The organism is Endozoicomonas sp. ALE010 (assembly GCF_049310165.1).
GTDB lineage: Bacteria > Pseudomonadota > Gammaproteobacteria > Pseudomonadales > Endozoicomonadaceae > Endozoicomonas.
Map to the genome: position 1 here is coordinate 1 of NZ_JBLYNV010000032.1, position 57,671 is coordinate 57,671.

Annotated in this window: 49 protein-coding genes (1 of these 49 running past the window's edge); 20 read left to right on the forward strand and 29 right to left on the reverse strand. The window is 49.7% G+C overall.

Going from position 1 to position 57,671, the window contains the following annotated elements; all coding sequences use genetic code 11:
* Window positions 1-325: 325 nt before the first annotated feature.
* The gene (locus ACO6UY_RS14025) at window positions 326-622 is read left to right on the forward strand and encodes a hypothetical protein (RefSeq protein ID WP_422490326.1); all 297 of its coding nucleotides are present in this window, start codon (window positions 326-328) and stop codon (window positions 620-622) included.
* Between the two features lie 46 nt (window positions 623-668).
* Here the strand turns inward: ACO6UY_RS14025 and ACO6UY_RS14030 are convergent, their stop codons facing one another.
* Window positions 669-1,823 carry a hypothetical protein gene (locus ACO6UY_RS14030; protein ID WP_422490327.1) on the reverse strand — a complete coding sequence of 385 codons (1,155 nt, stop codon included), beginning with the start codon at window positions 1,821-1,823 and terminating at the stop codon, window positions 669-671.
* Window positions 1,824-2,344: 521 nt separating this feature from the next.
* Here ACO6UY_RS14030 and prmB point away from each other — a divergent pair.
* Both prmB and aroC read left to right on the forward strand, forming a co-directional pair.
* Window positions 2,345-3,292 carry a 50S ribosomal protein L3 N(5)-glutamine methyltransferase gene (gene prmB / locus ACO6UY_RS14035; protein ID WP_269674703.1) on the forward strand — a complete coding sequence of 316 codons (948 nt, stop codon included), beginning with the start codon at window positions 2,345-2,347 and terminating at the stop codon, window positions 3,290-3,292.
* 55 nt (window positions 3,293-3,347) lie between these two features.
* Complete coding sequence (gene aroC, locus ACO6UY_RS14040) at window positions 3,348-4,430, forward strand: chorismate synthase (protein WP_422445734.1); 1,083 nt, start codon at window positions 3,348-3,350, stop codon at window positions 4,428-4,430.
* An 80-nt stretch (window positions 4,431-4,510) separates the two neighbouring features.
* Here aroC and ACO6UY_RS14045 read toward each other — a convergent pair whose 3' ends face one another.
* A complete protein-coding gene (locus tag ACO6UY_RS14045) occupies window positions 4,511-5,806 on the reverse strand; it encodes a hypothetical protein (protein ID WP_422445732.1) in 1,296 nt (431 codons plus the stop codon).
* Window positions 5,807-6,121: 315 nt separating this feature from the next.
* Between ACO6UY_RS14045 and ACO6UY_RS14050 the strand changes: the two genes are divergently transcribed.
* Window positions 6,122-7,795 carry an ankyrin repeat domain-containing protein gene (locus ACO6UY_RS14050; RefSeq protein ID WP_422490330.1) on the forward strand — a complete coding sequence of 558 codons (1,674 nt, stop codon included), beginning with the start codon at window positions 6,122-6,124 and terminating at the stop codon, window positions 7,793-7,795.
* 62 nt (window positions 7,796-7,857) lie between these two features.
* Here ACO6UY_RS14050 and ACO6UY_RS14055 read toward each other — a convergent pair whose 3' ends face one another.
* Window positions 7,858-8,016, reverse strand: coding sequence for a hypothetical protein (locus ACO6UY_RS14055; RefSeq protein ID WP_422445728.1), 159 nt, complete (start codon window positions 8,014-8,016; stop codon window positions 7,858-7,860).
* Window positions 8,017-8,064: 48 nt separating this feature from the next.
* Between ACO6UY_RS14055 and dauA the strand changes: the two genes are divergently transcribed.
* The gene (gene dauA, locus ACO6UY_RS14060; RefSeq protein ID WP_422459659.1) at window positions 8,065-9,798 is read left to right on the forward strand and encodes a C4-dicarboxylic acid transporter DauA; all 1,734 of its coding nucleotides are present in this window, start codon (window positions 8,065-8,067) and stop codon (window positions 9,796-9,798) included.
* A gap of 61 nt (window positions 9,799-9,859) precedes the next feature.
* Here dauA and ACO6UY_RS14065 read toward each other — a convergent pair whose 3' ends face one another.
* Window positions 9,860-11,659, reverse strand: coding sequence for an AMP-dependent synthetase/ligase (locus ACO6UY_RS14065; protein ID WP_422490352.1), 1,800 nt, complete (start codon window positions 11,657-11,659; stop codon window positions 9,860-9,862).
* Window positions 11,660-12,774: 1,115 nt separating this feature from the next.
* Here ACO6UY_RS14065 and ACO6UY_RS14070 point away from each other — a divergent pair.
* Window positions 12,775-14,184 carry a hypothetical protein gene (locus tag ACO6UY_RS14070; RefSeq protein WP_422490332.1) on the forward strand — a complete coding sequence of 470 codons (1,410 nt, stop codon included), beginning with the start codon at window positions 12,775-12,777 and terminating at the stop codon, window positions 14,182-14,184.
* Window positions 14,185-14,189: 5 nt separating this feature from the next.
* Here the strand turns inward: ACO6UY_RS14070 and ACO6UY_RS14075 are convergent, their stop codons facing one another.
* Together ACO6UY_RS14075 and ACO6UY_RS14080 are read right to left on the reverse strand one after the other, a co-directional pair.
* Entirely contained in the window at window positions 14,190-15,632 is a 1,443-nt protein-coding gene (locus ACO6UY_RS14075) for a TrkH family potassium uptake protein (RefSeq protein ID WP_422459655.1), read from the reverse strand.
* A 129-nt stretch (window positions 15,633-15,761) separates the two neighbouring features.
* Complete coding sequence (locus ACO6UY_RS14080; protein ID WP_422445719.1) at window positions 15,762-16,739, reverse strand: MDR family oxidoreductase; 978 nt, start codon at window positions 16,737-16,739, stop codon at window positions 15,762-15,764.
* Window positions 16,740-16,952: 213 nt separating this feature from the next.
* Between ACO6UY_RS14080 and ACO6UY_RS14085 the strand changes: the two genes are divergently transcribed.
* Window positions 16,953-18,350, forward strand: a complete 1,398-nt coding sequence (locus tag ACO6UY_RS14085) for an NAD(P)-binding domain-containing protein (protein WP_422459653.1) — start codon at window positions 16,953-16,955, stop codon at window positions 18,348-18,350.
* A 60-nt stretch (window positions 18,351-18,410) separates the two neighbouring features.
* On the opposite strand, the gene ACO6UY_RS14090 is transcribed toward ACO6UY_RS14085, so the two are convergent.
* On the reverse strand, window positions 18,411-19,646 hold the full coding sequence (locus ACO6UY_RS14090) for an ankyrin repeat domain-containing protein (RefSeq protein ID WP_422459651.1): 1,236 nt from the start codon (window positions 19,644-19,646) through the stop codon (window positions 18,411-18,413).
* 421 nt (window positions 19,647-20,067) lie between these two features.
* Between ACO6UY_RS14090 and leuC the strand changes: the two genes are divergently transcribed.
* From leuC to ACO6UY_RS14125, 7 genes are all read left to right on the forward strand, one after another.
* Complete coding sequence (gene leuC / locus ACO6UY_RS14095) at window positions 20,068-21,525, forward strand: 3-isopropylmalate dehydratase large subunit (protein ID WP_422459649.1); 1,458 nt, start codon at window positions 20,068-20,070, stop codon at window positions 21,523-21,525.
* A 10-nt stretch (window positions 21,526-21,535) separates the two neighbouring features.
* The gene (gene leuD / locus ACO6UY_RS14100; protein WP_422445711.1) at window positions 21,536-22,186 is read left to right on the forward strand and encodes a 3-isopropylmalate dehydratase small subunit; all 651 of its coding nucleotides are present in this window, start codon (window positions 21,536-21,538) and stop codon (window positions 22,184-22,186) included.
* Between the two features lie 14 nt (window positions 22,187-22,200).
* Window positions 22,201-23,283 carry a 3-isopropylmalate dehydrogenase gene (gene leuB / locus ACO6UY_RS14105; protein WP_422490334.1) on the forward strand — a complete coding sequence of 361 codons (1,083 nt, stop codon included), beginning with the start codon at window positions 22,201-22,203 and terminating at the stop codon, window positions 23,281-23,283.
* A gap of 69 nt (window positions 23,284-23,352) precedes the next feature.
* Window positions 23,353-24,474, forward strand: a complete 1,122-nt coding sequence (asd, locus tag ACO6UY_RS14110) for an aspartate-semialdehyde dehydrogenase (RefSeq protein WP_422490336.1) — start codon at window positions 23,353-23,355, stop codon at window positions 24,472-24,474.
* 317 nt (window positions 24,475-24,791) lie between these two features.
* Complete coding sequence (locus ACO6UY_RS14115; protein WP_422490338.1) at window positions 24,792-25,253, forward strand: PaaI family thioesterase; 462 nt, start codon at window positions 24,792-24,794, stop codon at window positions 25,251-25,253.
* A gap of 179 nt (window positions 25,254-25,432) precedes the next feature.
* Window positions 25,433-26,452, forward strand: coding sequence for an Asd/ArgC dimerization domain-containing protein (locus tag ACO6UY_RS14120; RefSeq protein WP_422490340.1), 1,020 nt, complete (start codon window positions 25,433-25,435; stop codon window positions 26,450-26,452).
* Between the two features lie 111 nt (window positions 26,453-26,563).
* Entirely contained in the window at window positions 26,564-28,825 is a 2,262-nt protein-coding gene (locus tag ACO6UY_RS14125) for a FimV/HubP family polar landmark protein (RefSeq protein ID WP_422490342.1), read from the forward strand.
* A 74-nt stretch (window positions 28,826-28,899) separates the two neighbouring features.
* Here ACO6UY_RS14125 and ACO6UY_RS14130 read toward each other — a convergent pair whose 3' ends face one another.
* The 13 genes from ACO6UY_RS14130 to recQ all read right to left on the reverse strand — a co-directional run bounded on the left by ACO6UY_RS14130 (window position 28,900) and on the right by recQ (window position 39,401).
* Window positions 28,900-29,742, reverse strand: a complete 843-nt coding sequence (locus ACO6UY_RS14130; protein ID WP_422445699.1) for a hypothetical protein — start codon at window positions 29,740-29,742, stop codon at window positions 28,900-28,902.
* 41 nt (window positions 29,743-29,783) lie between these two features.
* Window positions 29,784-30,746, reverse strand: a complete 963-nt coding sequence (locus tag ACO6UY_RS14135) for a type II secretion system F family protein (RefSeq protein WP_422445697.1) — start codon at window positions 30,744-30,746, stop codon at window positions 29,784-29,786.
* A gap of 20 nt (window positions 30,747-30,766) precedes the next feature.
* Window positions 30,767-31,369 (reverse strand): type II secretion system F family protein, encoded by a 603-nt coding sequence (locus tag ACO6UY_RS14140; RefSeq protein ID WP_422459635.1) that lies wholly within the window; start codon window positions 31,367-31,369, stop codon window positions 30,767-30,769.
* A 136-nt stretch (window positions 31,370-31,505) separates the two neighbouring features.
* Complete coding sequence (locus tag ACO6UY_RS14145; protein WP_422490344.1) at window positions 31,506-31,736, reverse strand: hypothetical protein; 231 nt, start codon at window positions 31,734-31,736, stop codon at window positions 31,506-31,508.
* Window positions 31,733-32,083, reverse strand: a complete 351-nt coding sequence (locus tag ACO6UY_RS14150) for a hypothetical protein (protein ID WP_422466917.1) — start codon at window positions 32,081-32,083, stop codon at window positions 31,733-31,735. The genes ACO6UY_RS14145 and ACO6UY_RS14150 overlap by 4 nt, the downstream gene beginning before the upstream one ends.
* The gene (locus ACO6UY_RS14155; RefSeq protein ID WP_422466919.1) at window positions 32,071-32,841 is read right to left on the reverse strand and encodes a CpaF family protein; all 771 of its coding nucleotides are present in this window, start codon (window positions 32,839-32,841) and stop codon (window positions 32,071-32,073) included. Before ACO6UY_RS14155 ends, ACO6UY_RS14150 begins: the two co-directional genes overlap by 13 nt.
* A complete protein-coding gene (locus ACO6UY_RS14160) occupies window positions 32,771-33,793 on the reverse strand; it encodes an AAA family ATPase (RefSeq protein WP_422466921.1) in 1,023 nt (340 codons plus the stop codon). The genes ACO6UY_RS14155 and ACO6UY_RS14160 overlap by 71 nt, the downstream gene beginning before the upstream one ends.
* 52 nt (window positions 33,794-33,845) lie before the next feature.
* Window positions 33,846-34,214: a hypothetical protein gene (locus tag ACO6UY_RS14165; RefSeq protein WP_422459631.1), complete on the reverse strand. Its 369-nt coding sequence runs from the start codon at window positions 34,212-34,214 to the stop codon at window positions 33,846-33,848.
* Window positions 34,215-34,301: 87 nt separating this feature from the next.
* A complete protein-coding gene (locus tag ACO6UY_RS14170; RefSeq protein WP_422466923.1) occupies window positions 34,302-35,165 on the reverse strand; it encodes a hypothetical protein in 864 nt (287 codons plus the stop codon).
* Window positions 35,165-35,677, reverse strand: a complete 513-nt coding sequence (locus ACO6UY_RS14175; RefSeq protein WP_422445687.1) for a pilus assembly protein N-terminal domain-containing protein — start codon at window positions 35,675-35,677, stop codon at window positions 35,165-35,167. The genes ACO6UY_RS14170 and ACO6UY_RS14175 overlap by 1 nt, the downstream gene beginning before the upstream one ends.
* A gap of 480 nt (window positions 35,678-36,157) precedes the next feature.
* Window positions 36,158-36,598: a Flp pilus assembly protein CpaB gene (gene cpaB, locus ACO6UY_RS14180; protein WP_422445685.1), complete on the reverse strand. Its 441-nt coding sequence runs from the start codon at window positions 36,596-36,598 to the stop codon at window positions 36,158-36,160.
* A gap of 6 nt (window positions 36,599-36,604) precedes the next feature.
* Entirely contained in the window at window positions 36,605-36,763 is a 159-nt protein-coding gene (locus ACO6UY_RS14185) for a hypothetical protein (RefSeq protein WP_422445683.1), read from the reverse strand.
* Window positions 36,764-37,190: 427 nt separating this feature from the next.
* The gene (gene recQ, locus ACO6UY_RS14190) at window positions 37,191-39,401 is read right to left on the reverse strand and encodes a DNA helicase RecQ (RefSeq protein ID WP_422459628.1); all 2,211 of its coding nucleotides are present in this window, start codon (window positions 39,399-39,401) and stop codon (window positions 37,191-37,193) included.
* A gap of 659 nt (window positions 39,402-40,060) precedes the next feature.
* Here recQ and dusA point away from each other — a divergent pair.
* Window positions 40,061-41,068 (forward strand): tRNA dihydrouridine(20/20a) synthase DusA, encoded by a 1,008-nt coding sequence (dusA, locus tag ACO6UY_RS14195; RefSeq protein WP_422445679.1) that lies wholly within the window; start codon window positions 40,061-40,063, stop codon window positions 41,066-41,068.
* 192 nt (window positions 41,069-41,260) lie between these two features.
* Here dusA and ACO6UY_RS14200 read toward each other — a convergent pair whose 3' ends face one another.
* The 4 genes from ACO6UY_RS14200 to ACO6UY_RS14215 form a co-directional block, all read right to left on the reverse strand.
* Window positions 41,261-41,764 carry an STAS domain-containing protein gene (locus ACO6UY_RS14200; protein ID WP_101748885.1) on the reverse strand — a complete coding sequence of 168 codons (504 nt, stop codon included), beginning with the start codon at window positions 41,762-41,764 and terminating at the stop codon, window positions 41,261-41,263.
* A gap of 2 nt (window positions 41,765-41,766) precedes the next feature.
* A complete protein-coding gene (locus ACO6UY_RS14205; protein ID WP_422445676.1) occupies window positions 41,767-42,942 on the reverse strand; it encodes a SpoIIE family protein phosphatase in 1,176 nt (391 codons plus the stop codon).
* 202 nt (window positions 42,943-43,144) lie between these two features.
* Window positions 43,145-43,846: an MlaA family lipoprotein gene (locus ACO6UY_RS14210; protein ID WP_422490346.1), complete on the reverse strand. Its 702-nt coding sequence runs from the start codon at window positions 43,844-43,846 to the stop codon at window positions 43,145-43,147.
* Window positions 43,847-44,100: 254 nt separating this feature from the next.
* Window positions 44,101-44,706 carry a hypothetical protein gene (locus ACO6UY_RS14215; RefSeq protein ID WP_422466929.1) on the reverse strand — a complete coding sequence of 202 codons (606 nt, stop codon included), beginning with the start codon at window positions 44,704-44,706 and terminating at the stop codon, window positions 44,101-44,103.
* 453 nt (window positions 44,707-45,159) lie between these two features.
* Between ACO6UY_RS14215 and ACO6UY_RS14220 the strand changes: the two genes are divergently transcribed.
* The 3 genes from ACO6UY_RS14220 to ACO6UY_RS14230 all read left to right on the forward strand — a co-directional run bounded on the left by ACO6UY_RS14220 (window position 45,160) and on the right by ACO6UY_RS14230 (window position 50,853).
* Window positions 45,160-47,088, forward strand: coding sequence for a hypothetical protein (locus tag ACO6UY_RS14220; protein ID WP_422459626.1), 1,929 nt, complete (start codon window positions 45,160-45,162; stop codon window positions 47,086-47,088).
* Between the two features lie 59 nt (window positions 47,089-47,147).
* A complete protein-coding gene (locus ACO6UY_RS14225; RefSeq protein ID WP_422445670.1) occupies window positions 47,148-47,417 on the forward strand; it encodes a hypothetical protein in 270 nt (89 codons plus the stop codon).
* A 661-nt stretch (window positions 47,418-48,078) separates the two neighbouring features.
* On the forward strand, window positions 48,079-50,853 hold the full coding sequence (locus tag ACO6UY_RS14230) for a hypothetical protein (protein ID WP_422466925.1): 2,775 nt from the start codon (window positions 48,079-48,081) through the stop codon (window positions 50,851-50,853).
* 87 nt (window positions 50,854-50,940) lie between these two features.
* On the opposite strand, the gene asd (ACO6UY_RS14235) is transcribed toward ACO6UY_RS14230, so the two are convergent.
* The 4 genes from asd (ACO6UY_RS14235) to galE form a co-directional block, all read right to left on the reverse strand.
* The gene (gene asd, locus ACO6UY_RS14235; RefSeq protein WP_422490348.1) at window positions 50,941-51,897 is read right to left on the reverse strand and encodes an archaetidylserine decarboxylase; all 957 of its coding nucleotides are present in this window, start codon (window positions 51,895-51,897) and stop codon (window positions 50,941-50,943) included.
* A 143-nt stretch (window positions 51,898-52,040) separates the two neighbouring features.
* Window positions 52,041-53,192, reverse strand: coding sequence for a galactokinase (gene galK, locus ACO6UY_RS14240; protein ID WP_422459622.1), 1,152 nt, complete (start codon window positions 53,190-53,192; stop codon window positions 52,041-52,043).
* 26 nt (window positions 53,193-53,218) lie between these two features.
* Window positions 53,219-54,292 (reverse strand): UDP-glucose--hexose-1-phosphate uridylyltransferase, encoded by a 1,074-nt coding sequence (locus ACO6UY_RS14245; RefSeq protein WP_422459620.1) that lies wholly within the window; start codon window positions 54,290-54,292, stop codon window positions 53,219-53,221.
* The gene (gene galE, locus ACO6UY_RS14250; protein ID WP_422459618.1) at window positions 54,289-55,305 is read right to left on the reverse strand and encodes a UDP-glucose 4-epimerase GalE; all 1,017 of its coding nucleotides are present in this window, start codon (window positions 55,303-55,305) and stop codon (window positions 54,289-54,291) included. The genes ACO6UY_RS14245 and galE overlap by 4 nt, the downstream gene beginning before the upstream one ends.
* A 173-nt stretch (window positions 55,306-55,478) precedes the next feature.
* On the opposite strand from galE, the gene ACO6UY_RS14255 reads away from it, so the two are divergent.
* On the forward strand, window positions 55,479-56,423 hold the full coding sequence (locus tag ACO6UY_RS14255; RefSeq protein WP_422445658.1) for a helix-turn-helix domain-containing protein: 945 nt from the start codon (window positions 55,479-55,481) through the stop codon (window positions 56,421-56,423).
* A gap of 1 nt (window position 56,424) precedes the next feature.
* Here ACO6UY_RS14255 and ACO6UY_RS14260 read toward each other — a convergent pair whose 3' ends face one another.
* Entirely contained in the window at window positions 56,425-56,766 is a 342-nt protein-coding gene (locus ACO6UY_RS14260) for a hypothetical protein (RefSeq protein WP_422445656.1), read from the reverse strand.
* A 250-nt stretch (window positions 56,767-57,016) separates the two neighbouring features.
* Between ACO6UY_RS14260 and ACO6UY_RS14265 the strand changes: the two genes are divergently transcribed.
* A protein-coding gene (locus tag ACO6UY_RS14265) for a hypothetical protein (protein WP_422445654.1) crosses the window boundary here: on the forward strand, window positions 57,017-57,671 show its 5' portion. The gene runs 257 nt beyond the window's last position; the window shows 655 of its 912 coding nt (coding positions 1-655); it begins with the start codon at window positions 57,017-57,019; the stop codon falls past the right edge of the window.

The following is a 57,671-nucleotide window of genomic DNA, read 5'->3' on the forward strand; positions in this document are numbered from 1 at the left end:
TTCTTTGAGATTTTCGTGGTTAGTTCTTGGGCGTTATTCATGAAGGGGCTGATATTGCAGGGAGCACCTGAACCAAAAGCAAAAGCAAAAGCAAAAGCCAAGCAAGTTAAACCTGGTGAACAGACAAAACGAAAAATGATCAGCATCCGGAGTTTATTTCCTGATACGGCATAGTTACCAATAAAAAACCATTTTCTTCAGTGTATTTAAATTAACCTATTGATCAGTTTTTTTTCTGATGGTTCTGGTTGTGTCTAAAAAATCAATAAAACAATTAAGGGAAAATCTTCATTTTTCTATTTTTTGCGGGAATTGCTGCTCGGTGATGGGCAATCTGTCGGACCTTGGCCGGGAGGGCATTGTGTTTACCGGTGGTCATTACGGTTCACAGCCGGAGTACCTGTTTACCCGCCTGAATGATGTTAAGCCGGAAATGATTGAGGAAGCGACCCGTAAGGCCCGGGAAGTGGCGGAAAAGTTTGCCTCGGATTCACAAAGCGAGCTGGGCAAAATCAAGAGAGCTTCCCAGGGGCAGTTTTCCATCAGTGATCGTGACCGGAATAACCCCCATATCAAGAAAGTCCGGGTGGTTGCGACGATTGAGTATTATCTCTCCGATTGATGATCACAGCAGGTTATCTGCTGACGTTTAACCAGTCGTTAGCAATTTATAACTGGGTTGAGAGGTGTTTAACCTCTCTTTCGACAGATTCTCTATTGCCATATTGAGAGAGTTCATATCTGATGTGTGCGTTCAATTCATCGGAATTAAGCCGGTCAAGTTTATCGTTGTCGTGGATATCCCTGCTTTGGAAATCCATAGATAAGAGTAAGAGGAATCGCTCCTTGGCTAACAATGAGTCACTGTCCAGGATTTGCCTGCAAAATTCTTCGGATGCAACCATTTTTTCTCTCAGGGGATTTCCTAGGTTATAAAACAATCCATTTGATAATTTATCAATGAAAATAGTTAGCAGGTTTTCGGCAGTTCCTTCGGGCTCTCCGGGATTCAGGTCCGGGCGGTCAAGTAGCGTAAGTGCTAAATCGGGGTTGTTTAACAATATTGCCTGACCGATAAGGCTAACAGGGATCTTTCCTTCAGTCACTCCTTTACTTGTTTTATAAAATGATGATTCACGAGGGAATTCAATATGAAAGGAAGATTTAAATCCTCCATGATAGAAAAATTCTATTTTTGTATTTACCTGGGTTCTGGGATCGCTGGCAAGTAATGCACTGATTTTACCTCTGTTTTTGGCTCCTGCCTGGCTGTTTACTAATTCCGTTGGTGTCATCCACATAGAAACATATGAATCTTGAATATCATTGATACTGTTCAGGTCGATTTCCTTGCTTCGCAGTAACACCTTCATTGTTTCTGATGTGAAATTAGCAGGCGAATAGCTAGAGTGCCTGCCCCTTTGAGGGAACAGGAGTGGGAGGGGAGGTTTTTCATAACTCTTACTCGCCAACACTGTATTCGGTGATGCTCCATAGTTAATTAACAATTGAAATGCTTCAGTGTTGCCATGGACTGCAGCCTGAATGGCCGGGTTTTGATTTTGTTGCTTCAAGCAAAGTCGCAAAGATGTCGGGTGCCTGTCAAGAATACGGTTGATCAGTTTAGTATCGTTATGTTTGGCTGCTTCCATTAATGCTGAATCCGGTCCCCTTGTTTTCAGATGCAATTTGTCAACTTTATGCTGAGTCCAGGAGCAGGTCCGTGCCTCACTGCTCTGTTGTCCACGAGTTGAATGACTACTGCCAGGCAGGCTGTAATTTCCAAGAATATGGCTATTGGTTGCTCCACCAGTGGCTATCATCTGTCGTCTCCATTTTTATATTACAGGGGAATGCTTTGATTTTTTTTTTTTTTAAAGTTCACAAGGCTTCGGACACTTTTTCTCGAAAATATCCTGTGACGTGTATGTAAACGACTAATATATAGACATCAATATTCGTTTATTAAAGCTATTCATAAACGACACAGTACATAATGCTTTGGACGCTATGGCTATGCTGAAAAAAACACAGAATACCTTCATCCTACTACTCATTTTGGCACTTGTCGTATTTCAGGGAAAAGCTATCTTCCGTAATCTGAGCAGATACTCATCAATTAGTGAAAAGCGGTTTAGTCCTTGGTAGGTATCCCTGAATGATGTTAAGCCGGAAACGATTGATTATTTTCTCTCCGATTGATGATCACCACAGGTTGTCTGCTATCTGTTAAACAGCCGTTACCCCTGAGCAGGGAATATGCTATTTTATGCCGCCTATATAAGGCAGTAAGGGTTCGGCCCAGCGTGAAAATTCCGGGCGTTACGAATCCGAAGGAGCAAATGTGACAGGTTCCAATGAGTCCTGCGAAGGGCTGGTGTCTATTCGAGACTTTGTACGCTGGGGAGCAACCCGCTTTAATGAGGCGGGGCTGTTCTTTGGTCATGGCAGTGATAATGCGCTGGATGAGTCCCTGCATCTGGTTTTCCAGGTATTGCAGCTGCCCTGGGATCTTCCCGACCAATATCTTGACAGTCGTTTAACCCATCGTGAGCGTGAAAAACTGGCCAACCTGATTGAAGAGCGAGCGGTCAGTCGTAAACCCCTGGCCTATCTGGTCAATCAGGCGTGGTTCTGTGATATGCCATTTTATGTGGATGAGCGGGTGCTGGTCCCCCGTTCTCCCATTGCCGAGCTGATTCTCCAGCAGTTCCAGCCGTGGCTGGGGGATGTAGAGATCAGCCGTGTGCTTGATCTGTGCTCCGGTTCCGGGTGTATTGGCATTGGTGCAGCCCATGCTTTTCCTGAATCCCAGGTGGATCTGCTGGATATTTCTGAAGATGCACTGGAAGTGGCCAACATCAATATTGATCGCCATGAACTCTGGGGCAGGGTGCAGGCCATTAAGTCGGATCTGTTTGATTTTCTGGATGCTTTGCCAGAGCGTCCCAGGTATCAACTGATTCTGAGTAATCCACCCTATGTGGATGCTGAAGATATGTCCGATATGCCGGAAGAGTTCACCCACGAACCCGAGCTGGGTCTGGCCGCCGGAGATGACGGGCTTGATTTCGCCCGTACCATTCTGGCGCAGGCAGCTGATTACCTGGATGACCAGGGGCTGCTGGTGCTGGAAGTAGGCAACAGTCAGTGGGCTTTACAGGATGAGTATCCGGAAGTACCGTTTGTCTGGCCTGATTTCGAAAAAGGCGGTCATGGTGTTCTGGTGCTGTCCGCTGAAGATTGCAGAAAATATCAGTCTTTGTTCAAAAATCGGTTAAAAGCCCTGTAAGGGGCTTTTAGCCATTTTGGGAATTTTCTGAAAATAACAATGAGATCGCTCAAGTATGGCAGGAAATAGTATAGGACAATTGTTCAAGGTAACTACCTTTGGTGAATCCCACGGTCTGGCACTGGGCTGTATTGTTGACGGTTGCCCCCCGGGGTTGCCCTTAACAGAAGCGGATCTTCAGGTTGACCTGGATCGTCGTAAGCCCGGTACCTCCAAATTCACCACCCAGCGTCGTGAGCCGGATCAGGTCAGAATCCTCTCCGGCGTTTTTGAAGGGGTGACCACCGGTACCCCCATCGGCCTGTTAATTGAAAACCAGGACCAGCGCTCCAGGGATTACTCCAATATCAAGGATCTGTTCAGACCCGGTCATGCGGATTACACCTATGCCCATAAATACGGTGTCCGGGATTATCGCGGTGGTGGCCGTTCATCCGCCAGGGAAACGGCCATGCGAGTGGCTGCTGGCGCTATTGCCCGCAAGTTCCTGCAGTCCAGGGGGATTGAAGTGCTTGGCTGGCTGTCCCGGATCGGCGATATTCAGGTCGAGAAGCTGGACTGGGATGAAGTGAGAAACAACCCGTTCTTCTCGCCAGATGCGGACAAAGTCCCGGAAATGGAAGCGTTGATTACCAGCCTTCGTGCCGAAGGTAACTCCGTGGGCGCTCGTGTTTCCGTGATGGCAACCGGTGTTCCGCCAGGGCTTGGTGAACCGGTTTTTGACCGCCTTGATGCGGATCTGGCCCATTCACTGATGAGCATCAATGCGGTCAAAGGCGTTGAAATAGGTGACGGGTTTGCCAGTGTCAGCCAGAAAGGTACAGAGCACCGGGATGAGATTACCCCGGATGGCTTCCTTTCCAACCATGCCGGTGGCACCCTGGGTGGTATCAGTACCGGGCAGGACGTGGTTGCTCATATTGCCCTGAAGCCAACATCCAGTATTACCACCTCAGGAAAGTCGATTAATAGTCAGGGCGAGCGGGTGGAGGTCGTCACCAAGGGGCGCCATGATCCCTGCGTAGGTATTCGCGCAGTACCCATTGCTGAAGCGATGATGGCGATTACCCTGATGGATCATTTTCTGCGGCACCGGGCACAGAATGCCGATGTCGTTAGTCCTATACCGGTTGTTTAAAGCACCAAAAAGGCCAGTAACCGAACTGGACACTGGCCTGAATGTTCATGCTGAGTCTTTACACGGACAGGACTTTCAGATCATGGGCGAGCCAATTTGATAGCTCTCTCAATCTTAATAAATTTCAATACTTCTTTGAAAGTACTCTGGCTCTGGTTTGCTTGCCACTGTTTTAGAGTTTTTTCGACAGTTTCCAAACCATCAAGATCACCACGATCAAGGATTGCTTTGATATCATCCTGCCATTGCTCACCTTCTACATAACCAGGAGTGTTGAATTTTTCTAACAGTTTGCTGGCCCCATTTTCCATATCTAAGGGCATGACAGATGGTGTTGTGGCTTGTTTTGGTTTGATTAAGTTTTGTGCAACTTGTCGGTTCGTTGCGCGAGCTTTCTTGATTTCTTCCATACGAACTTTGTAAGCCTTTTTTGCGTTGGCAATATTTCTCTCTTTTCGATCCTTGAACAGATTCTTGTTCGCCTTGTACTTATCCAGACTGGAATTAACATGAACCGCTTTCTGGCCCCCTTTTTCAATATTCTGGTGATAACTCTGCTTAAGTTCTGCAATTCTATTTTTATAATCTGCTTCTTGCTTCGCTATGTCAGCTTTCATTGCCTTTTTGGCATTTGCCATTTCCTGTTGGTATTCTTTGCTCGCTGCCGCGCCCAGTTCCCTGCTTATCTTACCGTAAGCAGAGGAAATCTGTCCTTCCAGCTTGTGGAGAGCCTCTTTTGCTTCAGTCAACTTGTCCTTATTATCACAGTGCTTGTTAAAACAATCCTGTGTTTCGGAGTTCTGGAATTGCTCTTTAATATTATTGACTTGTGATTTTATCTGGCCTTTACCGCTTGAGTTGATTTTTATGTTTTTTGAACCGCTACTGGTTGGAATTTTTAGATTTTTTACTTTATTTAGGTCTTTATCATTAAAACTGCCTTTATTAAATAATTTCAAAGCATCTGAATATGAACTTTCAAACTCTTTGACCTTATTCTCAAGTGCCTCAACTTCTTTCTTACTTTCTTTTACTTTAGAAACCAGTTCATTGTATGCCTTTGCGGAATTTGCTGAGTCTGATTTTCCATCTTGACCTTGTATTTTACTGACTCTCTGCTGCTGAAAATAATTTACCCTTCCCCAATTGGTTTGTTGGATTTTTCGGCTAAACAACTTTGTAATTACTTTCTTTGGTTTAGATAGATAATCATTGTCATAAGCCCTGCTCAGACCTGGCTCTTTCGTACCTTTAAAGGTTGTCACTAACTTACCCAGAAAGGATTTTTTAACGGGAGTGGCACCGTTGATAGAAGCATCGGATGGCGGTACTTGAACATTTTGTAGTGTCGAACCAGCAACTCTCGAGCTATCCATAGTATTTCTCCAGCATTCCTTTGGACTTGATAAGTACTAACTGTAGTCAATAAAACCAACGCTTTGTGATTTGATGCTGGGATAGGGCGGAAATGATCAATATAATGACACAATCAATGGTTTTGATAATGAAAACACAAAAGGGTCAACCAATACGTCAAAGAGAGAATGTAAGAATCTGCACGGCAATAAGATGCCGCATGGTTCATTTTATTCGTTTAATACAGGCATGCTGCTCACCTGCTTAATTTATAAGAAATATTGAACGGGAACTTTTGCGTCATTTAATGGACAAACACAATAACATTTGGCCGATTGTCCAGTATTTTACGTACTATCGTTCAAATTTTACTAATGCAACATGAGTTAAAAGTTATGCATGGCTTAGAATTAAACGTCTCTCTGCAGGGCGTGATGACACCCGCTGATTCGGTAGTCTCTAAAGGGGATAATCCGGAAATTGAAAAATGCAATTTCTGTTTTGGCAATCTGGGTGATCAGCGTACTGTTGTTATGTTTCCCTGTACCCATAGCTACCATAAGATGTGCATGGAAGAATTTCTGGAAGTCCCAAAGAATACCACTTGCCCGGGATGCAATCATAGCGTTACCCATTGTTTATCACCTGATGAGACGCCGCTCCTGGTGGCAGCTGCAAAAGGTCGGCCTGACGCTATCAGTGGCCTGCTTGCCCTCGGTGTAAATGTCAATGACAGCACCGAAGATGGGCTAACTCCCCTCCATTGCGCTGCCATCAAAGGTGATGTAGCGACTTTAGAGCATCTTGTCCGCCATGGTGCTAACGTCAACGCCCTCACAAGAGGTATGACTCCACTCCATTTTGCGGCGCAATTCGGGCATCTCGATACCATCTGGTTCTTGCTTGAAAATGGTGCAAATATCAATTACCAGGCAAATGTGATGGAAACGCCCAGTCAAATCCAAGACAGGCGTGATTGGAACGTTTTATTGGCTTCGGTGGAAAAGTGGCAGGGCCTCCCTTTGGGATCCACTCTCGAATACCATGGAAGCGATGCGCAAATAACAAGCTACGGGAAAACTCCCCTGCACTGTGCCATTGAAGCCGGGCAGGAACAGGCTGTTAACGATCTGGCCGTTGCCGGTGCCGACATCGAAGTACTCATTGGTGAAGGCAAGACACTGCTCAGCTGGGCAAAAAGTGAGGGGAAACTGACGAAATCCATAATTTGTTCTTTAGCCAATGCAACTTGTGATACTGAGGCCCCCTGCGAAGGGGCACGTGCAGAGCTGCTTAGTGCATTGATTGAAATCAATGACTGGGCTTTATTCGACAAATTGTTGGCCAATACCAGGGGGGTTGCTCTTCATAAACTTCAATGCCTGGGGTCCAGTCAGCTCGCCTTTTTCCGGTCGGTTGAATGCGGTCAGACAGATATTATCAAAGCCATGATTACCAGAGGCGCTGACGTTAACGGCCTTAACGATCGTGGTATGACTCCACTTTACCGTGCAGTCTGCGAATGCCAGCCTGAAAGCGTTGCAACGCTGATTGCAGCAAATGCTGATGTCAATGCCACTATGGGAGAATATAGGTGGACCGCCCTCCATCTTGCGGTTAAAAAAGGTGAGTCATCCATTGTTCAGCTCTTGATTGACGAAAACGCTAATGTCAATGCCTGTGTCTCAGACGGGGAGATCCCGTTCCCCCCCGATAAAGCGTTTGACAGATATAAAACAAATTCAACAAACGGGGGTACCCCTCTTCACATTGCAGTTGAAAATTGTCAGCCAGAGATTGTTGAACGCCTGATTGCTGCAAAAGCTGATGTTAATGCCCTCAATACTGCAGTACATACCCCTCTTAAAGTTGCACAAGTCCTTCTCGACAGGGCAATTTATCATGTGGATCACCTGAATGACTTTGCCGCTATCAATAAGGTTGAATCTTACCAAACTATCATTCAACTCCTGCAAAGTGTAAACGCAGGTTCAGGTTTTGAATATTGAGTTTGTTTGGTAGTGCTATCACTGTTCCGGGGCAGTGATACAAGCACAATGGGGCGGTTGATTCAGGTTCGCACGATGCGTGAGGGAGTCAGTCCGTCGCCAATGGGCAGCAGATAGCCCGGTTGGTCATCGTTTTCAGCAATGGTTCCTGCCGCTGTCCAGTGAGAAGGAAAATCTTTTGCAGCACATAATACGCATAGCCGCTGTCTGGATTTAGGCATATTATACTGCGCCTTTCTTCTTCCTCTTCTCTTGAACAGGCCATTATCGTGCCACATCGAGCCCATCTGTTGTCACTGAAGCTTTGCCATGCCCTGAGTCAGGCCTGCATTGCCGACAAGTATACTGGCAAACGTTTTGCCAGCGACCTGCTGGCGGGACTAACCGTCGGAATTATTGCCATCCCGTTATCCATGGCGCTGGCCATCGCCAGTGGTGTTGCGCCACAGTACGGTCTTTATACGGCGATCATCAGCGGATTTATTATCGCCTTGCTGGGCGGGTCCCGTTACAGCATATCCGGCCCCACCGCTGCCTTTGTGGTGCTGTTATTTCCTATTGCAGAAAAATTCGGTCTTGCTGGCTTGCTGCTGGCAACGGTTATGTCAGGCATCATTCTGGTGCTGATGGCTCTCATGCGCCTTGGACGTCTGATTCAGTATATACCGGAGTCGATCACACTGGGATTTACCGCTGGTATTGGTGTTGTGATTGCCACACTGCAGCTGAAAGATTTCTTTGGTATGACCATCAGTGCCATGCCTGAGCACTATTGGGAAAAAGTAACAGCTCTGGTCAATGGAGTGGGCAGCACCCATTGGCCAAGCCTGCTGATTGCCATCGTGACACTGGCCGTGATGTTGTTGTGGCCCCGGTTAAGGTTGCCCATTCCCGCTCATTTACCGGCGGTGATTCTTGGCAGTTTACTCGCTCTGATCATGGGCCATTATGGTTTCGATGTTGAAACGATTGGTAGCCGATTCCAGTACCTGCTACCTGATGGCTCCATGGGTATGGGGATTCCTCCGGTCCTTCCCGAGTTTGCCTGGCCGTGGATGCAGGCGGGTGTCGATGGTCAGCCATCTGGTATCAGCTGGTCACTGGTTCAGGCCCTGCTTCCTTCCGCTTTTGCCATTGCCATGCTCGGGGCTATCGAATCGCTGTTGTGTGCCGTCGTGTTGGATGGCATGACGGGTAAACGACACAGTGCAAACAGTGAGCTGTTAGGGCAAGGCATTGGCAACATGGTTGCGCCATTCTTTGGCGGGATTCCAGCCACTGCCGCCATTGCCCGATCAGCCGCCAACGTCAAGGCCGGGGCACAGAGCCCGGTAGCAGGGATGGTCCATGCCCTGGTTGTGCTGCTGGCGCTGGTAGCACTGACCGGTATTCTTGCCTGTATTCCCATGTCTGCGATGGCTGCTTTGCTGCTGGTGGTTGCCTGGAACATGAGCGAAGCACCTAAAGCGGTGCACCTGTTGAAAACGGCTCCGCGCAGTGATGTGCTGGTTTTTCTGGTCTGCTTTTTCCTGACGGTTGTCTTTGATATGGTCATTGCCATCAGCGTTGGTGTGGTACTGGCCGCATTGCTGTTTATGAAAGAAGTCGCTGAGATGATCCAGGTCAGGGATATCACCAGGGACAAACGCTATGTAGATACGCCAGTAGCGCCAACAACGGCCGTCCTGCGCATCGAGGGACCGCTGTTTTTTGCCGCTGCTGATCATGTTTTTGGAGAGATCAGTCGTTTAAGCCAGGATAAACATACGATTATTTTACAGATGGAAAATGTCCATCTGCTGGATGCGGGCGGTCTCTCGGCCCTCACGCGATTGATTGAACAGTGCAGGAAGCACCATACCCGGCTATTGATCAGTGAATTACAGTTCCAGCCATTAAAAAACCTGGCCCGGGCCGGCGTTGAGCCTGTAGAAGGTGTGGTGAAATTTTATCCTTCATTGAATGATGCGTTGCTGGACGGGTGTCGGTCGGTTAAAAAATAACAGCGTTAAAAAAAGGCATCCGTTCAGATGCCTTTGTTGTGATATTTACAAGGGATAGTTATCAGGCTTTGCTGGGAGTGTACATGGCCTCAATCTCTTTCTTAAATCGCTTCATAATAATTTTACGACGCAGTTTCAGGGTTGGCGTGATCTCACCCAGCTCGATGGAGAACTCTTTGGGCAACAGCGTAAATTTCTTCACCTGTTCAAATTTAGCCAGCCCTTGCTGGATTTTATTGACCCGCTCCTGAATCAGTTCCTGAATGCTGTTGTGCTGAATCAGTTCCCTGTGGTTCTGGTATTTCAGGTTCAGCGCCTTGGCGTGTTCTTCCAGAGCTTCAAAGGCAGGAACAATCAATGCCGTTACGTAGTTTCTGGCATCGGCAATAATGGCAATCTGTTCGATAAAGCGGTCTTTGGTCAGCGTGCCTTCGATGTATTGTGGTGCGATGTATTTACCGTTGGAGGTCTTCATCAACTCCTTGATGCGTTCGGTCATACGCAGCGCACCGTTCTCATCGATCAGACCGGCATCGCCGGTGTGCAGCCAGCCGTCCGCAGTAAAGGATTTTGCGGTTTCTTCCGGCTTTTGGTAATAGCCGCGCATGACGTTGTCGCCTTTAACCTGAATTTCACCTTCTGCACCGATGCGCACCTGTATGCCCGGTAAAGGAATACCACAGGAACCAAACTCAAATTCAGTATCACGGAAACAGGTCACGGTTGCCACGGTTTCCGTCATGCCGTAACCCACTTTCACATCAATACCAATGGCATGGAAGAAACGGTTGATGTCGTCATCAAGACGAGCGCCGCCACAGGGCATAAACCGGATATTACCGCCCAGGCCCGCGCGAATTTTGCTGAACACCATTTTGTCGGCGATACGGTTGAGCTTCTCCAGATAAGCAGGTGCCTCAACACCTTTGCGGCGGTATTCCATGTGGGCGTTGCCAATGCTAACCGCAGTTTTAAAAATCATACGACGAATAAAGGGGGCTGTGGCAACTTTACTGTGAATGGTCGTATAGACTTTTTCAAAGAATCTGGGAACGGCACAAAGCACCGTCGGCTTAACGGTTTTCAGCGCTTCACTGACCTGATGGGGCTCTTTGAGATAGACATTGGTAACGCCACGGGCAAGGGCGTAAAAACTCCAGGCACGCTCAAAAATATGGCTCAGCGGCAGGAAGCACAGCGAGGTGTCCAGGCTGTCCAGGTGGATGATCTGGTCATGGCCACGGAAGCTGGCTGCCATATTGGCATAGTCCAGCATAACGCCTTTGGGCTCGCCCGTGGTGCCTGAGGTATAGATCAGGGTGAACAGGTCTTCCATGCAACGGGAATTCAGCCTTTCTTCAAGAATGGCCGGTTCAACACCGTGCTGGATAAAGTCGTCAAAGTAGATAGCCTGCGGGCAGCTGCTAATATCAACCGAGCGGTCAAAGATAACTATGGTCTTTAATGTGGATGACCGGGCCAGTAACTCAAGCGCACTATGGTATTGTGCCTGTTCACCCACAAACAGCAGACTGGCTTCTGTCTCATCCAGAATGTATCTGACCTGCTCGGTGGTGCTGGTGGGGTACAGCGGTACGGTAACCAGTCGTGCCTGAAGGCAGGCCAGGTCGGCTACGGTCCACTGAGGCATGTTCTGGGACCATATGCCCACTTTCGCCTGTACCTGCAGGTTTTGCTTTAACAGTGCGCGGGAAGCCTGGTCAATCTTTTTGCTGAGCTGATGCCAGCTGACTTCCTGCCACTGATGAGCATCCTGATCAGCGCTTTGAGTGACGAAGCGCATGGCAATATGTTCCGGGTTGCGCTGGGCACGATCACGGATCTGGCTGATCAGGTGCATATTCAAGGTGGAGTTCATCGGCACGGAACGTATTCTCAACAGCTGGATGAAATGTAGACAACAAGAAACCAAATGTTACAGGATGGCTTGGAAGACCAAAATTGATCCAGATCATTTTTGGTGAAATTCTGAGCAGGAAAATGTAACGGTTAGTAACGATAATTGCTGGATGTAAACACATCCCGCCATTATTGTCAGATTTGTGTAGATTATACCATCACTGAGTCTGCAAAATCTGTTTTTATATGCGTTTATTGGCCAGTGCGTTGTGCTTGGCACAGCTGATGATGAGCCATTACCTAATGGATTAATGAATTATTATGATTCCCTCAGAATATAACTTGTTCCGCTGTGAACCTGCGTCCTCAGGTGCCGGGATTAACAAGTCTGAAACACATGACACGCTTTTACAAAGCCAACAGGATCCAGCTCACGCTACGGTGACTGACAGCCTTTCCAGACGCACTGTAGAGCCCAAATTCACTAATAATTACCTTGGTTCTTCAGGTTTCAGTTCTGCTTTTTTTGATACCGGGTCTCAGGAATACCTTCTCCTGGTAAAAGCCATCGGTGTTATGGAAAAAGGGCCAGCGTTTAATGAAGATAAGCTGGGTCCTGTTTCCAGGAAAAAAATGACCGTTGCCCAACTGAGAAAAAAGAAGAGGGAATTAAAAGCTGAAGAAGATAAAAAGTTGAGTGAGCTGGAGTATCTTACGGTGCGAATCTTATATGCAATCAATACTGGAAAAGAAATACGGCAGCAGGATATTGCTTGCATTCTTGAGATATTGTCTGATTTTTACAGCTCTCGATATTTTATGAATTGTATGTTTTTCATTATTCATAAAGTGTTAAGTGATCAGTGTGCTGAAACAAATATGGTATTAACCGAAGTCGTAAAGAATCAGTGTGGAGGAATTATTGAGCTAATCTACAAAATTGTACTTAGCGGGGATGATGTGGGGTTTGTATCAGAGTTTTGGTACGTAGGGTGGGATCTTTATTATGTTTTTAATATTATCGCCTGCTGCGTGAATTTGGATGGCAGTGAGCGTTGTGCACCATTCTTTAGTCCTGAGCTACCTGTGAAGTTGGCATTGAAATGTTTACAGCAAATGCCTGGTGTAACTGAACAGGAAAAACAATTTCTGGAAATGAAAAAGAAACGCGGGGATGATGAATCAGATATTCATACTTTACAATTCAGTTTGCTGGCAGGAAAAGAAATTGACCTGGAAATGCTGATTTCCCGTGTAAAAAATGGTTGTCAGAGATATCAGCAAACGGGTTTGAGTGATATGAAAAAATATACCGAGTATCTTGGGCTGTTGCAGTTTTTGTTTTCCGCAACAGTGTGCGCTTTGGAAAGATCCGGGGAGGATGCTCGCAAATTGCTTGACTGTTACGATTGCTTTTCCTATCTACAGCCTTCCGCAGGCGTATTGAAGCAATATATGCTGGCCAGGTGCGAAGAAAAATCCGGCGCTATTGATGCAGCAAGCCGAATTTACCAGTCTTTGGTCAGCGGGGAAAGCCAGGTACCTTTATACGAAGAATGGATTACCTGTCTGGAAAAGCTGGGTGATAACGGTGCTATTGTTCAGGGCTGCATAAGTGCTGCTGACTATTACAGAGCCAAAGATATTAAATGGCGGGAGGAGTACTATGAGCACAAGGCTGCCGACTATATGCTGATTATGGCAAACATGGATGATATTGATGTCAGCTCCATGCAGTCTGACGTTGAATCACAATCTAAAGCCGCCAGCAGTAAAAAGCACAAAGTTAATCGAAAAAACAAAGCTAAACGGGGGGGCGAACATCATGCAACGCCTTCCCGTTCTTCCCTGTCGGCAGAAAAAACAGAATCTTTTCAATCCTGTCCAGCTGCTCGACCTTACCCGTCAATAAAAGCCAGACAGGATAAGGCTCATGCTACACCTTCAGAGTCAGGAAGCGCGAAAAATGGGCGGGATTACTGGCGAGAGTTGAATGCGCTGTTTGTGGATTATTATCACCTTCCTCACCGATACCGGGATACTGTCGAGAGCTTTTCCCGGGAAGCCTGTCGATGTTTCCCAAATGATATATGGGTTCTTCATTCTGCCGGTTGGGGATTTCATCTTATTGGCGATGAAATAAAAGCCGCTGAGTTGCTATTGAAAGGTTTGCGTCACTATCTGGGCCGTTTCCCTGAGGTCAAAAGTTTTATACCGGTTAATATTTATGGCAATTTCGAACAGGGTCTGGATAGACTGAAAGCGCATCCTGAGATAACACCCAGCTCATCCGCAGGCCTCAATGTGGCTGCTTATTTAAGCTCTCTGGCGTATGTGTATCGAAATCTTAATAAACATTGCGATGATCAGATGCGCTCTTTGGCTAATTGGCTGAACCCTTCCAGGGATGCCCGCAAAAAAGAAAAACAACGCGTATCTTTCACGGCAAAGGTGAATGTGATTCCTGCAGGAGTTGACCAGGTTACCAGAAGGTTTATGGCTTTTGGCCATGGTTGTCGTGAGTAAATCCCTCAGCCCTTCCAGAAAGCAGGCGTAAAAAGTACCAGAACGGTAATCACCTCAAGCCTGCCCAGCAGCATGCCGGCACTTAATAGCCACTTGGCGACATCCGGTAGAGAACTGAAGTTTCCTGCAGGACCAATGACGGCTCCCAGGCCGGGACCGACATTGGCAACCGCTGTCGTGGCTCCGGAAAGACTGGTGATGGGGTCAAGATCGCAGAGGGACAGTAACAGACTCATTAAAGCAATCAACAGGATGAAGAAGAAACTGAAACCGATTAACGAACGGAGTATGTCACTGCTGATTTGCTGGCCGTTATAGGTTTGTACAAAGCAGGCCCTGGGGTGAACCAGTTGCTTTAACTGAATGTTCAGAAGTTTGCCGCCAATTTGAAACCGGAAAATTTTGATGCCTCCTGCAGTTGACCCTGAACAACCGCCCACCAATAACAGGAAGAAAAAGGTGAGGTTGGCAAGACCACCCCACAGGGTATAGTCACCGTAGGCAAAGCCGGTGGTGGTGATGGTTGAGGTGGTATTAAAGGAGACCAGGGTGAGTGACTGGGGAAAGGTGTAGTCAGAGTGGCAGCATAACCAGACACTCAGAACCAGCCAGACTATCAGCAGAAAACCGATAAAGGCCTGTACCTGGGTATCCTGGTAAAAGCAGTTAACGTCACCCCGCATACAGCGAACAAAAAGAACAAAAGGGAGGCTGGCAAGTATCATGAAAATGGTGCTGGTCCAGATAATAAACGGGTTTTTAAATAACCCCATGGATGCATCTGAGGTGGAATATCCGCCGGTTGAGACTGTGGTCATGGCATGGTTTATGGCCTCAAAGCCGGTCATACCACCCAGGAAATAAAGGTACGCGCAGATAGCCGTCATGATCAGATAGACAGTAACGATACCCTTGGCAATACTGCCTGAACGGGGCATGGCTTTCTCGGACCAGTCAGACGATTCGCTCTGGAACAACCTCATACCACCCACTTTGAGAAAGGGCAGAACGGCAACCGCCATCACAATAAAACCGATGCCGCCAAACCATTGCAGCAGTGACCGCCAGATCAGCACACTGGGGGGCATCTGATCCAGACCAGTCAATATGGTGGATCCGGTGGTGGTAATACCTGACATGGTTTCAAAAAAGGCATCGGTGAAACTGACGGGAAGTTTGAACCAGAAGGGCAGTGCTGCAAAAGTGCATACTGCCACCCAGCAGAGTGTGGTCAGTACAAATACCTGCCTGGGCTTCATATTGAAGTGTTCTGGTTTGAAATTGATGGTCAGGGCTGCGCCGCTAATCAGCGTAATGGCCGCAGCGGCGACAAATTCCCAGATATTCGACTCACCGGTCAGCAGATCATAGATGACCGGAATCAGCATAAACTTGGCCAACGCTGTCAGGAACAGGCCAATCACATAGAATACCGGACGGTGTTTCATTACTTTTCAATGGCAGTTACTGAGAAATAAAAAAGTTGGTACGCATCGTTTGGAGGGAAGTCAGATGCTTCTCGGACAGCCTCCTAGGATCGCATCTGACTTGAAGAAGTTTAGAAGGTGAGAGCGTTATTACAACTTAATCAGTGTTCTGCCGGTGACTTGTCCATTAGTGATGGCCTCTGCGAGTTCAGGCACGGCATCCAGTGACACTTCTTTGGCCGCGTCGCTGTAGAAGGACTCTGGCAGCAGCTCAACAATACGGTTCCATGCCTGCGTACGTTTTTCAATCGGACACATGACCGAATCAACACCCAGAAGCTTAACGCCTCTGAGAATAAAAGGCATAACCGTGGTTGGCAGATCAAACCCACCGGCCAGGCCGCAGGCGGCAACAGCCCCCTGGTAATCAACCTGTGCCAGTACCTTGGCCAGAACCTTGCTGCCGACGGTGTCAATGGCACCTGCCCAGAGCTGTTTTTCCAGCGGACGTGCGGGTTCAAGCAATTCTGCACGATCAATCACCCGGTCAGCCCCGATGGACTTTAACCAGTCACTGTTTTCCGGGCGACCGGAAGCGGCAACCACCTGGTAACCCAGCTGATCCAGCAGCGTTATGGCAACACTGCCGACACCACCGCTGGCACCGGTGACCAGAATCTCACCTTTCTCAGGAGTAATACCTGCGTCTTGCAGCGCCATGACACACAGCATGGCTGTCAGGCCGGCAGTACCGATAATCATGGCCTTGCGGCTGTCCAGTCCAGCAGGCATGGAAACCAGGTAGTTAGCAGGCACGCTGGCTTTTTCGGCCATACCACCCCAGTGGTTCTCACCAACACCCCAGCCGGTGAGGATAACGGAATCACCTGGCTGGTAGCGGTCATCGCCTGAGGAAATGACCTGACCCGCGTAGTCGATACCCGGAACCATCGGAAAATCACGGATAATTTTTCCCTTTCCGGTGATGGCCAGGCCATCCTTGTAATTCAGTGATGAATAGTCAACAGCAACAATAACATCCCCGGCTGGCAGGGTGGATTCATCCAGTTGTTCTATGGAAGCGACAGTGTTGTTGTCCTGCTGGTTCAGTACTAGCGCCTTGAACATAAACGATAATCTCTAAAAAGGTCGGGGCGTAAACTATACTCCTGCAATTGGCAGGTGGCGAGGATTGATTATTGCTGCTTTTATCCTGATTCAATTGGAAAGGTTATATTTTTTACCCGGGCAGCCATGAATGCATTAAGAAGTTCGTTTCCCTGTTCCCCGTCTTCCGCTGTTGCTTCTGGGAATAACCATGTCACTGGTCAGAAGGTTCGGGTGAAGGTACTTGTGGTTGGCGCTGGCCCTATCGGCCTTTTTGCCATGCAGCAATTGGAAGGGTTGCAGTTTTACCATAACGAAAGACTGTGTACTGGCAGTAATAAAAATTCATTTCTCGCTCGAAAAGTGCTGGTTCATGATATGTCTCCCCAGGGCCATAACCCTAATGACGTTAAAATGATATCGGGGCAGAAGTTTGCATCCCTCTACGATAAAAAAACGCACAGCTATGAACGTTGTCTGGAATGGCATTTTGATAGTGGGCAAAAACTGGACTGGATGATGTGCTCGGACGAACCCGTGGGAGGGAGTTGGAACACTTATCTACCATCACAGCAAACATTGAGCGATTACCGTGAGATGGGATTGCCTGACTATCCCATTGAACAATGTGATGTACGCAAAATTCCCTTGCCACCTCCACCACGCCCTTGCCAGCGGGTGGTGACCGACGGTGAATCTCTGCTCAAGTATTACCAGGACTATGGAAAAAAAATATTGACGGAATCCCGGGCAGTTCCAGGGCGAGTGGTCTCTGCAACTCAGGCCGGTTCTGTCTGGCAAAGTGGCCTTTTCTGGGAAGTTATCGTTCGGGGAGCGGCCGGGCAGGAGACCCAGATCCAGTGTGATTATTTAATGCTGGCGATCGGCAAGAAAAAGCCAAACTTGTTAAATATCCCCGGGGAGCGGGATAATCCCCATGTCTCTCATTGGACCCATGAGGCCTGCCGGGCGATGGATAAATTAGCACCGGGCAGTAAAGTTTTAGTGGTTGGCAACAGTTATTCAGCTAGTGATACGATTTATGAAGCCTGGCAAAAAGGCATGAAAGTTATCCATCTGCTGCCTGCCAAAATTAAAGAAGAAGCCTTAAGTGTGAAAAACCAGCCGGGTAAATGGGGAAGACATCCGTTGATCCAGCATCTGAATTATAAAAGATCAAAGCGCCATTACTCGGTGGCAGAGGCAATGGCATGCCCTGAAAAATATCAAGCTGGTTATGAACAGGGATTGGACTGCAGGCTGGTCGGCATTGAAAAACAACGGTTGTGCCATATTGTTCAGGAATTGGCAGGGACGGAGGAACAGCACTTCCAGTTAGAATTTGATCATATTGCTCTGTTGACCGGGGTAAAAGTGGATTATCCCTTCTTTCCTGATACTTTAAAGTCTACTCTGACTCAAAGTAATGGCTATCTGGATCTTTGTCCTGAGACGATGGAAAGTAATGCCTGTCAGAATTTATTTTGTATTGGCTTCAGCGCCGGTGAGTCATTTTTAAGCCACTCGTTGGGTCATGCCGTGGCGGCCGTTGAAACCATCAGGAAGAGGGAACAGGATAAAAAGACGCAAATGATGAAACGTGATGAGGTGGTTCCCATGGAATGGGAGTAAGGATGATCCGTCAACAGGAAAACGATGGAGACATACGATGTGCATCAACATTTTGGGCAGTCACTGAACAGAGCAACCCCAACCCCAGCGTTGCTGGGATGCATCAGTCAGCAGCTGCTGACAATGGATATTGTCATTTTTTATGGCCAGATGCAGCGGCGTCATCCCATTCTTATCGGTACTGTGGATATCCGCATGGTGAGCGATTAACAGTTGCACCACCTCGAGACGCCCCCAGTCAACCGCCCGGTGCAATGGGGTTTGGCCAGAGATATCTTTGCTTTCCAGATCCGCCCCATGGTCTATCAGGTACAGCATCTTCTCCCTATTTCCCATGACAGAGCTGTAAACGACGGCATGGTGCAGAGGCGTGCACAGGGACTCATTAACGGCATTCACGTTCGCCTGGTGGGTGATCAGCAGTTGCAAGCAGTCTATGCTACCTTCCGAGGGACTCAGGGCAGAGTGGTGCAGAGGCGTCTTGCCCGACTTGTCAGCGGCATTGATGGCCACCCTGTTATCCTGCAGAAGCTGTTGCAGGTTATGGATGTAGCTTTTTTTCGCAGCCAGGTGCAGAGGGGTGAGACCATCATCATCGGCAACCGTCGGGTCTGCGCCGTAATCCAACAATAGTTTCAGAAACTCGCCATTATTATTTTCGATGGCCAGATGCAGGGGGGTAGAGCCGATATTGTCCCTGCAATCAAGTTCCGGCCCATGCTTCAGTAACTCCCTCAGGCACTGGTCATGGCCTCTGGCAGTAGCCAGGTGCAGGGCCGTATTGCCCCGGTGATCGGCGGCATTGATATCGGCAGAATACTTGAGCAGAAGTTGCGTGAGTTCCGCCTGGCCTGCCTTGACAGCAACCTGTAACAGCCGGACACCCTGACCGGTCACGGCTTCACGAAAATCCTGTCGGGCAATGCCGGGTTCCTGCGCCAATAGTGTCTTGAACGTGTCCATATCCCCACGGCAAGCTTGTCGGCAGGCACAAAGTGCCAGAGGTTCGCAATAGGGTGAGGTTTCAATTTTCCGGGCCCCGGCCAGACGCTCCAACGGCACTGCCGGTTTCAAGAAGGGTGGACATTGACAACAGTTTCTTTCTGCAATTTCATGTTCACGGCCCGGCCTGCATTCCAGGATTTCAGCAATGCACCCAAGGTGAACGGTGCGCCCGCAGCAATTAGTCCTGACCAGAGAGCGCCCGTCGAAATCACCGGTTGCTGAAGCATCGATGGCGTCTGCAGGACCGGTTTGCTGTGAGCAGTACATGGAGCATGGGCCGATAGTATTCATAGTGGTGTTTCCTGACTTTTCAGTTACCAGCACACTAAGGCATTAATGTTCAAACTATTCTCAGCCAGCCTATTCTAGGCATAAAACCGTCAACCTGTTCGCAAAAGTAGTAAAGCTCTTTAATAAGACGCTTCTGAATCAGCAATCTGGGTGTCCTTTGATTCCAGAAAGTTATCAAAACCAGAAAAAAGATGAATTTGAGTAATTTTCTATGAGCGACTAGGATAGGCATTTTTAGGGATAAGCTGAAATTATTGATAAAAATACCAGGGTTTGTTGACGTATCGTTGCGGGCCTATCGGGAAGCGCAGTCTGGTTCACATTAAAGTGTCATGTGCGCGAAAGAGATCGTAATAAAACTGCACATAAATCAAACAAAAAACAGTCTTTTTCTGTTAATTGCAGCAATGAGGATGGTTCAATGGCTGGCCAGGCTTTCGATGTGAAAAGCAGGGGTAAAACGCTTTATGACAAGTTGTGGGATGCCCACCTTGTGCTTCAGCGTGACGATGGATCCGCGTTGATTTATATCGACCGGCAGCTGCTCCATGAGGTGACATCACCACAGGCGTTTGAGGGGCTGAAGATGAATGGTCGACAGCCATGGCGGCTGGATGCCAACCTCGCCACACCTGATCATAATGTACCCACTACGTTGAATGAGCGCCAGCACGGTATTGAAGGGATTGCGGATCCGGTGTCAAAAATCCAGGTCAAGACGCTGGATGACAACTGTGATCATTTTGGTATCACCCAGTTTGATATGCAGGATCAGCGCCAGGGCATTGTTCATGTGGTTGGCCCGGAGCAGGGCGCGACTCTGCCGGGCATGACCGTTGTCTGCGGTGACTCGCACACCTCAACCCACGGTGCTTTTGGTGCACTGGCCCACGGTATCGGAACCTCGGAAGTTGAGCATGTACTGGCGACCCAGTGTCTTGTGGCCAAGAAGATGAAGAACATGCTGGTTCGGGTTGATGGTTCCCTGGGCGCCGGAGTCACCCCGAAAGATGTGATCCTCGCCATTATCGGCCGTATCGGTACAGCGGGGGGTACCGGCTTTGCCATCGAGTTTGGGGGCGACGTCATTCGTAATATGACCATGGAAGGGCGAATGACGCTCTGTAATATGGCCATTGAAGCCGGAGCCCGGGCAGGCATGGTGGCGGTTGACCAGACCACCATTGACTATGTGCAGGGCAGGCCGTTTGCTCCGATGGGAGAACAGTGGCAGCAGGCGGTCAAGGTTTGGGAAACCCTTCATTCAGACAGTGATGCAGTGTTTGATCAAATCGTTGTGCTCAATGGTGATGAGATAAAGCCACAGGTCAGCTGGGGAACCTCCCCGGAGATGGTGTTGCCGGTGGATGCCCGGGTGCCTTCCCCGGAGGATGCGCCGGATGAAACCCGTAAAGAGGGCTACGCCCGTGCCCTGGAGTATATGGGGTTAACCGCAGGCCAGAAGATTACCGACATTCCTGTTGATCGGGTGTTTATCGGCTCCTGTACCAATTCGCGCATTGAGGACTTGCGTGAGGCGGCAGCTGTGGTAAAGGGCAAGCAGGTGGCTGACACGGTTAAAGAGGCTCTTGTGGTGCCGGGCTCGGGTCTGGTCAAGGCCCAGGCGGAGGCAGAAGGGCTGGATAAGGTGTTTCTGGCCGCTGGCCTTGAGTGGCGTGAGCCTGGGTGTTCCATGTGTCTGGCCATGAATGCCGACAAGCTCGGGCAGGGCGAGCACTGTGCATCCACCTCTAACCGGAATTTTGAAGGTCGCCAGGGCTTTGGCGGGCGAACCCATCTGGTCAGTCCGGCCATGGCGGCTGCGGCGGCCATTGCGGGCCATTTTGTCGATGTCCGTCATCAGACATCCGTAGTGTAAGGGGAGAATCATGCAGGCTTTTACCGTTCATCAGGGTTTAGTGGCTCCCCTGGATCGTGCCAATGTGGATACGGACATGATCATCCCCAAGCAGTTTCTCAAGTCCATCAAACGCACCGGCTTTGGTGTCAATCTGTTTGATGAGCTTCGCTATCAGGACGAAGGTTATCCGGGGCAGGATTGCACCAAACGTCCACTGAATCCGGAGTTTGTCCTGAATCAGCCCCGTTACCGGGGCGTGTCCATCCTGCTGGCCAGGCAGAATTTTGGCTGTGGTTCCAGCCGGGAACACGCCCCCTGGGCCCTGGATGATTTTGGTTTCCGCTGCGTTATTGCGCCAAGCTTTGCGGATATCTTTTACAACAACTGCTTTAAAAACGGCATTCTCCCCATCACCCTGTCGGACGAGGTGGTAGAGCAGCTGTTCAAGGAAGTGGAAGCGAATGAAGGGTATCAGCTGACGGTGGATCTCCAGCGCGAAGTGGTGGTTAAGCCTGATGGTACAGAGTTGCCATTCAGCATTGATGCATTTCGTCGTCACTGCCTGGTCAATGGTCTGGATGATATTGGCCTGACCTTGCAGGATGCGGATCAGATCCGCCATTTTGAACAGCGTTATAAAGCAGATAACCCCTGGCTGTTCGCCAGTAAAAATAATTAACAGCGGAGCTTTTCATGAGCAAGCAGATGTTATGTCTTCCAGGTGATGGCATCGGCCCTGAGATTATGGCTGAGGCCCTGAAAGTACTGGATGCGGCCAAACTGCGTTTTGGGCTCGATATTGAAGTCAGTCATGGTCTGGTGGGCGGTGCGGCCATTGATCAATATGGTGTTCCGCTGAGTGATGCAACCCTGGCGCTGGCCAGGAACGCTGATGCGATCCTGTTCGGTTCGGTGGGTGGTCCGAAGTGGGATGATCAACCCATGGCGAACCGTCCTGAAAAAGGGCTGTTGCAACTTCGCGCTGAACTGGACCTTTTTGCCAACCTTCGTCCGGCCATACTTTTTCCGCAACTGGCCGAAGCTTCCAGTTTGAAGCCAGAGCTGGTGGCTGGTCTGGATATTCTTATTGTGCGGGAGCTGACCGGTGGCATCTATTTTGGTGAGCCCCGTGGCGTCCGAACCCTGGAAAATGGCGAACGGGAAGGTTATAACACCTATGTCTATCGGGAGTCTGAAATCCGTCGTATCGCCAGGGTGGCTTTTGAGGCAGCCCGAAAGCGGGGTGGACGACTCTGTTCGGTGGACAAGTCCAACGTGCTTGAAGTGACCGGTCTCTGGCGGGAAGTGGTTATTGCCGAGTCTGCCGGTTACAGCGATGTTGAGCTGAGCCATATGTACGTTGATAATGCCGCCATGCAGCTGGTTCGGGCTCCGAAACAGTTTGATGTGATGGTGACCGGTAATATGTTCGGCGACATCCTCAGCGACTGTGCGGCAATGTTGACCGGCTCGATTGGTATGTTGCCATCAGCCTCCCTGAACGAAAAGAACCAGGGAATGTATGAGCCGGTGCATGGTTCGGCACCGGATATCGCCGGGGAGAACAAGGCGAACCCTCTGGCGCAGATTTTGTCCCTGGCGATGTTGCTTCGCTATTCGTTGGCCGAAGCTGTCGCTGCGGATGCCATTGAAAAAGCAGTCAGCGATGTTCTGGATAAAGGCTATCGTACCTGGGATATCGCCTCTGAAGGTTGTCAGTTGGTGGGCACCGCTGCAATGGGTGATGCGGTTGTTGACTGTTTGTTAAATGCATAACAAATATATAATGTTGGCGGCTTCTGTTGTCTGATTTGAGCAGGGGCCGTTTTTTCGGGGGAGCGCATTATGAAAAAAGTAGGTTTTGTTGGCTGGCGAGGCATGGTGGGCTCCGTATTAATGGAGCGTATGCAGGAAGAAAACGACTTTGCCCGTTTACAGGGCAAGGGTGTCGAGCCGGTCTTCTTCACCACCTCGCAACTGGGTCAGCCCGGACCCGATGTTGGTGTGCCTGTGGGCGACCTTCAGAATGCCCATGATATAGACGCTCTCAGAGAAATGGACGTTATTATTTCCTGCCAGGGTGGCGATTATACCGGCAAAGTCTTCCGGCCATTGCGTGACAGTGGCTGGCAGGGATACTGGATTGATGCCGCTTCCTCCCTGCGGATGAACGACGATGCTGTGATTATTCTTGATCCCGTCAACCGTGCTGTGATTGACCGTGCGCTGAATGACGGTGTTAAAAATTTTATCGGTGGTAACTGCACCGTTTCCCTGATGTTGATGGCCATCGGCGGGCTCTTTCAGCACAATGCCGTGGAGTGGGTCAGTGCCATGACCTATCAGGCCGCCAGTGGTGCCGGTGCCAGAAACATGCGTGAGCTGATCAGCCAGATGGGCTCTATCCAGAGCAATGTTGCTGCCGAGCTGTCTGAGCCGGCCAGTGCCATTCTGGATATTGATCGTAAGACTGCTTCCTTATTAAGAAGTACTGATCTTCCGCAGAGTGAGTTTGGTGTGCCTCTGGCAGGCAGCCTGATTCCTTACATTGATAAAGAGCTGGAGAATGGCCAGAGCCGCGAGGAGTGGAAGGCTCAGTCCGAGACCAACAAGATTCTCGGGCACCAGGCTGCACCAATTCCTGTGGATGGTATCTGTGTTCGCATTGGAGCCATGCGCTGTCACAGTCAGGCATTGACCATCAAGCTGCGTAACGATATTCCCATGGCGGATATTGACGCGATGATTGCCGGTGCCAATGACTGGGTATCCGTGGTTCCAAACCACCGGGAAGAGACCATGCATCAGTTGACACCCGCAGCGGTCACCGGCCGTCTGGATATTCCGGTGGGCCGCCTGCGCAAATTGAATATGGGGCCTGACTATCTGACGGCATTTACTGTGGGTGATCAGCTGTTGTGGGGAGCTGCAGAGCCACTGCGTCGTATGTTGACCATATTGCTCTGAGTGTCTGCTCCTGTATTGAAATAGCGTTCTATAGACAACAGAGGTTTCATACTAGTGCATGGTTTCAATGAGTTTGACGTGTTCGATCTCCGTTCACCCTGAGCGGAGTCGAAGGGTGCTTGGCACGATCTATCAGAGTCCGGAGTTTCCGCCTTTAGGCCCTATGGGTCCTTCGACAGGCTCAGGGCGAACTGAGTGCTGAGGCACGACAACCCATCAAACTCATTGAAACCATGTACTAAAAGACATGAAGCATTCCCGTTACTTCGTGTCTTACTGCCTCTGTATAAATAACAAATAATCAGAAAAAATGAATTATGTTAACGGAACAACAGCTGACAGACTTTGCCAGCAACTTTGTCAAAGTTATTCCCCACTGCCTGCATTTGAATATGTCATTGGTCAAAGCGGATCGTAACGGCATTGAACTGGAAATGCCCTACGACAACCGACTGATAGGGAACCCGGAAACCGGCGTTATTCACTCTGGTGCCATTACCACCCTGATGGACTCCTGTTGCGGCATTTCCGTGTACACCCGTATGGAGCAGCTGGAAGCCTGCCCGACACTGGATCTGCGTATTGACCATATGACCACCGCTCAGCCCGGTAAGCCGGTCCGGGCATTTGCCGAGGCTTATCATATAACCTGTTCCATGGTCTTTACCCGCGGTTTTGCCTACCAGGAACACCGTGATCATCCCATTGCCCATGCCGTAGGCACCTTTATGCGAATAGGACAACACTCTATGAAGGCAGTGCAGGAGCATATGCAATGAAGGGCCAGATCGAACAACCGCCCGGGGACATTTCAAACTTTCCAGGGGAACGGCCTGAAACTGCTTGCCTGATATCTACGCCCTGTATAAAGTCGATGGTTTTTTATCATTTATGTGGTGCTGGCTGACACAAGGTCAACGATGCCCATACTTTCTCTGGCTTGCGGGGCCTTTTATCCATGAACCGAACATACAATATTGCTATTTACGCTGCCGACACACTGGCCGGTGAAACTCTGGTTCGGCAACTGGAAGAATCACTGTTTGATGGTAAGCCGCTACCGGTAATGAGCCTTTATCCGCTCGTGGAGTCTGCACAGGCTTCAGGTTCCGTTGAGTTTCATGGCGAAACACTGGAATTTATTCCCGCTGATGAAGCCGACTTTTCCGCCACTGATTTTCTGGTGATGCCCGCCGGGTGTCACCGAAATGCCCAGTTGATGACCCGGGCAGTTGAGAGTGGCTGTGTTATTATTGATGCGGCAAAGGGGGCTGCATCTCAGGGCTATACCGTGCCGGTGATGGTTGACTTGAACAGGCATTTTATCGAAGAGGCGATAGATAACCGTTACTTTGCCGTACCCGGATCTGCTGTTGCCTGCTTACTTCCTCTGCTGCAAAAGCTGCACCAGCGGTTTACTCTCAGCCGTATCAATCTGGTGGTTATGCAGCCGGTGGCGGCCCTTGGTAAAAAGGGTGTCGATGCCCTGCGTAAGCAAACCATTGAGCTGCTGAATGGCAAGCCGACAGAGCATGGTGATTTTTCCGCTCGCCTGGCCTACAACCTGATTCCGGAAGTTGATGCCGAAGAGGGTGAGAAAATCGGCAATGAAGCCAATATGCGCAATGAGCTGCTGGTGGCTTTGGGAGAGGAGTTGGACATCCGTGTGACCTGCATCACAGCCCCGGTATTTTTCGGTGACAGTTATGTTGTTGATCTGGATACTGTCCAACCGGTTGATTTTCAGGAAATACAGTCTTTACTATCAGAACTCCCTGAAATAGTAGCGGCTGATGGCCCTGGTATGCCTACCCTTGAAGACGCTGCGGGAAGCGATCAGCTGCATATTGGCAAACTCCGGCAGCAATCAGATTATGCAACCGACTTGAGTTTCTGGATGGTGGCCGATAGCTTCAAGAGAAGTGCTGTTCATGCTGTTGAATTGATTAGGTTATTGATAAAAGACTTTGCTAAGTGATAACTTAGTTTAACTGCTTGGGGTTCCTCGCTGTATCGAGAAAGGGGGGCTGCTTTCTTTACAGCTGAAGGCAGAAGGGGCTCAAACAGTCTACGCATAAAACAAGGATTCATGATGAAACTGCAAAAACTTGTCGTAGTGATGTCAGCGCTGGCAGGGGGAATCGCTGCAATGAATTCCCATGCGCTGGGTCTGGGGGAGGTTAAGCTGTATTCAGCTTTGAATCAGCCCCTGGTGGCTGAGATAGAGTTAATGCAGGTCAATGATCTCACTCGCAACGAGATCCTCTCTAACCTGGCCAGCAAAACAGACTTTGAGCGGGCCGGTGTTGAACGTCCTTTCATTTTGAATAATCTGCGGTTTACCACCAAAGTTGGCCCTGATGGCAAAGGTTTGATCAAGGTTACCAGTGACAGCCCGGTCCATGAGCCTTATCTAAATTTCCTGGTGGAGGTGCACTGGCCAAGTGGTCGCCTGTTGAAGGAATATACGCTTCTTCTTGATCCTCCGGCCTTCAATGGTCAAACGTCAGCCCCTGTTGTCAAGCCATCCATTCCGCCCCATTATGGGTCTAACCCTGTGTGGGACCAGCCGCTCAGGGCCAATGGTAACCGGATAAACCGCAACTATGCGCCGTCACAGGAAACTGTTGAATATCGTGACTCCATTCAGCGGCAACCGGTCCAGCGGGTCTCTTCCCGTCGCGATGATGTCTCTTCAGATTTGAGCAGCAGCGCACCCGGGACTTACCGGGTGAACAGAAATGACAGCCTCTGGGAAATCGCTGAGAAAGTGCGCCCCGACTCCGAAGTGTCGGTACAGCAAACCATGCTGGCGATTCAGCGTGGCAACCCACAGGCATTTATTGATAACAATATTAATCGCCTCAAGAGCGGGCAGGTCCTGCGGATTCCGGGTCGTAATGAGATGACCAGTCTGACGGTCCGTGAAGCCGTTGCCGATGTATCCAGGCAGAATCGTGAGTGGCGGGGGCGCAGCCAGGTTGCGCAACTGGATGCTACCAGGCGAACGTCATCCGTCGTCTCGGATTCCCGCAAGTCTCTGGATGGTCAGCTGGCCATCGTTTCCGGTGATGCCGCCAGCGGTCGTGGGCAGGATCTCGGTGGCGATGCCGCCGGTGGCAATGCCGTGTTGCAGACCGAGCTGGCCATGACCCGTGAACAGCTTGATAAGCTGAGCCGGGAGAATGCCGAGCTCAAGAGCCGGTTGAAAGATCTGGATGATCAGATTGCTACCCTGAAGCGTCTGGTTGCCTTAAAAGACGATCAGATGGCGGCCTTGCAAAACCAGTCCCGGTCGTTACCCACCCAGCGCCAGGCAGAGACAGCATCCCCGGGCATGATGTCTACGCTCTTTGGCAACCCTCTGATCATGCTCCTGCTGGCTTTGATACCATTGGGAGGCGCTGGCTGGCTCTTTTATCAGCGGCGCAGGAAACAGCAGGAAGCGCTGGACGACGAAGATGTTGACATTCAACCTGTCAATTTGAATAAGGAGGTACCGATTGATGCCTCCCCAAAGCCAACAGCCTCTCCCAGCGCAGAGGATGAGCTTAAGTTTGATGAAGCGCTGGCCATCGATGATTCGATCATTAATGAAGTAGACGCTGATGGGGAAACCGCTGGGCAGACCGAAGACCCGCTCAGTGAAGCCGATATTTATATTGCCTATGGTCGCCTGGATCAGGCTGAGGAACTATTGACTCAGGCAATCTTCAATGAACCGGGAAGATCTGACCTTAAGCTGAAGCTTCTTGAGGTTCATTCAGAAAGTGGCGATCTTGAAAAGTTCAACCAGGCCTTAGCCGATCTGGAGGCAACCGGCGATCCGGCTGCCATGCGTGCAGCGGAGGAGTTCAAGGCCCGATTCCCTGACGCATTTGAAGGTGTTTCAGCACCGGACGAAATCGCCGGGATGCCAGACCTTGATCTGGATGGCCTTGGGCTGGATGGTGATGAGCAGGGATTAGACTCTCTGGATGACCTGGACTTTGACCTGGATGATTTTGATCTGGATGAAGAGCCTGAAGCCGCTGAACAGTTTGAGACCAGTGGGCTTGATGATCTGGATGACCTTGATTTTGGTGTTGAGTCAGACGATGTGCTTGCCCGGGATAGTCAGGCCGCTTTCTCCGATGAAGGTGGTTCCAGCCTTGAAGCTTCTCTGGATGATGACCTGGACTTCCTCTCCGATGGCGATGAGGTTGCCACCAAGCTTGATCTGGCCAGGGCTTATATGGATATGGGAGACAGCGAAGGGGCCTCGGCAATCCTGCAGGAAGTTATGGAGCAGGGCAGTGATGAACAGAAGCAGGAAGCGATCTTACTTATGCAGAATGCCGGAACCCATTGATCGGGTTGATCAACCCTCTACTTCTGAAAGAGCTCTTGTGAGCTCTTTTTTTTGAGACCTTTCCTGAAGGCAGCCTACTGATGAGGGTTCAGGTTGTCCGCTGGACTTGATAAAGACTCATTCACCTGCTGCACCTTGCCCAGGTTATTAAGCAGGGTTGGATCATTAGGGGTGAGGGTCAGTGCCTCCCGATAAAAGCGTTCTGCCCGCTGGTAATCTTTGCTCAGATCAGCAAGAACGCCAAGACCATTGAGTGATCGTATTGGCTGATAGCCAGTCATCGCATTACGTTCAGAATGCTCGCCAATATTTTCAGACTGCTGTCGCCAAAGTGACACCGCCCTGTGGAGCAGTGCTGCTGCCTGCTCATTTTGCCTGCCTTGCAGCCTGATAAGCCCCAGAGCTTCCAATGCCGCAACAGGATAGGGATGATCGTTCACTATCTGTTGGTAAATACGCTCTGCCAGTGCTTGCTGTCCGGTCTGCTGGTAAAGTCCTGCCAGTTTCAGGCAGGCCAGATAACCCTGATCCCTGGCGTTATCTGTCTCTTTTATTTCCGCATTCTCCATTCCGGGGTTGAGTGCATCCTGTAATTCAGCCTTTATTGCATTGTTTGCCAGCTCAATGGTTCTGACATAGTAGGCCGCTGCCCGATCTGTTTCTCCCCCGGACCAGGCAATATCCCCCTTCATTAGAGCCTGCTCCATGGTCAGGCTCTGTTCAATACCCAGCATCTCTGCTGTCAATGTACCCTGATAAAGTTCTGGCGTCTGAGCTGTTGCAGCAACGGAGTCCGTCGATGTCTTTTGCGGCAGTCCCTGACAGCCAGCCAATAACAGAGTAGATATCAGTAATGGGTAACCGTATTTTTCGGTTGGTAAGCAGCGTTGCAGTAAAGCGGGTATGGATAACGGCATGGTAACTTCCCGATGCATATCTTCTATTGGTAGGGTGTCGGTTAAAACTGGCTGAATGATTCGATCAGCTGCATGATTGTCGGCCCAACCGCCACCAGGAAAAAGGCGGGCAGCAGAAACAGAATCAGGGGAAAGATCATTTTGGTGCCAATTTTGGCTGCCAGCTCTTCCGCAGACTTAATCCGCCGGTCCCGGAAATCTTCCGAAAATGTTCTGAGAGTATCGGCAATACTGGATCCATAGCGGATACTGTCACTCAGTGTGCTGATCAGGCCATCCACCTCTTTCAACCGGATGCGCATGCCCATATCTTGCAGCGCCTTATCGGACGGAACACCCGCACGCATGGCCGCATTGACCAGTTCCAGCTCATTGGCCAGTTCCGGATGGCTGATGTAGAGATCATCAGACAGACGTTGTATAGCACTGCGCAGACCAAGCCCTGCTTCCAGGGAAACCACCAGTAGTTCCAACGCATCCGGAATGGCCAGGCGTATCCGCTGCTGCCGCCGTTGAATCAAGCCAGTGAGTATCCGGTTGGGTAGCATCATGCCCAGCCAGGCACTGCCCGAAAAGGCAAACAGCCAGAGCTGGAAAGACATTTTCTCTACCACCAGGGCGCACACCGACAATACGACAATGGGCAAACCGGCGGCCAGTATCACTTTTAACCCGTAGAATACCCACAAGGCACTGTCTGCACGCCAGCCAGCCTGAACCAGACGGGCCTGTACCCGACTGCGCTCCCAGTTATCTTTTGGCAGAATGTAGGCCTGTATCGGACGCAGAGCCTGAAACATATCCACCCCGACCGGTGCGGTTCGGCTTTCGATATCGGAGATTTGTTTCAAACGACGGCGAACCGGATCGGTCATACCGGTTGCAAAGGTGTACACGCCCATCAACAGTGTCGCGACGGACAGGGAGATCAGTGTTAAAAGCACCAGTCGGCCTGCCTGCATATCCCCAAGGGCAGTCTGTAATTCGGTTAACAGGTTTTCCATAACCACTCCCACATATTTCGCTACATACGAACTTTCAGTAGCTGTCGAATCCAGAGAACGCCCATAACGATCATGGCCAGAGCAGTCATCAACAGTTGATTACCACTTTCCGTTGCCAGCAGAGGCGTCAGGTAACCGGGATTAATGATATACAGCAAACCAAACATGCCAAATGGCATCAGACTCAGGACCCAGGCACCTATCCGTCCTTCAGCACTGAGGGTTCTGACCCGGCGCTGAAAACGAAAGCGTTCCCGCATCTGCTGATTAATCCTGCCCAGCACCTCAGTTATATTGCCACCGGTATCCCGCTGCACCAGTATTGACACCACCAGCATCATCATGGCCACGGAAGGTACCCGCTGCAACATGGCAAGCAACGCTCGACGCATATCATTGCCGTAGTTGATATCGGCAAAGGTCAGGGCGAACTCGCCTGCCAGTGGGTTGGCCTGTTCTTCCGACACAATACGAACGGTTTCAATAAAGGGGTGTCCGGCCCGCAGGGCATTGACCATGGTTTCTATGGCATCCGGAAGTTGTTCCTCAATACGATCCAGGCGTTTTTTCCGATCCATGATGACCTGGACAAATGGCAATGCAGTGCCCACCACAAAGGCCATCAGAGAGAACGCTGGGGAACCCGTAAAAAACCAGAGACTAAAACCGGCCGTGATCCCCGCCAGCAACCCGGTAGCGACCAGTCTGTGTGCAGCATTTCCCGGCCAGATTGCTCGATATACAGGCTCAGACGCTCCATCAGGGGAAGCTCTTCCAGTCGACGTTCCCAGGGTTGCAGATTTCTGAGGTATTTTCCCGCAGAATACGCTGCAGCGTTGGTGTATGGTCTGCCAGTTCAAGGCGGTGCATCCGGCTCTTTAAACGACGGCGGACTTCACGTTTTTCACCAACCAGGGGAACAGTCAGTGGACTGAGCAAGGCAAACACAGCAATAAATACCAGCAGGGCAAATATCAGTTGTGGATTCATGGAGCAACTCCCAGCTCACCTGATGGGCCATACTGCCATTCGGTATCAAAGACATCCCTGGACAGTTCAATACCGTACAGTGCCAGACGGTGATAGAGTTCAGGCACCAGACCGGTTGCCTTGTAAACACCGGTAACCTGACCGGACTCGTCATGGCCACGGCGCTGGAAGCGGAAAATCTCGGTCATGGTAATGATATCCTGCTCTATTCCGTTCACTTCCTGAATACTCACAATACGACGTTTACCGTCTTCCATGCGTTCCAGCTGCACAACCAGGTCAATGGCAGAAGCGATCTGCTGCCGGAGGGATTGTTGGGAAAATGCCAGGCCAGTCATCTGTACCATATTATCCAGGCGTTGCAGTGCATCCCTGGGCGTATTGGCATGGTCGTTAGGGAGCCATCGTGCCCGGTGTTCATGGCCGTGAGCATATCCAGGGCCTCGGCTCCCCGAACCTCACCGACCACAATACGATCCGGTCGCATCCGCAAACTGTTTTTGACCAGCTCCCGCTGATTAATTTCCCCTTTGCCTTCCAGATTGGCAGGACGGGTTTCCAGGCGGACCACATGGGGTTGCTGCAGTTGCAGTTCGGCAGAGTCTTCTATGGTGATGATGCGGTCATCTTCAGGAATGCAGCCAGAGAGGGCATTAAGCAGTGTGGTTTTCCCGGTGCCGGTGCCACCGGAGACCAGGATATTCAAGCGCATCCTGACCATGGCCTCCAGGGTTCGGGCCATTTGTGGTGCCATGGCACCCAGTTCCGCCAGGTGCAGAAGGCTCATCCGGTCAACGGTGGCACGGCGGATGGAGAGGGACGGGCCATCCAGTGCCAATGGCGGAATAATCGCGTTTACCCTTGAACCATCGGGCAATCGGGCATCCACCTGTTGTCCTGTTTCCTCTATCTGTCGACGGGCCTGGTCATGGGGGAGCTTGCTCAGGCGGGGCAGATCAAGACGTTCCAGTAACTCTTCATGCACCCGTTGTTGCCAGTGATTCTGCAACTCCCTGAGGCGACGGGCCTGAAGACTATCCTCTTCGCTGGTCTCTTTGATCACTGGCGACGATAGTGAATTGATCCCGGGAAAGCCCAAGTTCACTTTCCGACAAGTCCAGCCAGCGCAGGGCATTGCGAAGGGAAAGCATATCCTGCTGAATAACCAGGCAGATATCGTCGGCCTGATCCTGGATAAAGGTACTGATATTGGTGGGAAACATAGGCAGGTCAATCACCACATCGTCCCGTCCCTGTTTCAGCAGTTTCAGCAGCCTGGCCAGCTGGTCGGTATCCGGGTCAGAATACGCCATCAGGTCTGGCTGCTTCATGGCCAGCACCTCAAGCCCACTCTCGTGTCTGGCCAGATAACCGGCCAGCGCCGTTTGATCCAGGGAAGGCAGTTCAGTCAGCACATCTTCAAGGCCATAATCGCTGTACAGATCCATAAACTGCAGCACCGAGCCCATTCTGAAATTGAGGTCCAGCAACAGGTTTTTCTGGTGACTGGTTGCCTTGATATGGGCCAGGTTACAGGCCAGAAAGGTGGCACCGGCACCACCGGAGGCAGAAAGCGCGGCAGTTACCCTTGCATGCCTGATGCTTGAGTTGGCCTGCCGATGTTTAAAAAGGGTTTCCAGAAGAGAAAGCAGTTCCTGGTTGCTGAATGGCTCTGGCAGATAATCACTGGCTCCGGCCCGCATGGCGGCTCTCATCAGCAATGGTTGATCGGCAGGGCCGATAACGATCAGCGTCGTTTTTCCGGCGGTGTTGTTTATTACCGGAAGCAGCGATGACAGGGCATTGAGTTGTTGCTCCGGTTGCTGGCCCAGTCGGTGAATGATCACGTCAACCGGTTGTTGTTGCTGGAGTAGCTGTGTGAATGTGTCTTCACTCTGCAGTAACAGGCGTTGGCTATTAATCTCCACTACTGGTGCCAGAATGGCATTCAACCAATCCAGGGACTGCTCTGAATCACCCGTCAACAGTACTTCCAGTTGTTCCTGCTTTTGTTCAGGATAGAGGGGTTCACGGCTGGCTGGTTTGGTATTTTTCATAGATAAACTCACTGACATCTGCCTTCTGACTTTATTATGGGTATTGTTCTTATCAGCTACTGCACGGCGTACCACTGTTTGTCCAACCCAGGCTCTCCCTGGGCAGAATAACCTGGAAAGGGGGCATGGCCATGGTTTTGGGGAACCCCATCAGATTGACCGGAGTGACAAATTCAAATGAATAGCCGCCACTCCCCTGCGCGAGTTGAGCCCTGACAAAACGGATGGAATCATAGGCAGCACAGTTAGCTGGGGAGGCAATGACGCTGCCATCCACATCCAGATAGGCCAGATCAATATTAAACAGCCCGGATTCTTCATCCACATCATCCAGAAAGACTCTGGCGGGCTCCAACATAAAAAAACAGGCAAACTGCTTTCTGGAAAGGTCATTTACACCGCAGGTTGGAGCAACGGGCATTTTCAAGACACGGCGGTTGGTCTCACATCGGCTGGCACCACAAGAGCCTGTGCCATTGTTCAGGTCATTCAGATAGTCGGAATAAATTTAGGGATAGTTCGAAGCCTGCTCTACTTGAGAGGGCCACCTTCTCCGGAATTCATATACTTGCCCTTCACTGTTTCCTCTGGGTCTGTACCGGGCAGAATAACGATTCAATACTGAGCAGGCCGAGCCAGTACAGGCTTCTTTATTCCTGGTAGCAAATTTTGAGTTGATATCGGCGCTGAACGCATCATTTCCAAAGGTGTTGATGCCCAGCCGGGTATTTAGGAGGGTTCCCGGGCGCAATGTAAAGGAACCATAACCAAACTCATCGACCACACGAGTGGGAGTATCCTCATACATGAGGACATTTTCACCACTGCCAAGCATGACCGACGTAATCTCGTATAGTAGTGGGGTGTTGAGTAATTGTTCATCAAACCCGGTTGTATCAATAAACATCCGGAAACCAATAACATTGTTCAGGTTGGTATCATCCAGGAATGACTCCAGAAAATGGTAAATTTTCGGGTCGTTAGTATCTGCTGGCCCGGGATCACCCAAATTATTGGTACAGGCCATAATTGGCGCAACGCTGTAGGCATGTTCCGGTGCCGGACCGGCGACAGCCGTCGCTGTTAATGTGGTATCTCCAACACCCGCCAGACCCAGCAAAATCGGGGAAACTGTTTCTGAAATACTGACGGCAAAACGCCCGCTCAAATCGGTGCTTACTCCCTCCGGGTCAGAGATATCGATATTCAAAGATTCCGTATTGCCGCCCATTGCCCGAATGGTGGCGAGAGCGTTGGCTTCCGCTGCGTTATAGGTCTCATCGGTAAAGTGATGCCGTTCTTTCATCACGCAACCGGTTAATGCCACTGATACCAGGGTGAGAAGAAGTATGGAACGTTTACTGTGGATCATTAGTAATCACCTCCCAGGTCATGACCGTACTCGCCTTCCGCACCGGCATGGGCTATTCGTTTCTGCGGGTTATCGGTTGCCGACTGAACTTCCAGCATCACCTGGCGGGCACCGCCAATGCTCATCAAACTGATGACACTGGCATCGTCGTCAGTTCCGGCAGCAAAACTCTGAGCCAGACGAATAGCGGAATCCTGAACGATGGCGTCGGATACTTCACCGGAAAGCACAATATCCCGGCCACTGCTGCGCACTTCAATGGTTTCTCCGGGCAGCAGGCGATACAGTTTACGCTTCAGCAGATTCAGGTCGTGGGTCACTTCAATATTGAGATTGGCCAGCAGTTGGTCCTTGTTGTCCCAGGCGTGAATATTGGTTTGTCCCAGGGCTTTGGCAACCACGTATACCTGACCACTGTCCAGTACCAGCAGGTCGGCAATATCGGGATTCCCCACCGAAATCCGGCCCGGCTTGCCCGCAAGATTGATCAGCCGTGACTGATTAATAGCCACCTGATGCTGATGATGACTGCCCCGTGAAATATCAATGGCGCTGGCCGCAAAAGTACGCTCAGGTATCAGTGGGGCTAATAACAGTGTCGAGTAATCTATGATTATCTTGGTTAATCTGCTTTTTTATTGCCTTATTCAACGGTTGCTACTACCTTGTTTCTGCCATCCTCGCTACGGGCGCTATTCTCGGTCAGCCTCCTAGGCGACCTCGTCTAGGTGACCCCGTCGGGACATGTTACAGCCCGACGTTAATCCCTACAGAAGAGCTGCGTAAGACTTACTCCGGTAAGCGGTGGCGTTGACGATGTAGATAAACCCAGATAATCCTGATTATCGTAGGTTTTTAGTAACGGTTGATAACAGACACAGTGAGAGACTGCCGAGAGCGCAGCCTTTGATGCACTTTCTGAAAAACCCTCTGGCCAGCTTCTTGAGAATAATTCGATTCGGTGAACATAACATCGTAAACACTACCCCTGATCAGTTGCTGGAAGCCAGAGAGGCCGGTTGCCCGGAAGCACCCGGGCTGACAGACTGGCCTTTCAGTCGGGTCAGCTCCCGGGAGGTGCCCCGGATAATCTGCAGCCGGTTATCTTCTACCTCCGGATACAAAGATTCTTCCGGATTGCGCAAAGAAAGTTGCAGGCTGCCACGGCTGCTGGCCAGCACCAGGGATTCGCTGTCCCGTGGTGAGACTTCCAGGGTCACCGAGCGCACCACCTGAGGGCGACCACTGTCGTTGATTGCCTGCTGGTCTACTGCCAGCACTACCACATCTGAAAGAAGAATTTCGGAGTTGTCCGTATTATTGGTGCCACCGCTGCGGGCAGTCTGGATAGACAGCACATCCACCCGGTCGCCGGGCAGTACAAAACCGGCAACACCACTGACATCGTTTACCCGAACGCTCACCGCCCGCATGCCCGGCTATACCCGGGTGGCCAGCAAACCACCAGTACCGGCATCGGTTAACCGTGCGGACATAATAATATCCCACGGCAACAGTGCATTCAGGGCCATCTTACCGTTTATTTCTGTAAGCCTGGTCAGGGCACCGTCGGGCAGATGCTCAAGGGCAATATCCATGGTGGAAAATTGCAGAATAACGCCGGTGGCAATGGCCAGGGCATAGGGGAAAATGCTGTGTCAATCTTTCCTTTCAGAGTCTTTCCAATTGCAGCAAAGTCTACTCCTGTAGCGGAGAAAAGTGCTGAAACTCCCGCAATAACTGCCCCAGCCAAAACCGCATACTCAACAGCAGCCAGCCCATCTTCTTCTTTAAGGAAATCGCGAATCAATTGCCTGATCATGTTAATCATCCTTTTACTAACTTTATAAATGTGATCGGTTTGGAAGCGATTGGTACTAATATCCCTGCAATCGCTGGACTTATATTAATCAGCTTGTGTCTATAGTTTGTGTGAATTTGGTCAATATTTTATCTGTATGCCATTTGAACGGATATTTCTTCGGTGAGTTCATACCCTGCGACAAGCCGAATCCTTTTTGATTATTATCTGTTGTCGCCGGTTTTGTCCGTGAGTGATTCCGGATGTTGAACCAGATAGTGCAGCCTTAACAGATGCAACTCATCATAAGAAACCTGTTCCTGCATGGCATCAAACAATGGGCGTAAACGATCAGTACCATGGGTGTTTATGGCTTCCAGAACACGAGCCTGTTGTGCAGGCAATAACCGGGACTGTTGGAGAAAAGCATCCGAAACCGGTAGATGAGCGACTTCCGTCTGGTATTTATAGAGATGGCTGAGCAGGGTAGACAGCTTCAGATTAAACTCCTCCTGAAGACGGTTGAGACAGTTATGCTGGCTGAATGACTCCCCAACCTCAACATGTCGGCCCCGGCTTGTTGTTCGATAACGGGGGCGGCTGTTACTGGCAGAAGGTTGTGCAATCTCTTCTATCTGATGTTTTTCGCAGAATGACAGGATTTCATGGAGAAACGCATCCCCATAGTGATCCAGTTTTACCTGGCCAACACCACTGACCTGTAACAGGCTGTCTCTGGATTGTGGAAATCTGGCCGACATCTCAATCAGGGTTTTGTCGGAAAAAATAATGTAGGGCGGTACGTTCTCCTGATCTGCCAGCACCTTGCGACAGGCCCTGAGAATATCAAACAGCTCGTGGTTATAATCCGGGCTGCCCTGTTTTTCTGTTGCTGCTTTACTGGCGGGTTCTGCTCTTTGGGTGAGCCTGAGCTGGATTTGCTGAGCCCCTTTGAGCACGGCACGGGCATTGTCGGTCAGTTTTAAGCTGCCGTATTCCGCATCCTGAAGTACCAGGTTTTCCTGTATCAATTTACGGGCCAGCTGCTGCCACTGGGGTCTGGTCAATTCAGTACCGATGCCGTAGGTGGGAATCTGGTCATGTTGGCGCTCCCGGATTCTTTTGGATTTTGAACCTCGCAGCACATCAATCACATAGGACACACCAAAGAGCTGGCCTGTGCGATAGATGCAGGAGAGCAGTTTCTGGGCGGGTACGGTCACATCGGTAAAGGGTTGTTTTTCGGATAGGCAGTTGTCGCAGAGCTGACAGTTTTCCTGGCTATAGGCTTCACCAAAATAGTGCAGCAGCGGTGCTCTGCGGCACTCCTCGGATTCGGCATAGCCGATCAGGGCGTTCAGGTGCTGGTTGGCGATGCGCTGTTCCGAATCGGGTTTCTGGTTGATAAAGAACTTGACCTTCTGAATATCGCCATAGCTGAACAGGAAGTGGCAGTTGGCAGGCAGTCCGTCCCGCCCGGCACGACCGATCTGCTGATAGTAGCTTTCAATATTCTGGGGCATATCAAAGTGGAGGACAAAACGAACGTTGGATTTATTGATGCCCATGCCAAACGCCACGGTGGCCACCATGATCTGAATATCATCCCGGATAAAAGCGGACTGGTTGGCTTTGCGTACTTCACTGGCAAGTCCGGCATGATAGGGCGCTACGGAACAACCGTTATCAGCCAGAATCTGCGTCAGTTCATCCACCTGTTTCCTGGAATTGCAGTAGATAATGCCGGACTGGTTCTGGTATTTCTCAATCAGTTTCAGGGTCTGGTCAACAGGCTTCTTTTTCTCAATCACCTCCAGAAACAGGTTGGTCCGGTTAAAGCTGGCGATAAACTCATTGCTATCGGACATCTGCAGGCTGGTTTTTATATCCTGCTGTACCCTTGGTGTGGCGGTGGCTGTCAGTGCTACACAGACGGCATTTGGAAAGTGTCGGCGCACCTCCGCCAGTTGCCGGTATTCCGGGCGGAAATCATGGCCCCATTCGGAGATGCAGTGGGCTTCATCAATGGTTAGGCAGTCGATGTTTAGGGTGCTGAGCAACTGTTGCGTACGTTCCAGCATCAGGGTTTCCGGTGCCATATACAGCAGCTTGATATTGCCATTCTGTACCTGGCCCAGGGTGTTATGATAATCCGCACTGCTCAGGGTGCTGTTTAACAGGGCGGCAGGGATGCCCAGAGACGTCAGTTGATGAACCTGATCTTCCATCAGGGAGATCAGCGGCGAGATCACCAGGGTCAGGCCCGGAAAGATCAGCGCCGGGATCTGGTAACAGATAGACTTTCCACCACCGGTGGGCATGATGGCCAGCGTGTCGTTACGAGCCAGTATGTTGTCAATAATGGCGCTCTGGTGTGAGCGAAATGCATCGTATCCAAAGACGGAATTGAGTATTTCTAGTGCTGGTGCGGACATAGCTATTTGGATTCAGGCTGTTTCAGGATAGAAATTCCAGTGGTTGTCCTTTTTACCGTCTTTATGCTGCCATTTTCAACTTTATTTGCTGGTTCAAAAAGGCTGGCCCGTGGAAATTGTATGGGAATTTGCATTGAAGTTATTTTCACCAGCACAGGAGAACAGGCAATTACCCTTTGCCCTCCGTAGCCTTTTGGTTTTAAGCAAGAATAGCCTTCCCACTGTTTTTTGCTAAGAAAAATACTCAGGGTGTGTCTAGTTCACGGTTTCAATGTATTTGACGGGTTCTCTTTATCAATGAAGCCCAAACTCCGTTCGTCCTGAGCGGAGTCGAAGGGCGCAAACTCCATACCCTGAGGACTGTGCCAATCACCCTTCGACTCCGCTCAGGGTGAACGGAGAATACACCCCAAACTCATTGAAATGGTGGGCCAGGAGCACTTGTCACCTCTAATGGTTTTTTTGAGTCTTAACGGCATACCGCACATTTCCCGACTTTGTTTTTCTTGTTGAGGTTGTCATACTTGACCGCTATTTTTTTCAGGGTTCTGAGGTCGTGTTTCACTACTTTTATTGGGTAGTAAATGCGTAGCAAATACGTAGCAAATGGCAGTCGATTTCGGGGTTTTTCAGATTATGTCAGTGGACCTTAGTGGTTAATGAATCAACCTATAGCTAATAAAGAGACAACGGTGGTTTCACCGGGTCGGCGATTTTCCGTGGCACCAATGATGGACTGGACGGACCGACACTGTCGCTACTTCCACCGCGTCCTGTCTGAGCGGGCACTGCTGTACACCGAGATGGTCACCACCGGTGCCCTGGTGTTCGGCGATAAAGACCGCTTTTTACAGCATGATGCATTTGAATACCCATTGGCCATTCAGCTCGGTGGACACGATGCCAGCGACCTTGCCTTTTGTGCCGGGCTGGCGGAAGAGCGGGGTTATCAGGAAGTGAACCTGAACGTGGGTTGTCCCAGTGACCGGGTGCAAAATGGCCGTATCGGTGCCTGTCTGATGGCAGAGCCGGAAACCGTAGCCAATGCTGTCAGAGCCATGAAAGAGCGTGTATCCATTCCGGTAACGGTAAAGCATCGCATTGGTATTAATGGTCGCGAGTCCTGGGAAGAGTTGCTGGACTTTGTCGGTACCGTAGCACAGGCGGGGTGCGATACCTTTATTGTTCATGCCCGTATTGCCGTTCTGGAAGGGCTTTCTCCGAAGGAGAATCGGGATATTCCGCCGTTAAAGCCAGATTGGGTGTATGCGCTTAAAACTCAGTTTCCCGGGCTGAATATTTCTATCAATGGCGGGATCAAGACCTTTGAGGAGATCGATCATCACCTGCAGTATGTGGATGGAGTGATGCTCGGTCGTGAAGCCTACCAGAATCCGTATCTGCTATCGGAGGTGGATGGTCGGCTCTATGGTTGTCAGCAGCCCGTGAAGAGTCGCGCTGAAGTGATCGAGAAGATGCTGCCCTATATTGAGTCAGAGCTTGCCAGGGGAACATGGCTTAGCCATATTACCCGCCATATGCTGGGGCTTTATCACGGTGTACCCGGCGGCCGTCGTTTTCGCCGGCATATCAGTGAAAATGCCCATAAAGCCGGTGCCGGGATTGAAGTGCTGCTTGATGCTGTCAGGCTTGTGGAAAGCGTGTAATACATGGGAGCCTGTCGGACTTAAGACTGTCCTACTGCGGTTGCGGTAAATTGGTCTAAAAATTCCTGCTTCTTCGTCAAATAGCCCCGCTATTCTCCTCAGAAGCAGAAATTTTTATCCTCAATTTCTCGCTACCCTCGCTACGGACGCTTAAGTCCGACAGGCTCCCGGGAGGCAATGTGCAAACCAACGTCAGGCAGTCACCTCTGGCTGCCTGCAACGCTCCAGTTGTTTAACCAGGTCACTGAAGGCCTTCTGGTTGTTTTCATTCAGGCTCATCAGTGTCCTGTGGGCTTCCAGTACCCGGGCATGAATGGATTCCTCACTGCACTCCTCGCATTCAATGTCCTGGTATTCGCAGGTCTGACCGGCGACATCTTCAACAATGATAAAGATTCGCTCAAAACCCATGCTCATAAGGATTCTGGTGATATCAGGGCGGGGAGATATCAGCACTGGCCGCTGGTCTATCTGCTTTCTGGCCATAATGGATAATTTCGCCAATAGCCCCAGTGACGTGCTATCGATGGTTTCCGCCTCTGAAAGGTCAACAATCACAGAACGAAATCGCGGCTCTTCGAACATGGCCTGAAGCAGATTCTCCAGACTGGAGCAGAGGGTGAGTCGAACTTCTCCGATCAGCTTCAGTACGTAGGTACCTTCGCTTTCGGCAAACTGAATTTTTCCGGGTGTCATAATCAGTATCGAGCCAGTATTAACATTGCAATGTCATCAGGAGCTTCCTGAATATCATTGAGTCCCAGTCTTTCGGTCAATGTTGCTATGGTGTCGGCACCTTCTCCGATAACCGATAATAAATGATCTTCCTTTTCTTTGAGGCTTTTCTGGGGCAAAACCTCAAGAATACCATCTGATAGAATAGTTAAGCTGAATTGCCGGGGCAAGTCTATAATGACATCCTCATAAACAGCATCCTCAAACAATCCTACCGGTAAGCCTTTGCCTTCAAGAAAACGGACCTGTTTGCCTTCTTCAGCGATCACGGGTAATGGAAAATGTCCGCCAAACGAGTAGGTAAGCGTCTGGTCACGGGTATTGACTATGCCACCAAACACCGTGACATGTTTTCCCAGTCCGGTTTTCAGCAGGCTCTGGTTGATGTAGCTCAACACATGTGAAGGTTTGACCCTGATTTTACCGCCGTTGTTGTGATAGTCCTGAAGCAGGCTGATGGACATGTGCTTGAGAAGCACGGTAACAAAAGCAGATGACGCGCCATGCCCGGAGACATCGGCCAGATAGAAGGCAAAACTGTGGTCACTGAGCGTGAAATAGTCGACAAAATCCCCGCTTAAATAGAGGGATGGGATGATGTTGTGGTCAACTTTGAAATTCCTGTATTCCAGCGGGTGTCTGGGCAGCATATTCATCTGCACCTGACGGCCGGCTTTCTGGTCCTCCTGCAGCAGGGTCAGGCTGCTCTTCAAAGAGTTGATGGCTTCTTCGAGGCTGGCCCGGTAGCGCTTGTTTTCCATCAGTAACTGGGCTTTTTCAAGAGCCCGGTGGATGGCGTACTCTAATACCTCAAGATCCACGATCGGCTTCACCAGGAAATCGCTGGCGCCAAGGTGCAGGGCTTCTACCACATCGGTCATAACGCCAGCGCCGGAGACAACAATAAAGGGTATGTCACTGGCTTCACTGCGCACCTGGCTCAGCATGGTGAGTCCATCCATGATCGGCATGCGAAGATCACACAGAATCAGGTCCGGATGGCAGTCACGAAAAATATGCAGGCCCTGTTGTCCATTTCCGGCTTCATGGGTTTTGAAGCCAATGCCTTGCAGGTAGGCGACAATGCTTTCACGTACTATAGTGTCATCATCGATGACCAGAATGGTACTGCCGGTCATGGATACACCCGCAAAGTAAAGTGAAGATAAGGACCCACGTGAACCCGATACATTCGGATAAAAAAACCACATTAAAATGTAAAGTTAAGGGAAAAATACTCCCAAGCTGCCTTGGCTGCAAGCGGGAGTATTGGCAAATTAATGTGTTTGCTTAAAGTCATCTGAGCCAATGACTGATGTGATTGTCATTGACGGTTTATAGTTAGAAGTCATCTTCAGGCAGCTGGCCGGTGATCAAATATTCACGTCTTTGTAAATAAGTGTCCCGGATAAACGTGTAACGGTCTCCAAGAATCAGCTCTTCAGCATCCAGGAATTGAGCGCGACGATTGATAAGGTCAATGCCGTCGAGAATCCAGCGATCCCGCTCAGAGTCATGATAGGCTACCGGATTGGTGAATGCATCAGGAATTCGGCCAACACCGGAACGGAACGTACTCGGGCCAAGTAACGGAAGCACAAGATAAGGTCCGGAAGGCACCCCCCAGTTGGCAAAAGCCAGCCCGAAATCGCTGTAGCGCTTATCAAGCCCCATGGGCGTTGCTACATCAATCAGGCCAAGAATACCCGCCGTTGAATTGATGATGAAGCGGCCCGATGACACCAGTGCATCCTGCCCTTTGAGCTGGATGCCGGCGCTGGCGATATTTCTCAGTTCCCCGAGGTTGCTGAAAAAGTTGCTGACTAAGGTTTGCACCGGCCCGGGGGTGACAAAGTGGTAGGTCTTTGCCACTGGCTTCAAGGCATAGTGATCCAGGGTGTCATTCAGTTTGAACACCCGGCGGTTCCAGCTCTCCAGTGGATCATCGTAAGAGACGGGTTCAGTGCCAAACGTCAAAGCGGGAAAGAGTGTCAGTACCATTACGACAACTGAACGAACAATAAACGCAGGAGAATGATTCACACGTTTGATCCTTGATTCCTTGTTAATTTTCAACCTCTTCAATGACTCTGGCACACCTGTTTTCTGTTGCATGCAATGACGGGATGAGTTTCGCAAAGGGTTTTCCTGGACGGTTAGCTGTCGGGATGAGTTATAAAAAAAACGATTAAGAGGCTATTCTAACTTGATCTCATGTACTATTGCCAACCCATAGTCAGCTTCAGAGGTTGAGAACAATCTCCCTGTCCCATCGCCATTGTCCAAGTGTCCCGGTATCACCCCGCCTGACTGGGTGAATCAGCTGTCGGGTTAAAGCCCGGAGTCTGTTTGGCCCCATCGCCCCATCGACGTAACAAAATCACGGACGGGAACGCAACCGCATACATCGTCAGCGAATACACCGCTGCTGGCAGGGCCAGGTCTGGCAAGCCTGTGCTCACGCCACTGATCAATACCGTCAGGGTCAGAGCCATGGGGGAATTCTGAATGCTGGCTTCAATGGCAAGGGTTTTGGACTCGGTACGGGTGAGACTAGACAATCGTACCAGTATTAAACCAAAACACGTCATCACAATGGGTAAGAAAAGAAGTCCCATAACCACTTGGGAAAAGTTAGTCATAACATTTTCGGCGGCGGACGCCACTGCACCAAGCACGATGATGGTCCACAGTGCGTAAGCCAAACGTTCGAGCCCGGTTTCAATCTTTACTGCAATCGACGTTTTAAAATGGCGGAAGACCACCCCGAGTGATACCGGCGTCGTGGTAATCAAAAAGGTGACCAAGGCAATGTCACTGAAGGAATACTGGTTTAATGCATCGCCCAGGAAATGGGTCAATGACAGTGACACCAGGAAAGGAACAGACACAAAGGCCAGAATACTGGTATTGAATTAACTTTTGTAGAGTGGTCAAAGAGAGGCATAGGAAGTTCTTTTTGCTGCTGAAAACTCAGAAACCATAATCCGCTGCCCTCACTTGTGGGAGCACTGGTTTGGACAATCACATTAATAGTGCATCGGGAATAAATATCTCGTTATTCTTTAATGATATCAAAAATTATTTTTTTATTTATAAAATATTTATTTGGCTGGGAAACTAATTAATAACTTTCCACTCTAAAACAAGAGTTCAAATTAATCGATTTTAAATAAAAACATAGAGAGGGAATGATCATGGGACCTGTAACTGATAATCCGGTGAAAACCCTGGCGGCCAATGCTGGGCCGGATACGGCTTATTCATCCGCCATCAAGGGTGTGAACGATGGAGCCAATGCAATACATCAAACAACCAAAGCTGCGGTTGATGACCTGGGCTTTAACAAGCCCGGTTTGATCAAATGGGGAAAATGGCTTGTTGGCAAGCTTGGCCCGTTTGGATACCTTGCCACTATTGTGCTTAGCCCGATACTTATCCCTGCCTCTCTGGCCTATGATGCAGGCAGAGGCATGAAACTCCTGTTCCGCAAGATTGCCAGGGTTGAAGAGCCGGTGCAAAAGCTCCTGCCAATGGTGGAAAAGCAGGTTCAGGAAGTCGGGAAGCTTAAGCATCACAAACAAGAATCTGATTCCAGACATGCACAGGTTTCTGACCAGCTGGCAGCCTGGAAGACCCACTCTGGTGAGTTAAAGAGCCTGAACGATCAGGTTAATGATCAGGCAAAGCAGTTGGAGCTTAAATTAAAACGGGAGCAGATGAGAAATCATGAGCTCAATCATCTGCTTGAACTTTTAGCCAATCGTGCAGATGGTCTTGAGAGCAATAATGCAGATAACCGTAATCGTTATCAGGATATAAGAGTTGCATTGGAGAAACAACTGGCTGAAAAATCGGTACGCATTGCAGAGCTTTCCAAAGAGCTTGAAGCAGCCCGGCAGCAACATGATCATGATCTGGAAGGTGATATGCGGACCAGACAGGAACAGGCTGATGTAATTCATAATCTTGAGAGCAAATTAGCAGCAGACCAGCAGCGAATGTCTGATTTAGAGGGTCTTTACGAGGCAGAGATATGCAAATTATCAGGTCGGCATCTCTTTGAAACGATGAAGTCAGATAATCAGCATAAGCTTGAATTGAAGGAGCTTTCGGCGACGCATCAATCTGATATGGATAAATTAGCGGGTGGTTATGAAGAAGCTATTAAGGATATCGAGGCTGAAAACGAAGAGCAGGTTCAAAAGCTGAAGGCGGAATGCAGCGAATTGGATCAGATGATGAAAGATCAATGTGCTAATAATGAGAGTCTGCAGTTTGTGGAAACATCGCTTAGAGCCCAGGTATCTCAGCTTGAACAACAATACAGTCAATCTTGTGATCAATTAACGAGTTTGAAGGAGCAATACAGTAATCTGCTTAAAGAAAAAGAAGCGGAAGCAAAGGCCGAAATTCATGCCCGATCACAGCTTGAGAATCATATTAAGCAACTTCAGGCGACACTGGATATTCCAAAGGATTCACCTGGAGTGCAGACATCTGAAGTCACAGTAAGTGAACCCCGAGTGCGGGTCGATATGTCTGCCCAGACAGAGATTGGTTCCTCGGATGCTGATTACCACATGGTTGAAGGTACCCTGGCAGGAGCGGGGTTTGAATTACTGATAAAACAGGCAGTTTCTGAGGACGAAGAGTCGCTGGGTATGCCTGTCCACGGTAACTCGGAGCAGGAAGTGGTAAACGTCAATGTCGGTACTCAATCTGAGCTGGAAAATATAACCGATAAGCTTCATGTTGCAGAAAGCAGTGTTCTGGACCTTTCTAATGAGTTGCGTGACCTCAGGGAAAAACTTAAAAGTAACGAAGGTGATGTAGCTCGTTTGGTGGAAGAAAATAAACAACTGTCAGAAGAAAAAGCAAAGCAAGATGAAGATTTAAATTCTCTGGAAATGTTGATTAGTGGAGAACGTTCGGATAGTGCGGATTTAACAGGTTTAAAAGGAGCATTAAAAGACAGGCTTGAAGCTGACGCTATGACAATCGGGGAGCTGGACGCTAAATTAAAATCTATTGATGAAGCAAAGCTCAAACTGCTGACACAAAATCAGGAATTGCATTACGAGAATGAGCGTTTATTGCAAGCAGTCAATCAATTTGAGGCGCTGCAGGAACAACAGGAAAAATTCATTGAACTTAATAAGGAGCTGCAGCAACAACAAAAGCAAGACGATCAAAGTACCGCTGAATTACCTCGGACTGAAACGCCTGGGTCAGTAGCTGCAAATGAGGTAGTAGAATCCGAAAATGTTGAACAAAAGCCATAACGCCAGTAGCAACCCAAAGGACGGCATTATCGCAAGCAACAGTTCGGCTGGATAGTGTCATGATTGGTTTAGTGAAGTGGCCCTATAGCCAGCTCTACAAATCCTTGTATCTGGCTTTTGATTACGGAGCGAAGCCCATGGCCTCATGGACATGGAAAAAGAGTACGGCTATTGCCGATTCTATACGGCAGAGCACCGGTTGGCTTAGTCGGAAGATATGGGCAAAAACGCCTGATCGGGCCGATTCCTGTGCTAACACGGACAGTCTGCCAGTGTCTTCCAGGCCGGAAGCGGATACTTCAACTTTACCCGATAATCCGGAAGTTTAGTTACGGCTATGCTATCCGGTTTATTCCTTGCATAGTCAGCCTCCGAGAAGCCTGCCTTACTTAATACTGTCCTGCGCGGCAACTGCTCCTGCGTTCCCCTGATACATGGTTTCAATGTCATTGATGGGTTCTCTATCAATGACGCCCAAACTTTGTTCATCCCAAACGGAGTCGAAGGGTGTAAACACCATACCCAAGACTGTGCCAATCACCCTTCGTTCGTGCATCCTGCGCTGAGATTACACCTCAAACTCATTGAAACGGTGTGCCTGCTCCTGCATCCATGCAGTCGTGCGGTTGCGATAAATGGGTCTAAAACCCCGAACAACCCGATTGTCGAGTTTTCTCTCCCTGGTTTTCAGATAAGTAGCTAACCATATGAAATCGAATATTTCTGACTCCTTGTGCCGGCACTCTGCTTCGTTACAACTCCGGTCACATAGCTACGGCTATGCTCCCTCCGTTGTGCCTCGCATAGTACCAGCCCAAGTAGCCAGAAATATTCGATTCCATATGGCCAGCTACTTAATGAGTTATCGGATATTGAAATTAAAACACTGTCTTTTGATTTTAAAAAAAATATGAATTCATGCAACTTTCTCCAGCTTTATCTTCTCCAAGCATTGTTATTTTGGCCCAACAAAAAATGCAAGGTAATAAAATGTCTTATAGCAATATCATGACAACTCCCCCCGCGCCCAGCTTATATACTGGTGTGCCGCCGTCTGCTCCCGAAACGGGGCAGGGGCAGGGGCAGGTTTCCTGGGGGGGGAATAGAGTATCTGATCACAAGGCTGACATGCCTCATTTGTCAGGGCATCAGGAAGGGCGAGCTCCATCATTTGATGGCTCTCCCCCTTTTGATGGTCGTGTTGTTGATCATGTTAACCCTGAGGCTATGTTCAGGTTGAAGGATCACAACAATGAGCTGAGGAAGCAGAAAAATGAACTTCGCATGGCACTTCGTGACACCAGGGAAAAACTAAAAGCCAGTGAACAACGAAGTCATCAACTGGCAAAAAGAGCTGATATTACTCCTGACAGATATACTGAATTATTAGCGACGGAGCGAAGATCCTCAAGATGGGAGAATTCGAGCCAGCGCATGACTGATTGTACGGAGCGACTCCTGGACTCTCACCAAATGGCCGGTCAAACAATCGAGATGCTACTGGCGAAGAATGAATCATTAACTGAGTTACAGGGGCAGATGAGTGACACTCTTAATAGTGTCAACCATGAGCTCAAAGGGGAGAGAGAGCAATCAGAGCAGGCTCAATTGAAATGGAGCGAGGCAGAGCAAGAGGTAGCCCGACTAAACACTGAGTTGCAATCTGCGCATGCGGATAAACAATCTCTGGAAGGTCAGCTCAATCGCGCGTTAGACCATGCAAGCAATGCTGAAGGCAAGATGTATGCAGAGGCTGAGAAGAATCTTCAGCTGAAATCCGCAATGTCAGAGCTGGTGACTGAAAAGTCAGGGCTGTCAGCGACCATTGAGAACATGGATCGTCGCGTGGCTTTTTTGAACAAAGAGATTGAGCGGGATGGGCAGGCGCTGTCTGCAACAAACCTGGAGAAGAACCAGTTAAAAGAAGAGTTGGACTCATATCGGAAAAATGAGACCCGGTTGCAAAATGAACTACATAACACGAAAACCAGTCTGGAGGTTGCCAATGACCAACTGACCCGCTCGGAGAATTTATTAAGTGATACACAAAATGAACTTTCGGAAATAAAGAAAGAGGCACTTTCCCTGGAGCAACAGCTGACCAGGGTTCAGGCGGATAAAAATCACGTATCGGAATGCGCCAGGCAACTGCAGACCACGCTAAAGGAGAAACTGGAGTCAATAGAAAACCTCCAGACTGAACGTGCACGAATGGGAAAAGAAGTTGACTCTTTACGGGAGGAGGTGGGTCAAAGTAAGGGACGGGTCGCTCACCTGGAGCAAGAACTGAAAGCAAGCGAAAGAAATATTAAAGGTTTAGAGCAACGAATCGAACAACAGGTGTCAGAACTTGGCACTATGCATCGCATGGGAACGGAGTTTAATAATACAAAAACCCTTAATACAGAGTTGCAGCAGAAAAATCAGAAACTAACGGGTGAATTGGAAACAGCTCATAAGCAGGCCAGGGATAACCGGGCCCTGTACGATGCAACTTTACTTGAAAAGGGTAAAACGGATCAGGCTCTGATGAAGGAGCAGAAGTCTCATAAAACAGATATTGAAAATTTTCAAAAAACGATCCAGAGTCAACAGGAGTCAATTCAGACTCATTTGTCATCAATTTCGGCGCGTGAGAAAGAAATTCGTGATCTGAACACTCAGGTACGTGGCCTTGGTGCCGAATTGGCTACCGCTAAAGCTGAAGGTAATAAGGAAGAAATTCAAAGACTACGCCACGATGTTGCCGTAAAAGAACAAAAAATTGCGATACTTCAGGAACAGCAAAGGGTATCCCAGACACAGATAGATACGCTGCGTGAACAGATCGATCAGCTGCAGCAAAAACTGGCTGAATCTGAACTGGAGTGTAAGAAGGGGGTGGCAACCATCAATGGTCATATGTCTTTAATGAATAAAGCAGAAGTTGAGATCCGGGAGCTACGAGAACAACTGGAGGGAATCAACAGTATTAAAAAAAGCATTCTTGAACTGAAAGGTGGTGTACAAATGACTGGTAAGCGTATGGATGACTTCAGTGTTCGTTTACAAAATTGTGAGGGAAAAATACAGGAATTTATCAGCAAAATAGAATCAATTATTAATATCCCGAACCTTGGACCAATGGTGAATGATATAAAGAGTGAATTGAAAGGGCTGGGTAAAGAGTTCTCGACGATAAGAACGGAGCAGGGGCAGAACGAAAATAGACTTGCTTCTCTGGAATCAAGAACAGAGCTGCTGGAAAGTACCAGCAAGACAAGTGTCACCATTAAAAGAGAAGAGAGGTCTATTGAGTCAGGCCCTTCTTCATTGGTGATGAGTACGCCTGGCTTTGATGACCTGTCCCAGTATGAGATCCAAAGAGGGCTCGCTGCCGACCTGGGGGTTGAGGGTGCAGCCAGCAGTATCAGCCAGAGTCGCCTGGACCAGACTGGTGTGGATTCAGCGTACACTTCATTGCAATTACAGAGTCAATCAACAGCTGATGGAACAATGGTTCAATCAAGGCCGACCCACCTGCAGGATGGCTCCAGCTTGATAGGCGGCCTGACACCGATTGGGCGTTATGGGGACGGCTTTTCATCCTCGGAGGATAACTACTTGCGTGATCCTTCCCCTGACATTCAGGAACTATTAAATGAGAATTTTGACTCTGAATCTCGTTCGGAAAGTATTGACCATAGTATGAGTAGTTCGAGGGATATGGACACCATGGAGTCGTTAACAATGCCACTCAACGGAGATAGCAGCGACGAAGCGTGACACTAATCATCTGGCTGAGGATACCTCTGAAGCGATTCAGAGGTATTTTTATGTGTATGGAATGAATACCTCTGTGAAAAAATTGTTTCAATCCGGAACGCTGCCGATGGCAGTCCCCATTTTTATTTTGTTGTCTGGCTGGTGGTGTTCAAGCCAGCCCACTTCGGTATTGGCAAAAAGAACGATGACTGTTGATCCCAATTTGAATCGCCCCATTTCATCACCACGCTCCAGATGGACAGGCCTGTTTATATAGTTCTGCCATGTAATCTGCCGTGATGCGGGTTTCACCGACCCAGCCCAGACGGTTTCCATGCTGCCGACAACCATGGCTCCCACCATGATGACCGCCATCTCGCCATAGTCGGTTGCAAAAATATTGATTACCCGCTCGTTGCGGGCGTATAACCCTTGAATATCCTGTGCCGTTGCAGCATTCACGGAATAAAGTGAGCCCGGGACGTAAATCATTTGTCTCAGGGTTCCGCTGGTGGGCATGTGAACACGATGATAGTCCCCCGGGGAGAGGTAGATAGTCATAAACAGGCCATGCTTGAATCGGCTGGCCAGCTGATTGTCTCCGGCAAATAACGCTGAAAGGCTGTAATCATGTTGCTTTGCCTGAAAAATCCGGCCGTTGTCAACAGCTCCCATCTGGCTGATAGTGCCATCTACCGGGCTGATGATCAGATCCGGGTCGTCCGGGAGCGGGCGTGCCCCTTTTTTCAGGGCGCGTGTGAAAAAGTCGTTAAAGTTCCGATAGTTATCAGGATGCTCATGGAGCGCTTCACTCAAATCGATGTTATTTCTGGCGGTGAATTCGCTGATTAACTGATTTTTAAGCCATGGCCATTTTTTTTCAGCGAGGGAGTGAGCCAGATAGTTGATCAATTGGTGAGGCAGCAGCCTTTGCAGGTAAGGGGGGACGCTGTAAGCAGTTTCTGACTGGGCAGGGGGCTGCTCAGCTATAGAACATTCAGAAAAGCTGATAATTGCTGTCAGAATAATGCAGCCGGTCAGTAGTATTCGCTGTAAACAGAGCATGCAGGGTATCGCGGTCAGTGCCTTCCAGGTAGTTGGTTAAAAGATTAGACCGCGAAAAGAGAAAAAAGTTACCCGGGAATCGGGTTTCTGAAGTCAATAACTTCAGGACAGGGACCCCTTGAGGGATCCCATTGATTAGCTACTTACGCTTCACCAGCCCCCTGGGAGGCACGGCAAACGTAGATATCAGCCACAAGGCCATTGGAGCAGGTCGGATAGTGTTCAGTAACCGCCTGTGTGACCGCATCCACTTTTTCCGCTGGAATCAGTGCAACGACGCAACCGCCAAAGCCGCCACCGGTCATTCTGACACCGCCTTCACTGCCAATCACCGCTTTGACAATATCAACAATACCGTCGATGGGCGGTACGGTAATCTCAAAGTCGTCCCGCATGGAGAGATGGGATTCAGCCATTAATCTGCCCATGGCTTCCAGGTCACCCCTGCCCAGTGCTTCGGCAGCGGCCAGGGTGCGATCATTTTCAGTCACCACATGGCGGGCCCGCCGGTAGGTCAGTTCATCCAGTTCGCCCTGGCTGGCTTCCAGCTGGTCCAGGGTGATATCCCGCAGGGCTTTGACGCCAAAGTGCTGTGCTGCTGCTTCGCACTGTGCACGACGGGTGTTGTATTCGCTGTCTACCAGGCCACGTTTGACATTGGAGTTGATAATCACCACCGCCGCATTTTCAGGGATGGGCACCAGTCGGGTATCCAGGGATCGACAGTCCAGCAGCATGGCATGGTCTTCCTTGCCGCAGGCGGAAATCATCTGGTCCATAATGCCGCACTTGCAGCCAACAAACTCGTTCTCTGCCTGCTGGCCAATCAATGCCAGCTCTTTCAGGCTGACATCCAGTCCGGCCATTCGGGTCAGGGTCAGTCCGGTAACCACTTCCAGACAAGCGGATGAACTGAGGCCGGCACCCTGGGGAACATTGCCAATAATGGCAATATTGACACCCTTGAGGCTCATTTCCTTTTCCAGCAGTACGGTGGCGACACCACGGACGTAGTTGCTCCAGAAGGCTTCTTCACTGTGCGGAACCGGCAGGGACAGTTCAAACTCGGTTACCTGCCCGTCGTAACTGTGCGCCGTGGCCATGACTTTCTGGTCATCTCTGGGAGAAGCCGCAATCACTGCCTGATAGTCAATGGCACAGGGCAATACGTAACCATCGTTGTAGTCGGTGTGCTCACCAATCAGATTGACCCGGCCAGGTGCCTGGAAATAGTGGGTTGGCTGATGACCGAAGGTTATCTCGAAAAGTTCAGTCAGTGTTTGTTTCTGGTTCATCTTACTTTCCATAACTCGGAGCAATCTTAAAGGCTTTTTGCTGGTTCAGCGCAGTTTTCCAGATAATGCACATCGGACAGTTCGCGCAGACGGGCGGCAGCCTGTTCCGCGGTCAGGTCACGCTGGGTTTCTGCCAGCATTTCAAAACCCACCATAAACTTGCGAACGGTTGCTGATCTCAGCAGTGGTGGATAGAAATGAGCGTGCAGTTGCCAGTGACTATCATCAGTACCTGCCTCACCCGGATGACAGGGCGCACCATGCCAGCCCATAGAGTAGGGGAATGACGTCTGGAACAGATTGTCGTACTTTGTCGTCAGTTTTTTCAGGATGTCGGCCAGGGCATCACGTTCCACTTCGGTCAGATCCGGCATGCGCAGCACCTGTCGCTTGGGCAGCAGGAGCGTTTCAAACGGCCAGGCCGCCCAGTAAGGGACCACGGCAATCCAGTGATCATTTTCAACGACGGTACGTTCACCGGACTCAGATTCCCGCAGGGCGTATTCAACCAGCATATTGGTGCCTTTTTCCTGCAGCCATTGACGTTGGTTGTCGTCTTCTTTGCGCGCTTCGTTGGGCAGAAAGCTGCTGGCCCAGATCTGCCCATGGGGGTGGGGATTGGAACAGCCCATCACGGCCCCTTTATTTTCAAACAGCTGTACCCAGGGGTAACTCTGTCCCAGTTCGATAACCTGTTCTGCCCAGGTATCAACCACCTTGCGGATTTCCTGTTCGGTCAACTGTGGCAGGGTTTTACTGTGATCCGGTGAAAAACAGATCACCCGTGCTTCTCCCCTGGCGGAGCTGCTCTGGAAAAGGTCTGACTCGCTGGTTGCATCCGGGGTATCCGTCAGCAGTGCCGGGAAATCATTGGGGAAAATGTAGGGATCGGTGTAGTCCGGGTTGTGGTCACCGGTAATACGGTCATTTCCCGGGCAGAGAAAGCACTCAGGATCATGCACGGGGCGAAAGTCCGGCGCTGTTTTTTCCACCTGCCCCTGCCATGGGCGTTTGGCACGATGGGGAGATACCAGTACCCAGTCGCCAATCAGCGGGTTGAATCGACGGTGTGGGTGATCAACAGGATTAAATGGTGTCATTGGTTAAATCCGTTCGGGTTTTCTGACTGCCAGCGCCAGGTATCGATGGTCATATCGTCAACGGTGCGGGTGGCTTTCCAGCCCAGCTTTTGTTCTGCATAGGCCGGGTCGGCGTAACACTGGGCGATATCCCCGGGACGGCGTGGCTGGATTTGGTGAGGCAGTTGTTTGCCACAGGCTTTTTCAAAGGCGTGCAGCATATCCAGAACACTGCTGCCTTTGCCGGTACCCAGGTTATAGGTGTGGACACCCTGATCGGTCCAATGGGTACGCAATGCTGCCAGATGGCCAAGGGCCAGATCAACCACATGGATATAGTCACGCACACCGGTACCATCGTGGGTCGCGTAGTCGTTACCAAAGATGTTGAGCTGCTCCAGCTTGCCAACGGCTACCTGGGCAATATACGGCATCAGGTTGTTGGGTATACCACTGGGGTCTTCACCGATAAGACCGGATTCGTGGGCACCCACCGGGTTGAAGTAGCGTAGAATACTGAAATTCCATCGATCATCGGAAGCCGCCGTATCACGGAGGATCTCCTCCACCATGAACTTGCTGCGTCCATAGGGGTTGGTAACCTGGCCAACCGGGAAGTCTTCCCTGATCGGCACTTCATGGGGGTCGCCATACACGGTGGCAGAAGAGCTGAACACCAGGTGTCGTACGTCAAACTCACCCATGACTTCCAGAAGTTTTACCGTTCCGTTGACGTTGTTATCAAAATAAGCCAACGGTATCCGGGTAGACTCACCAACGGCTTTTAACCCGGCAAAATGAATCACCGCTTCAATGGTGTGTCTGGTGAATACGGTGCGCAGGGCCTCTTTATCGCGTATATCCACAGGATAAAAAGCGGGCTGCTTACCCGTCAGGCTTTCCACCCGGTGTAGCGCGGTCTCATGGCTGTTGCACAGGTTATCTACGACGACCACGTCATAACCGGCATTCAGTAATTCCAGACAGGTGTGGCTGCCAATGTAGCCAGCCCCGCCGGTGATCAGGATACTCATTGTCTACCTCGTTCAGGCAGCTTGTCTGCCCGTTAAATAATCGATTGTGGTCATTTTAAGAACAGGCAGCAGGATATTTCTTTTACGGTTTTTTTCTTGTTTTTCCCGAAAACAAAGATTTGTGCCACGGCAATGGGTATCATTGTGGGGCTTTTTGATAAGGGTCAATATTTGTGAGCAGTCAGCAGCTATTGTCGGTCAGGCAATGTCGTGGAACCGGTCGCAGAACCGAAGGTGTGGTCCCCATGCCTGGCTCGATTTCCGATATTCAGGGGGACATCTTTTATATCGAAAACCGGGCCCCTTATATTATGGACAGTGGCCATGTTCATGGCCATGTTGAGCTGAACTATCTGCTGGGTTGCTCGGCCACTTATATTGTCAATGGCAGGGAGCAGCGCATTCCTGAAAACCGGCTGGCCATCTTCTGGGCCAACATGCCCCATCGACTGGTGGGCCTGGTGGAAAAAAATCCGGGGAAAGGCACCCTTTATAATCTCTATATCCCGTTACCGGAATTTCTTCAGTGGCCACTGATGGGACAGCTCCGGCAGGAGGTGATGACCGGCGCTATTGCCCTGGCAAAGCCGGACCATGACTACCTGGTCATGAGATTGAGTCGCTGGCATGAGGATTTTCGCAGCGGTCACCCGGAATTAAAGGAGATTATTCTGGGTGAGCTGTCACTGCTGTTAAAGCGCATCAGTTTTCAGGGGTGGGATCACCCGGAAAGTGTCTCCGAAGACCATCTTGAGCAGGCACCGGCTGCCGGTCATCCGGGCAGTGGTCGTTTGAAAGGTGCACACCATGTTTCTACCATGATTCACTTTATCGGGGAAAACCTGCATCGGCCTATTTCAACCGCCGATGTGGCGGCTCATCTTGGGCTGCACAAGAATTATACGACCAACCTGTTTACCAGTGTGATGGGGGTCTCTATCAAGCAATATCTGCAGTTCCAACGCCTGCAGAAAGCTCAACTGCTGCTGATGGACAGCAAGCGGCCCATTGCCGATATTGGCTATGCCTGTGGTTTCAGTTCTCTCAGCCGCTTTTATGAAGCTTTTCAGCGTTATTTTGGTATGCCGCCAGGGCAATTCAGAAAACAGCTTTTATAACTCAGTGCGTGTTATCAACCACTGACCTCAATACCCGTTTACCTTCAAAGTACACCGTCAATTTTTGGTCTGGATAATACCAGCGGGTGATGGCGGGTTCACCAATGGTTTCTGTCTGGCTGGCGCTGCCCAGCACCTCCCTGACTTCATCCATGGTTTGACCATGTTTCGGTAAAGCCAGAGATTGACGCAACTGCTGAGACTGACTGCCCACGGGAGTCACAGTGATACCTTCGGAGTACGGAGTCTGGTCGGGAGCAAGCTCATTGGCAGTGACCTGGATAATAGACGACGAATAAATAATTGCTATAGTCACGGAAAGAGTACCAACAAGTGTTTTCATAATAATTGCGTCCTGCTTGACTCGAAAAGAAGGCTGAAGCGTTAATCAGGCATCACGCAAAGAGATTACTCCTGCCAGTGGTTCATTGAAAGTGCGTTCTAATTATTTTCTCAGCAACAATAGCTCTGGTTCTTAGGGTAGATTAAGCATCTATCCGCCCTGATACCGTTAATGATAAAACCAGCATAAGCGATAACATACACAACAATACCCATTAACTGAACAACAGAATACGTAATATGGATTTGAGATGGACAGCATCAACTCACTGGCTGAATTGAAAAAAATATTTCAAGATTACCTGTCACACACAGGTCCCGCCATGGATCTCACGCTGTGTGAACTGGGTTTAACCCATGATAACAAAGTGGTTCAGCTGCCAGATTATCCGGGTCAGCAAGAAATACTTAAGGGCAATCTCGATAATGTATTAGACGAAATGGCACCGGTATTACTCAGTGATCGAAAAATTACTCTGCAAACAGCCTGTCAGAAGTTAGAACTACAAGATATAGTCGAAGCAAAAGAACCGAAACCAGACCCACAATCCGTAGCAAACCGTGAACATGCAAGAATTCAGCAGCTCCTGAATGAGCTGAAAATCACTTACAAAAAAGAAAATGAACATTTAGCTGAAATGACAGAGACCTTTCCAAGCAAATATTCAGATGGACAGGAATGTTATTATACATTTACATCCAAAGATAAATTGGATAAATACGGCCCGTGCAGATTTATCAATACCTTTACGCCAGAAGCCTGGTTTTTTAAACTCAATTTCAAGTCGGATATAGTGCCCGGGCATTTTTTTTTCATGTCCAATGTCGTTGCCTTGCAGTATGAGAACTGTTTCAGAGACAATGGATGGCCACTTCAACTGCCGGAAACCATTCATCGATGTGATA

Coding starts and splice junctions, on each gene's coding strand:
- ACO6UY_RS14070 (WP_422490332.1), top strand. CDS start 12,775: ATGCCTGGTGTAACTGAACAGGAAAAACAATTTCTGGAAATGAAAAAG.
- ACO6UY_RS14165 (WP_422459631.1), bottom strand. CDS start 34,214: ATGCCCGTTGCTCCAACCTGCGGTGTAAATGACCTTTCCAGAAAGCAG.
- ACO6UY_RS14200 (WP_101748885.1), bottom strand. CDS start 41,764: ATGACACCCGGAAAAATTCAGTTTGCCGAAAGCGAAGGTACCTACGTA.
- ACO6UY_RS14225 (WP_422445670.1), top strand. CDS start 47,148: ATGATTGGTTTAGTGAAGTGGCCCTATAGCCAGCTCTACAAATCCTTG.
- recQ (WP_422459628.1), bottom strand. CDS start 39,401: ATGTCCGCACCAGCACTAGAAATACTCAATTCCGTCTTTGGATACGAT.
- ACO6UY_RS14075 (WP_422459655.1), bottom strand. CDS start 15,632: ATGAAACACCGTCCGGTATTCTATGTGATTGGCCTGTTCCTGACAGCG.
- ACO6UY_RS14230 (WP_422466925.1), top strand. CDS start 48,079: ATGTCTTATAGCAATATCATGACAACTCCCCCCGCGCCCAGCTTATAT.
- dusA (WP_422445679.1), top strand. CDS start 40,061: ATGAATCAACCTATAGCTAATAAAGAGACAACGGTGGTTTCACCGGGT.
- ACO6UY_RS14030 (WP_422490327.1), bottom strand. CDS start 1,823: ATGATAGCCACTGGTGGAGCAACCAATAGCCATATTCTTGGAAATTAC.
- ACO6UY_RS14130 (WP_422445699.1), bottom strand. CDS start 29,742: ATGCCGTTATCCATACCCGCTTTACTGCAACGCTGCTTACCAACCGAA.
- asd (WP_422490348.1), bottom strand. CDS start 51,897: ATGCTCTGTTTACAGCGAATACTACTGACCGGCTGCATTATTCTGACA.
- cpaB (WP_422445685.1), bottom strand. CDS start 36,598: ATGCGGGCGGTGAGCGTTCGGGTAAACGATGTCAGTGGTGTTGCCGGT.
- aroC (WP_422445734.1), top strand. CDS start 3,348: ATGGCAGGAAATAGTATAGGACAATTGTTCAAGGTAACTACCTTTGGT.
- ACO6UY_RS14025 (WP_422490326.1), top strand. CDS start 326: ATGGGCAATCTGTCGGACCTTGGCCGGGAGGGCATTGTGTTTACCGGT.
- ACO6UY_RS14135 (WP_422445697.1), bottom strand. CDS start 30,746: ATGGAAAACCTGTTAACCGAATTACAGACTGCCCTTGGGGATATGCAG.
- ACO6UY_RS14205 (WP_422445676.1), bottom strand. CDS start 42,942: ATGACCGGCAGTACCATTCTGGTCATCGATGATGACACTATAGTACGT.
- ACO6UY_RS14090 (WP_422459651.1), bottom strand. CDS start 19,646: ATGAATACTATCGGCCCATGCTCCATGTACTGCTCACAGCAAACCGGT.
- ACO6UY_RS14125 (WP_422490342.1), top strand. CDS start 26,564: ATGATGAAACTGCAAAAACTTGTCGTAGTGATGTCAGCGCTGGCAGGG.
- galE (WP_422459618.1), bottom strand. CDS start 55,305: ATGAGTATCCTGATCACCGGCGGGGCTGGCTACATTGGCAGCCACACC.
- ACO6UY_RS14065 (WP_422490352.1), bottom strand. CDS start 11,659: ATGCACCTGATCAGCCAGATCCGTGATCGTGCCCAGCGCAACCCGGAA.
- ACO6UY_RS14260 (WP_422445656.1), bottom strand. CDS start 56,766: ATGAAAACACTTGTTGGTACTCTTTCCGTGACTATAGCAATTATTTAT.
- leuB (WP_422490334.1), top strand. CDS start 22,201: ATGAGCAAGCAGATGTTATGTCTTCCAGGTGATGGCATCGGCCCTGAG.
- ACO6UY_RS14245 (WP_422459620.1), bottom strand. CDS start 54,292: ATGACACCATTTAATCCTGTTGATCACCCACACCGTCGATTCAACCCG.
- leuD (WP_422445711.1), top strand. CDS start 21,536: ATGCAGGCTTTTACCGTTCATCAGGGTTTAGTGGCTCCCCTGGATCGT.
- ACO6UY_RS14160 (WP_422466921.1), bottom strand. CDS start 33,793: ATGAAAAATACCAAACCAGCCAGCCGTGAACCCCTCTATCCTGAACAA.
- galK (WP_422459622.1), bottom strand. CDS start 53,192: ATGAACCAGAAACAAACACTGACTGAACTTTTCGAGATAACCTTCGGT.
- asd (WP_422490336.1), top strand. CDS start 23,353: ATGAAAAAAGTAGGTTTTGTTGGCTGGCGAGGCATGGTGGGCTCCGTA.
- ACO6UY_RS14080 (WP_422445719.1), bottom strand. CDS start 16,739: ATGTTCAAGGCGCTAGTACTGAACCAGCAGGACAACAACACTGTCGCT.
- ACO6UY_RS14115 (WP_422490338.1), top strand. CDS start 24,792: ATGTTAACGGAACAACAGCTGACAGACTTTGCCAGCAACTTTGTCAAA.
- ACO6UY_RS14140 (WP_422459635.1), bottom strand. CDS start 31,369: ATGGCCTTTGTGGTGGGCACTGCATTGCCATTTGTCCAGGTCATCATG.
- ACO6UY_RS14185 (WP_422445683.1), bottom strand. CDS start 36,763: ATGGATATTGCCCTTGAGCATCTGCCCGACGGTGCCCTGACCAGGCTT.
- leuC (WP_422459649.1), top strand. CDS start 20,068: ATGGCTGGCCAGGCTTTCGATGTGAAAAGCAGGGGTAAAACGCTTTAT.
- ACO6UY_RS14055 (WP_422445728.1), bottom strand. CDS start 8,016: ATGCCTAAATCCAGACAGCGGCTATGCGTATTATGTGCTGCAAAAGAT.
- ACO6UY_RS14145 (WP_422490344.1), bottom strand. CDS start 31,736: ATGAATCCACAACTGATATTTGCCCTGCTGGTATTTATTGCTGTGTTT.
- ACO6UY_RS14170 (WP_422466923.1), bottom strand. CDS start 35,165: ATGATCCACAGTAAACGTTCCATACTTCTTCTCACCCTGGTATCAGTG.
- ACO6UY_RS14045 (WP_422445732.1), bottom strand. CDS start 5,806: ATGGATAGCTCGAGAGTTGCTGGTTCGACACTACAAAATGTTCAAGTA.
- ACO6UY_RS14150 (WP_422466917.1), bottom strand. CDS start 32,083: ATGGTACAGATGACTGGCCTGGCATTTTCCCAACAATCCCTCCGGCAG.
- ACO6UY_RS14120 (WP_422490340.1), top strand. CDS start 25,433: ATGAACCGAACATACAATATTGCTATTTACGCTGCCGACACACTGGCC.